At 65.3% G+C, this 55687-nt stretch carries 54 protein-coding genes (2 of these 54 only partly in view); 33 read left to right on the top strand and 21 right to left on the bottom strand.

What is annotated here, in order from left to right:
* The 3 genes in view from EN857_RS08875 to phnG are tightly spaced (at most 1 nt apart) and all read right to left on the bottom strand, a layout consistent with a single transcriptional unit that may run on beyond the window.
* Positions 1–1094, bottom strand: partial view of a carbon-phosphorus lyase complex subunit PhnI gene (locus tag EN857_RS08875; protein ID WP_128346116.1) — the 5' portion only. The gene continues 19 nt to the left of window position 1, outside the view; only the first 1094 of its 1113 coding nucleotides appear in the window; the start codon lies at positions 1092–1094; its stop codon lies off the left edge, out of view.
* 1 nt (position 1095) lies between these two features.
* Positions 1096–1701 (bottom strand): phosphonate C-P lyase system protein PhnH, encoded by a 606-nt coding sequence (gene phnH / locus EN857_RS08870; protein ID WP_127394203.1) that lies wholly within the window; start codon positions 1699–1701, stop codon positions 1096–1098.
* A complete protein-coding gene (gene phnG / locus EN857_RS08865; RefSeq protein ID WP_127394204.1) occupies positions 1701–2162 on the bottom strand; it encodes a phosphonate C-P lyase system protein PhnG in 462 nt (153 codons plus the stop codon). The genes phnH and phnG overlap by 1 nt, the downstream gene beginning before the upstream one ends.
* Before the next feature lie 134 nt (positions 2163–2296).
* Here phnG and phnF point away from each other — a divergent pair, with 134 nt between their 5' ends.
* Positions 2297–3046, top strand: a complete 750-nt coding sequence (phnF, locus tag EN857_RS08860) for a phosphonate metabolism transcriptional regulator PhnF (protein ID WP_127394205.1) — start codon at positions 2297–2299, stop codon at positions 3044–3046.
* On the opposite strand, the gene EN857_RS08855 is transcribed toward phnF, so the two are convergent.
* The 7 genes from EN857_RS08855 to EN857_RS08825 form a co-directional block, all read right to left on the bottom strand.
* Positions 3043–3873 (bottom strand): amidohydrolase family protein, encoded by an 831-nt coding sequence (locus EN857_RS08855; RefSeq protein WP_128346117.1) that lies wholly within the window; start codon positions 3871–3873, stop codon positions 3043–3045. The two genes, phnF and EN857_RS08855, sit on opposite strands and share 4 nt — an antisense overlap.
* A 4-nt stretch (positions 3874–3877) precedes the next feature.
* The gene (locus EN857_RS08850; protein ID WP_127393705.1) at positions 3878–4894 is read right to left on the bottom strand and encodes a zinc-binding alcohol dehydrogenase family protein; all 1017 of its coding nucleotides are present in this window, start codon (positions 4892–4894) and stop codon (positions 3878–3880) included.
* 66 nt (positions 4895–4960) lie between these two features.
* Complete coding sequence (locus EN857_RS08845; protein WP_127282987.1) at positions 4961–5926, bottom strand: ABC transporter permease; 966 nt, start codon at positions 5924–5926, stop codon at positions 4961–4963.
* Complete coding sequence (locus EN857_RS08840) at positions 5923–7476, bottom strand: sugar ABC transporter ATP-binding protein (RefSeq protein ID WP_127282988.1); 1554 nt, start codon at positions 7474–7476, stop codon at positions 5923–5925. The genes EN857_RS08845 and EN857_RS08840 overlap by 4 nt, the downstream gene beginning before the upstream one ends.
* 145 nt (positions 7477–7621) lie before the next feature.
* Positions 7622–8617 carry an ABC transporter substrate-binding protein gene (locus EN857_RS08835; protein WP_127282989.1) on the bottom strand — a complete coding sequence of 332 codons (996 nt, stop codon included), beginning with the start codon at positions 8615–8617 and terminating at the stop codon, positions 7622–7624.
* Between the two features lie 318 nt (positions 8618–8935).
* On the bottom strand, positions 8936–9934 hold the full coding sequence (locus EN857_RS08830) for an aldo/keto reductase (protein ID WP_127282990.1): 999 nt from the start codon (positions 9932–9934) through the stop codon (positions 8936–8938).
* Between the two features lie 113 nt (positions 9935–10047).
* On the bottom strand, positions 10048–11553 hold the full coding sequence (locus tag EN857_RS08825; RefSeq protein ID WP_127282991.1) for an altronate dehydratase family protein: 1506 nt from the start codon (positions 11551–11553) through the stop codon (positions 10048–10050).
* Here EN857_RS08825 and EN857_RS08820 point away from each other — a divergent pair.
* From EN857_RS08820 to gndA, 7 genes are all read left to right on the top strand, one after another.
* Entirely contained in the window at positions 11534–11743 is a 210-nt protein-coding gene (locus EN857_RS08820; RefSeq protein ID WP_127394124.1) for a hypothetical protein, read from the top strand. The genes EN857_RS08825 and EN857_RS08820 overlap by 20 nt on opposite strands.
* Before the next feature lie 57 nt (positions 11744–11800).
* Positions 11801–12703, top strand: coding sequence for a GntR family transcriptional regulator (locus EN857_RS08815; protein WP_127282993.1), 903 nt, complete (start codon positions 11801–11803; stop codon positions 12701–12703).
* 149 nt (positions 12704–12852) lie between these two features.
* A complete protein-coding gene (locus EN857_RS08810) occupies positions 12853–13203 on the top strand; it encodes a DUF2946 family protein (protein WP_128346118.1) in 351 nt (116 codons plus the stop codon).
* 103 nt (positions 13204–13306) lie between these two features.
* A complete protein-coding gene (locus tag EN857_RS08805; RefSeq protein WP_128346119.1) occupies positions 13307–13852 on the top strand; it encodes a copper chaperone PCu(A)C in 546 nt (181 codons plus the stop codon).
* A 32-nt stretch (positions 13853–13884) separates the two neighbouring features.
* Positions 13885–14406 carry a YcnI family protein gene (locus tag EN857_RS08800; RefSeq protein ID WP_127393814.1) on the top strand — a complete coding sequence of 174 codons (522 nt, stop codon included), beginning with the start codon at positions 13885–13887 and terminating at the stop codon, positions 14404–14406.
* A 56-nt stretch (positions 14407–14462) separates the two neighbouring features.
* Positions 14463–16094, top strand: coding sequence for a copper resistance CopC/CopD family protein (locus tag EN857_RS08795; protein ID WP_127393813.1), 1632 nt, complete (start codon positions 14463–14465; stop codon positions 16092–16094).
* Between the two features lie 94 nt (positions 16095–16188).
* Positions 16189–17613 (top strand): NADP-dependent phosphogluconate dehydrogenase, encoded by a 1425-nt coding sequence (gene gndA / locus EN857_RS08790; RefSeq protein ID WP_127393812.1) that lies wholly within the window; start codon positions 16189–16191, stop codon positions 17611–17613.
* A gap of 133 nt (positions 17614–17746) precedes the next feature.
* Here gndA and EN857_RS08785 read toward each other — a convergent pair whose 3' ends face one another.
* Entirely contained in the window at positions 17747–18784 is a 1038-nt protein-coding gene (locus EN857_RS08785; protein ID WP_128346823.1) for a LacI family transcriptional regulator, read from the bottom strand.
* A gap of 404 nt (positions 18785–19188) precedes the next feature.
* On the opposite strand from EN857_RS08785, the gene EN857_RS08780 reads away from it, so the two are divergent.
* The 7 genes from EN857_RS08780 to mgrA all read left to right on the top strand — a co-directional run bounded on the left by EN857_RS08780 (position 19189) and on the right by mgrA (position 26686).
* Positions 19189–20445, top strand: a complete 1257-nt coding sequence (locus tag EN857_RS08780) for an ABC transporter substrate-binding protein (RefSeq protein WP_135858319.1) — start codon at positions 19189–19191, stop codon at positions 20443–20445.
* A gap of 198 nt (positions 20446–20643) precedes the next feature.
* Positions 20644–21534 (top strand): sugar ABC transporter permease, encoded by an 891-nt coding sequence (locus tag EN857_RS08775; RefSeq protein ID WP_127392326.1) that lies wholly within the window; start codon positions 20644–20646, stop codon positions 21532–21534.
* Positions 21531–22466 (top strand): carbohydrate ABC transporter permease, encoded by a 936-nt coding sequence (locus EN857_RS08770; protein WP_135858317.1) that lies wholly within the window; start codon positions 21531–21533, stop codon positions 22464–22466. The genes EN857_RS08775 and EN857_RS08770 overlap by 4 nt, the downstream gene beginning before the upstream one ends.
* Before the next feature lie 5 nt (positions 22467–22471).
* Positions 22472–23566 (top strand): sn-glycerol-3-phosphate ABC transporter ATP-binding protein UgpC, encoded by a 1095-nt coding sequence (gene ugpC, locus EN857_RS08765; RefSeq protein ID WP_127392328.1) that lies wholly within the window; start codon positions 22472–22474, stop codon positions 23564–23566.
* A 39-nt stretch (positions 23567–23605) separates the two neighbouring features.
* Positions 23606–24352, top strand: a complete 747-nt coding sequence (locus EN857_RS08760) for a sugar phosphate isomerase/epimerase (RefSeq protein WP_127392329.1) — start codon at positions 23606–23608, stop codon at positions 24350–24352.
* A gap of 11 nt (positions 24353–24363) precedes the next feature.
* Positions 24364–25506, top strand: a complete 1143-nt coding sequence (locus EN857_RS08755; RefSeq protein ID WP_127392330.1) for a Gfo/Idh/MocA family oxidoreductase — start codon at positions 24364–24366, stop codon at positions 25504–25506.
* Positions 25507–25639: 133 nt separating this feature from the next.
* Positions 25640–26686, top strand: coding sequence for an L-glyceraldehyde 3-phosphate reductase (gene mgrA / locus EN857_RS08750; RefSeq protein ID WP_127392331.1), 1047 nt, complete (start codon positions 25640–25642; stop codon positions 26684–26686).
* Positions 26687–26758: 72 nt separating this feature from the next.
* Here the strand turns inward: mgrA and EN857_RS08745 are convergent, their stop codons facing one another.
* Entirely contained in the window at positions 26759–27853 is a 1095-nt protein-coding gene (locus EN857_RS08745; RefSeq protein ID WP_245493445.1) for a trypsin-like serine protease, read from the bottom strand.
* 389 nt (positions 27854–28242) lie between these two features.
* Between EN857_RS08745 and EN857_RS08740 the strand changes: the two genes are divergently transcribed.
* Positions 28243–29346 carry a serine protease gene (locus EN857_RS08740; RefSeq protein WP_127392332.1) on the top strand — a complete coding sequence of 368 codons (1104 nt, stop codon included), beginning with the start codon at positions 28243–28245 and terminating at the stop codon, positions 29344–29346.
* Between the two features lie 98 nt (positions 29347–29444).
* On the opposite strand, the gene EN857_RS08735 is transcribed toward EN857_RS08740, so the two are convergent.
* The 3 genes from EN857_RS08735 to EN857_RS08725 all read right to left on the bottom strand — a co-directional run bounded on the left by EN857_RS08735 (position 29445) and on the right by EN857_RS08725 (position 32856).
* A complete protein-coding gene (locus EN857_RS08735; protein WP_127283007.1) occupies positions 29445–30170 on the bottom strand; it encodes a hypothetical protein in 726 nt (241 codons plus the stop codon).
* A complete protein-coding gene (locus EN857_RS08730; protein ID WP_245478393.1) occupies positions 30167–30541 on the bottom strand; it encodes a hypothetical protein in 375 nt (124 codons plus the stop codon). Before EN857_RS08730 ends, EN857_RS08735 begins: the two co-directional genes overlap by 4 nt.
* A 104-nt stretch (positions 30542–30645) precedes the next feature.
* Entirely contained in the window at positions 30646–32856 is a 2211-nt protein-coding gene (locus EN857_RS08725; RefSeq protein WP_135858315.1) for a caspase family protein, read from the bottom strand.
* 232 nt (positions 32857–33088) lie between these two features.
* Between EN857_RS08725 and EN857_RS08720 the strand changes: the two genes are divergently transcribed.
* Positions 33089–33493: a Fur family transcriptional regulator gene (locus tag EN857_RS08720; RefSeq protein ID WP_126058257.1), complete on the top strand. Its 405-nt coding sequence runs from the start codon at positions 33089–33091 to the stop codon at positions 33491–33493.
* A gap of 155 nt (positions 33494–33648) precedes the next feature.
* Here the strand turns inward: EN857_RS08720 and EN857_RS08715 are convergent, their stop codons facing one another.
* A complete protein-coding gene (locus EN857_RS08715) occupies positions 33649–34278 on the bottom strand; it encodes a LysE family translocator (RefSeq protein ID WP_245493349.1) in 630 nt (209 codons plus the stop codon).
* A 1-nt stretch (position 34279) separates the two neighbouring features.
* On the bottom strand, positions 34280–37243 hold the full coding sequence (gene polA, locus EN857_RS08710) for a DNA polymerase I (protein ID WP_187331322.1): 2964 nt from the start codon (positions 37241–37243) through the stop codon (positions 34280–34282).
* A 449-nt stretch (positions 37244–37692) separates the two neighbouring features.
* Here polA and EN857_RS08705 point away from each other — a divergent pair, with 449 nt between their 5' ends.
* The 12 genes from EN857_RS08705 (at position 37693) to EN857_RS08650 (ending at position 48163) form a co-directional block, all read left to right on the top strand.
* Positions 37693–39078, top strand: coding sequence for a M20/M25/M40 family metallo-hydrolase (locus EN857_RS08705; protein ID WP_127311528.1), 1386 nt, complete (start codon positions 37693–37695; stop codon positions 39076–39078).
* A gap of 83 nt (positions 39079–39161) precedes the next feature.
* Positions 39162–39782, top strand: a complete 621-nt coding sequence (locus EN857_RS08700; RefSeq protein WP_127282375.1) for a ribonuclease D — start codon at positions 39162–39164, stop codon at positions 39780–39782.
* Between the two features lie 18 nt (positions 39783–39800).
* The gene (locus EN857_RS08695) at positions 39801–40001 is read left to right on the top strand and encodes a hypothetical protein (protein WP_127282376.1); all 201 of its coding nucleotides are present in this window, start codon (positions 39801–39803) and stop codon (positions 39999–40001) included.
* Between the two features lie 173 nt (positions 40002–40174).
* The gene (locus tag EN857_RS08690; RefSeq protein WP_127282377.1) at positions 40175–40429 is read left to right on the top strand and encodes a GlsB/YeaQ/YmgE family stress response membrane protein; all 255 of its coding nucleotides are present in this window, start codon (positions 40175–40177) and stop codon (positions 40427–40429) included.
* Positions 40430–40457: 28 nt separating this feature from the next.
* Entirely contained in the window at positions 40458–40604 is a 147-nt protein-coding gene (locus EN857_RS08685; RefSeq protein WP_127282378.1) for a hypothetical protein, read from the top strand.
* Between the two features lie 251 nt (positions 40605–40855).
* Positions 40856–41155, top strand: a complete 300-nt coding sequence (locus tag EN857_RS08680; protein ID WP_245494330.1) for a protamine-2 (modular protein) — start codon at positions 40856–40858, stop codon at positions 41153–41155.
* Between the two features lie 302 nt (positions 41156–41457).
* The gene (locus tag EN857_RS08675) at positions 41458–43005 is read left to right on the top strand and encodes an APC family permease (RefSeq protein ID WP_210235133.1); all 1548 of its coding nucleotides are present in this window, start codon (positions 41458–41460) and stop codon (positions 43003–43005) included.
* A gap of 2 nt (positions 43006–43007) precedes the next feature.
* Positions 43008–43385, top strand: a complete 378-nt coding sequence (locus EN857_RS08670; RefSeq protein WP_135858312.1) for a hypothetical protein — start codon at positions 43008–43010, stop codon at positions 43383–43385.
* 7 nt (positions 43386–43392) lie between these two features.
* Positions 43393–44337 (top strand): carbon-nitrogen hydrolase family protein, encoded by a 945-nt coding sequence (locus EN857_RS08665; RefSeq protein WP_135858308.1) that lies wholly within the window; start codon positions 43393–43395, stop codon positions 44335–44337.
* Entirely contained in the window at positions 44300–44971 is a 672-nt protein-coding gene (locus EN857_RS08660; RefSeq protein WP_127393595.1) for a TetR/AcrR family transcriptional regulator, read from the top strand. Before EN857_RS08665 ends, EN857_RS08660 begins: the two co-directional genes overlap by 38 nt.
* Before the next feature lie 122 nt (positions 44972–45093).
* Complete coding sequence (locus EN857_RS08655; RefSeq protein WP_127393596.1) at positions 45094–47349, top strand: transglycosylase domain-containing protein; 2256 nt, start codon at positions 45094–45096, stop codon at positions 47347–47349.
* Positions 47350–47413: 64 nt separating this feature from the next.
* Positions 47414–48163: an SDR family oxidoreductase gene (locus EN857_RS08650; protein ID WP_126058269.1), complete on the top strand. Its 750-nt coding sequence runs from the start codon at positions 47414–47416 to the stop codon at positions 48161–48163.
* A gap of 19 nt (positions 48164–48182) precedes the next feature.
* Here the strand turns inward: EN857_RS08650 and EN857_RS08645 are convergent, their stop codons facing one another.
* Positions 48183–49103: a zinc-binding dehydrogenase gene (locus EN857_RS08645; protein ID WP_135858304.1), complete on the bottom strand. Its 921-nt coding sequence runs from the start codon at positions 49101–49103 to the stop codon at positions 48183–48185.
* 140 nt (positions 49104–49243) lie between these two features.
* On the opposite strand from EN857_RS08645, the gene EN857_RS08640 reads away from it, so the two are divergent.
* Positions 49244–50050 carry a helix-turn-helix transcriptional regulator gene (locus tag EN857_RS08640; RefSeq protein ID WP_127393124.1) on the top strand — a complete coding sequence of 269 codons (807 nt, stop codon included), beginning with the start codon at positions 49244–49246 and terminating at the stop codon, positions 50048–50050.
* A 29-nt stretch (positions 50051–50079) separates the two neighbouring features.
* On the opposite strand, the gene EN857_RS08635 is transcribed toward EN857_RS08640, so the two are convergent.
* The 3 genes from EN857_RS08635 to EN857_RS08625 all read right to left on the bottom strand — a co-directional run bounded on the left by EN857_RS08635 (position 50080) and on the right by EN857_RS08625 (position 52915).
* Positions 50080–51888, bottom strand: coding sequence for a cation:proton antiporter (locus tag EN857_RS08635; protein ID WP_245511279.1), 1809 nt, complete (start codon positions 51886–51888; stop codon positions 50080–50082).
* Between the two features lie 167 nt (positions 51889–52055).
* Entirely contained in the window at positions 52056–52505 is a 450-nt protein-coding gene (locus EN857_RS08630) for a host attachment family protein (protein WP_127393122.1), read from the bottom strand.
* 215 nt (positions 52506–52720) lie between these two features.
* The gene (locus tag EN857_RS08625) at positions 52721–52915 is read right to left on the bottom strand and encodes a hypothetical protein (RefSeq protein WP_127282386.1); all 195 of its coding nucleotides are present in this window, start codon (positions 52913–52915) and stop codon (positions 52721–52723) included.
* Here EN857_RS08625 and cysG point away from each other — a divergent pair.
* The 3 genes in view from cysG to EN857_RS08610 are tightly spaced (at most 43 nt apart) and all read left to right on the top strand, a layout consistent with a single transcriptional unit that may run on beyond the window.
* A complete protein-coding gene (gene cysG, locus EN857_RS08620; RefSeq protein WP_135858301.1) occupies positions 52914–54362 on the top strand; it encodes a siroheme synthase CysG in 1449 nt (482 codons plus the stop codon). The two genes, EN857_RS08625 and cysG, sit on opposite strands and share 2 nt — an antisense overlap.
* Positions 54359–54664 (top strand): DUF2849 domain-containing protein, encoded by a 306-nt coding sequence (locus tag EN857_RS08615; protein WP_126058276.1) that lies wholly within the window; start codon positions 54359–54361, stop codon positions 54662–54664. Before cysG ends, EN857_RS08615 begins: the two co-directional genes overlap by 4 nt.
* Positions 54665–54707: 43 nt before the next feature.
* Positions 54708–55687: the 5' portion of a nitrite/sulfite reductase gene (locus EN857_RS08610; protein WP_127282389.1), read on the top strand. 691 nt of this gene lie beyond the right edge of the window; the window shows 980 of its 1671 coding nt (coding positions 1–980); its start codon is at positions 54708–54710; its stop codon lies beyond the right edge, outside the window.

Genomic DNA, 55687 nt, shown 5'->3' with positions numbered 1-55687 from the left:
TTCTCATCGCCAGTGCGGTGATTTTCACGCGCGTCGTGCTCGGCGCGCATGCGGCGCACCAGATCGAGTTCGGCCTGGAAGTCGACATAGTGCGGCAGCTTCAGATGCTCGACGAAGCCGGTCGCCTGGACATTGTCGGAATGCGAGATGATGAACTCCTCGTCCTGCGCGGCGGCGACGACGTCCTCGCCGAGTTCGCTGGCCCGCAAGGCACGGTCGCAGAGCGCCATCGCCATCGCCTTGCGCTCGCTCTGGCCGAAGACCAGGCCGTAGCCGCGGGTGAATTGCGGCGGCGCCTTGGCCGAGCCCTTGAACTGGTTGACCATCTGGCATTCGGTGACGCGGATCGCGCCGAGCGGCACGGCGAAAGGCAGTTCCGGCACGTCGAGCTCCAGCTCGACCTCGCCGACACGGACCTCGCCGACAAAGGGGTGGTTGCGGGCATAGCCGCGCTGGGTGGAATAGCCGAGCGCCAGCAGAAAACCCTCGTCGCCGCGCGACAGCGCCTGCAAGCGGACGTCACGCGCCATCGGGAACTGCAGCGGCTCGCGGGTGATGTCGCCGGGAACATGCTCGCCGGGCATGTCGCCATCGGCCTCGATCAGGCCCTCGCGGGCGAGGATCGCCGAGACGCGCGGCATGGGCTCGGCCTCGGTGGCACGTTGCATGGGCTCGGCGACGTCGCCGCCGGCGGCAAGCTCGGGATCGAGCAGCCGGTGGGTGTAGTCGAAGGTCGGGCCGAGCAGCTGGCCGCCGGGCAGGTCCTTGTAGGTTGCCGACACGCGCCGCTCGATCAGCATAGCGGCGGTATCGGCCGGCCTGGTGTAGCCGAAGCGCGGCAGCGTGGTGCGATAGGCGCGGATGAGAAAGATCGCCTCGATCATGTCGCCGCGCGCCTGGACGATGGCAAGTGCTGCCAGCTCGCGGTCGTAGAGCGAACCCTCGCTCATCACCCTGTCGACGCCGAGCGCCAGCTGCTCGACGACCTGGTCGAGGCGCAGCGCCGGCACCGTGCGGTCGCCGCGACGGCGATCGGCGAGCAGGCGGTGCGCATTGGCAATCGCGGCCTCGCCGCCTTTCACCGCGACATACATGTCAGGCCTCCATCGTCTTGATGCGCGTGGTGCGCGGCAGGCAGGCGACCCCGTCCGGTGCTGCCAGGATGATGTCGACGCCGCGCGGAAAGCGCTGGCTGTTCTGCTTCCACTGCTCGATGAAGTGGCGCGGCATCTCGGCCGGCGCGAGCATCGCCATCTTCTCGATGCCCGGGCCTTCGAGCAGCAGGGGAACGCCCGAGGCGAGATCGCTGACGACGAGGATCAGCGTCGTCGAGCGGTCGGGATATTCCTGCGTGCCTTGCGAAAAGCCATCCAGCGCCATCATCTCGGCCGGCCTGGCTATAATGGCGAAATGCGCGTCGGCCGGCGTGTTGGCGAGCGGCGCGCCGGTGTGGAAGCCGAGCCAGGATCTGACCGGCGCCTCGGCCTGCAGGGCTGGATCGAGCCAGAGCGGCGTGTCGTTGTCGCAGAGCGCCAGCGCCACGGCGCCCGATGTCGCCGACAGCGGCGCCGGCGGGCGGGCGAGGGCCGGCAGCGGCTGCACGCTGCCCGGCCGCGCCATGGCGTCCATGACGGCGCGAAACACGGTCTGGGCATTGAAGACCGGATCGGCGAAGCCGCCCTCGATCGCTTGCGTCTCCATCAGTCCTCTCCGCGCACCATGGTGAAGAAATCCACTTTCGTAGCCGCTGTCTCGGCGCGACGTTTTTCGTGCGCCTCGGCAAGCACCGTACGCAGCGGCGCGATCACCCTGGTCTCGACAACGTCGCGATGGGCCGGGTCCTGCCAGAGCGCGTCGGCGATCGCGGCCAGCTTCGCCTTCTGCCTGTCGCGTCCGAGCGCATAGCTATGGCCGACCTGGCCGGAGGGCAGGCGCACCGTGGCGCGGGTGACCGTCGCCTCGCCGACATTGAAGGGCGCGCCGCCGCCGCCGATGCGGCCGCGCACCGTCACCAGGCCGGTTTCGGGGCCGCGCAAGAGTTCGGCCTCCAGGGGCAGGCCGGCCTCGTTCCAAAGCCGGGCGAGCTCGTCGCCGCCGGACTGCGCCAGCGTCGCCATCGCCGCCTTGCGCCCGGCCTGCTCGCGCGCTTCCTGTCCTCGCATGGCAGCACTCCGTCGATTGCGTAAATTTGTCTATTGATATAGACAACTATACAAATTATACGCATTAGCTAGCGCGAGTCCATGACGGCTGGATGACATCGGCGAAAAGTCTGGGCGGTGAACCGGGGGCTGACATGAGTGGGCAGCAGGCAGCCAGCATCGAGCGGCGCAGCGGCGTTTCGCTGTGGCGGCAGATCGCCGACCGGATCCTGCAGGGGATCGCGGCCGGCGACTTTGCCGAGAACGCGGCCCTGCCGCCGGAAATGGCGCTTGCCGAACGTTATGGCGTCAATCGCCATACGGTGCGCAGCGCAATCGCAGCGCTGGTTCAGGAGGGCGTGCTGAGGGCCGAGCAGGGGCGCGGCACCTTCGTCTTGTCGCGCAAGCGGCTCTCCTACCCGATCGGCGCCCGCACGCGCTTTTCGACGGGCCTGCAGGGGCAGACGAGCGAGCGGCATATCGCGCTGCTCGCCTCATCGGTCGAGCCGGCCAGCCGGCGCATCGCCGATGCCTTGAAGCTCGCCAGGGGAGCCGCCGTGCTCCGCCTGGAGACGCGCGGCGAAGCCGATGGCCATCCGGTGTCGCGCGCCACCGCCTGGTTCGACGCCAGGCGCTTCGCCGGCATCGATGCCGCCATGGCGGAGACGGGATCGGTCACCGCATCGCTCAGGCGCTTCGGCATAAACGATTATCTCAGGCAATCGACGGTGCTGTCGGCGCGCCATGGCGATGCCGCCGATCTTGCCGATCTCGACCTGCAGCCCGGCGCCATCGTGCTGGTGACGGTCGCGGTCAACGTCACGCTCGACGGTCAGCCGATCCAGTTCTCCGAGTCGCGGTTTCCGGCGGAGCGGGTGGAGCTCAAACTGTCGGCCAATGACTAGCCGATGCCGTAGAAGCGTGCGGCGGTGCCGCCGAAGACGGCGTCATGCTCCGCCGGCGAAAGGCCTGCCAAAAGCTCCTTCGCGGCGGCCAGCCAATTCTCGTAGGTGGCGGCGAGCTCGCACACCGGCCAGTCGCTGCCGAACATCAGCCGGTCCGGCCCGAAGCAGGCGACGAGATGATCGGCATAGGGTTTGAGGCCGGCGACCGACCAGTTCGGCCCGGCCTCAGTGACCAGGCCGGAGAATTTGCAGACGACCGATGGCCGCTTCGCCAGCGCCGCCATGTCGCTCGCCCAGGGCTCTAGGATGCCCTTGGCGATGAAGGGTTTTGCCGCGTGGTCAACGACGATCGGCAGGTCAGGCATGTGGTCGGCGAGTGCGGCGACCACCGGCAAATGGCGCGGCTGCGCCAGAGCGTCGAAACGCAGGCCGAGTTTCGGCAAAAGCTTCAGCGCGGCGAGCTGCTTCGGCTTCAAAATGTCGAAAGTGTCGTCGATATCCTGCAGCATCGGCCTTATGCCGCGGAACTTCGGCCGCGCCGCCAGCCGTCGCAGCGTCGCCTCGACATCGTCGGCTTCGAGATCGACCCAGCCGACCACGGCCGCGATGCTGTCGTCCCTGTCGGCGAGGTCGAGCATGAATTCGGTTTCGGCGACGGTCGCCGCCGCCTGGACGACGACGGTGCGGGCGATGCCTGCGGCCTGGAGGTGCGGCGCCAGGTCGGCCGGGAAGACGTCGCGCATGATCGGCGCGACGTGCGGCCCCATCCAGAAATAGTCGCCGCGCGCGATCTGCCAATAATGCTGGTGCGCGTCGATCCTCTGCATCGTCCTACCCGATCTCGATGACGGCCTTGATCAGACCGGATTTCTCATGCGCCCATCTTGCGAGATCACGCGGCGTGCCCGCAAGGCTCGTGCGGTGGGTGACGAGCTTTGCCATGGGCACCGCACCGTTGCGGATCGAGGCGGCGACATGGTCGAAATCGGCGCGGAGCGCATTGCGGCTGCCGATCAGCGTCATCTCGCGCTTGTGGAATTCCGGGTCGGAGAAGGTGATGTCGTCCTTGACGACACTGACCAGGACGAGGCCGCCGCCATGCGCGACATGGGCGAAGGCCGATTGCACCGACTGCGTGTTGCCGGTGGCGTCGAAGACCACGTCGAAGCCCTCGCCATCGGTCGCGTTCCGCACCAGATCGGCCGCCGCCTGCCGCGAGCCGTCGAGCGCGGCGAAACCAAGCTCGCTTTCGGCAAAGCCAAGGCGCTCGCTGCTCATGTCGAGCAGGCTGACGTCGAGGCCGGCGATGCGGGCAAACAGCGCCGTGCCAAGTCCGATCGGGCCGGCGCCGATGACCAGCGCGCGGGCGCCGGGTTCGGTCAGCGCGCGGCGCACCGCATGCGCGCCGATCGCCAGGAATTCGACGGCGGCGGCATCGGCCAGCGACAGGCCGTTTGCCGGGTAAAGATTCTGCGCCGGCACCAGGATCTCCTCGCACATGGCGCCGTCGCGATGGACGCCGAGCACCTCGATCCTGACGCAGCAATTCGGCTTGCCTTTCCGGCAGGCGATGCATTTGCCGCAAGCCAGATAGGGGTTGATGATGACGGCCTCGCCGACGCTCAGGGCGACGCCCTCGCCGGTTTCGGCAACCGTGCCGGAGACCTCGTGGCCCATGATGCGCGGGTAGGCGAGGAACGGGTGCTTGCCCTCGAAGATGTGGTAGTCGGTGCCGCAGATGCCGACATGGCTGACCGCCACCCGCACCCAGCCGGCGGGCGGCGCGCCGGGCTCGGCGCGGTCTTCGAGGACAAGCTCGCCGGGCGATCGGCAGACGACTGCTTTCATGCTTCAATCCAATTGTTTATGCCGCCGGCCCTCGCTTTCGCGGGGCCAGAGGCACTGGGAGGGAACTTACTTGCCGCGGCGGCGCAGCCCGTCGAAATAGACGATGACGATGATCAGCACGCCGGTGATGATGCGCTGCCAGAAGGCGTTGACGTTCAAAAGATTGGCGCCGTTGTTGATGGTGGCGAGGATGAAGGCGCCAAGCAGCGGGCCGTGCACGGAGCCGACCGCGCCGAACAGCGAGGTGCCGCCGATCACCGACGAGGCGATCGCCTGCAGTTCCCAGCCCTCGGCCTGGGTCGGATTGCCGATGCCGATGCGCGAAGCGAGCAACACGCCGACAAAGGCGGCGCACAGGCCGGACAGCGTATAGGCCATGTAGATGGTGCGCTGGACATTGACGCCGGACAGGCGCGAGGCCTCGGCGTTGGAGCCGACCGAGAACAGGTAGCGGCCCCAGCGGCTGTGGTGGAGGAAGATGTAGGCAGGGATGCCAACCAGGATCACCATCCAGAACAGGTTGGGGATGCCGACGAAGGAATTGCGGGAGAATTCCTGGAAGGCGTCGTTGTTGATCGAGATCGAATTGCCGTTGGTCATCAACAGGCCGATGCCGCGCAGCGAGGTCAGCGTCGCCAGCGTGATGATGAAGGGCGGCAGGCCCATCCTGACGATGCCGAAACCGTGGAACAGGCCGATGGCGACACCGACCAGCAAGGTGATCAGGATGGCGGCGAAGACCGGCACGCCGGCATTGATCAGCATCGCCGTGATGACGGTGGCGAAGCCGACCACGGCACCGACCGAAAGATCGATGCCGCCGGTGATGATGACGAAGGTCTGGCCGACCGCCAGGATGGCGATCATCGAGCCCTGGCGCAGCAGGTTGGAGATGTTGTTGGCCGAGGCGAAGCTCTGCGTCGACACCGACAGGATGACCCACAACAGAACCAGCAGCGCCAGCAGCGTCAGCCCGAACAGGGCGTTGTAGTTGCGCTTCGGCTTTTCGGCCGCGATCGCCTCGGTGCTCATTTCTGTCCTCCCTGTTTTTCTTGTTTCTCGGCGAGCGCCTGAGAGAGAATGTCTTCGTGGTCGGCGGTGCGGAAGCCGTGCGTGGCGACAAGCTTGCCGCGCCGGAACACATGCAGCGTGTCGGCGAGCTCATAGACCTCCGGCAGATAGGAGGAGATCAGGATGATGCCGGCGCCGTTGGACAACAGCGTCGAGAACAGGCGGTAGATCTCGGCCTTGGTGCCCACATCGACGCCGACCGTCGGCTCGTCGAAGATGAACAGCTTGGCGCCATGCGCCAGCCATTTGCCGATGACGATCTTCTGCTGGTTGCCGCCCGACAGGCTGGAGGCGAGCGCGTTGCGCGTCGGCGTCTTGATCCTCAGGCCGGCGATCTGGCGATCGGCCTCGACCTTCTCCTGCGTGTTGGAGATCAGGAGATTGTTCGAGATGCGCTTGTAGATCGGCAGGTTGAGGTTGAGGCCGACCGGCAGGTTGAGGCAGAGGCCCTGGTCGCGGCGGCTTTCCGGGGCCAGCGCCATGCCGAGCCGGATCGCATCGTGCTCGGAGTTGACCTGCACCTCCTTGCCTTCCCACAGGATCTGGCCTGCTGACTTCCGGTGGCGGCCGTAAAGGGTGGTGACGAACTCGCTGCGACCGGCGCCGATCAGGCCGTAGAGACCGACGATCTCGCCGGCGCGGACGGTCAACGAGACATTCTCAAAGCCCTTGCCGGAGAGGTTGCGTGTCTCGACGATGGTCGCGCCCGGCGTAAAATGTTCCTTGTGGTAGATCTGCTCGATCGAGCGGTTGATCATCAGCTTGACCAGCTCCGGCTCGCTGGTCTCGGCGATGTTGCGGGTGCCGACCAGGGTGCCGTCGCGAAGCACCGAGACACGGTCGGCGAGCTCGAACACCTCCTCCATGCGGTGGCTGATGTAAATGATGGTGACGCCTTCGCCCTTCAGCCGGCGGATCAGCTTGAAAAGCTGGTCGGCCTCCTTGCGGGTGAGGTAGGCGGTCGGCTCGTCGAAGATCAGGAACTTGGTGCCGCGCACGGTGGCGCGGGCGGCGGCGATCAGCTGCTGCTGGCCGATGGTGAGATCGCCGAGCACGACATGCGCCGGCAGGTCGAAGCCAAGACCGTCGATGATCTTCTGCGCTTCCTTGACCATGGCCCGCTGCTGCAGGATGCCGAAGCGGGAATCCTCTTCGCCGAGGAACATGTTGGCGGCGACGGTGAGGTGGCGGCAGAGCACGACCTCCTGGTGCACGGCATTGATGCCGAGCGCCATCGCCTCGTGCGGGGTCGCCAGCGCCGCTGGCTTGCCCTCCCAGATGACGTCGCCGGAGGTGCGCGGCATGACACCGGTGAGAAGCTTGATGAGGGTGGATTTGCCGGCGCCGTTCTCGCCGACGATGGCGTGGATCTCGCCGGACTTGAAGGCGAGGTTGACCGGCTTCAGCGCGTGCGTGCCGGGATATCGCTTTTCAAGCCCATGCAGTTCGAGGATCGTCCTGCCGGGCTCCAGCGTGGGGGCGGGGTGCAGGTCCTGCGCCGTCGACGTCATGACAATCCTCCCAGATTGGCCTCAAGATTGGCACGCAACGATGCGGCGCAGCCGTATCGTCAAGATAGTTCAAGCCAGCGGATCCCGGATGTGCTGGTGTTTCCGGGGCTGCGAGGCCCCGGAAACAGTGCGCCTATCGCGATGCTTAGTCGAGCTTCGGATTGAGCAGCGCGTCGATCTTCGGCTCTTTCATGTTGGCCTTGGTGACCAGGTTGGCGCCGGTGTCGACATTGGCCTCGACCTTCTCGCCCTTCGAGGCGGCGAGCGCGGTCTTGATGCCGTCATAGCCCATCCGGTACGGATCCTGGACGACGAGGCCGGAAATGACACCGTCGTTGAGGAACTTGATCAGCTTCTCGTCGCTGTCGAAGCCGATCAGCCCGACCTTGCCAGCCAGGTTGTTCTCGGCAATCGCCTGACCGACGCCCTGCGCCATGATCAGGTTGGAAGCGAAGATGCCCTTCAGGTCCGGGTTGGCGGTGATCAGGTCGGTGGCGATGTTGAGGCCGGTGGTGGCCTGGCCGTCAGCATACTTGTCGGCGATCAGCTCAAGGCCGGGATATTTCGCCTTGAGCTGTTCCTTGAAGCCCTGCGCGCGCTGCTCGAGCGAGCCGGCGCCCGGCAGTGCGGTGATCAGCGCAACCTTGCCTTCTACCTTGCCGCCATTAGCCTCGCCGATGGCCGCGGCAAGTCCGTCAGCGGCGACGCGGCCGCCCTGGACGTTGTCGGTGGTCAGGAACGAGGTGAAGGCCTTGGAGTCGGCGCCGGAGTCGATGCCGATGACCTTGACCTTGGTGGCGGCCTCGTCGATCGGCTTGCCGAGCGCCTTGGCTTCGGTCGGCGCGATGACGACGGCGGCCGGATTGCCGGCGACGGCATTCTCGAGGATCGAGATCTGGCCGTTGACGTCGGTCTCGGCCTGGGCGCCAAGCTCCGGCACGTTGATGCCGAGGTCCTTGCCGGCCTTGCGGGCGCCGGCGAGCACGATCTGCCAGTAGAAGGACGTGGTGTCCTTGACGATGATCGGAATGGTCACGTCCGCCGCCGAGGCCGGCGCCGTGTGCAGCGCGCCAGCGAGCATCGAGGCGGCGGCGAGCGCGACGAAAGCGCGGCGGTTGAGAATGCTGGTCACGAATTTCATGAGGGTTCCTCCCTAGATCGCCCGGTGAAGGTTACGGAAGCTCCGTTCGGATAGGCGCGGCCCAAACAGAACTTTATCAATAAAAAACATTTGCCATTTGTTGATAGTGCATCGACCCCGTCGACGCAAGTGCTGTTTCGTCACGTCTGCGCGACGGCCTTTGCGTTTGCCGTCGCTGCGTTCGAACGCTTCCGATCCTCCCGAATTTGAGATGGAATATTAATTCCACTCATGTGTCAATATGGAATATATGTTCTCTCTCGATCGTGAACTCCCCCGGCCCATGTAGCGCACGGAGCCGGGCAGGAGCTCCGCCTATCAGCCGAGTTCCTGGACCACCGTATAGGGATCGTATTTGGCGTATTCCGCCGGCGCCACCTCGACGTCGAGCAGTTCCAGATTGCGCGTCAGGTTGGCCGGCTTGGCCGTGCCGGTCAGGACCGAGGCCACGACCGGTTCATGCAGCGGAAACTGGAAGGCGGCGGCCGCCAGCGGATAGCCGCCATCGGCCGCGATCCGCTCCATGGCGCCGACGCGGTCGAGGATATCCTTGCTCGCCGGCTGGTAGTCGAAATGCGCGCCATGCACCGGACCGGTCGCCAATATGCCGGAGTTGAAGACACCGCCGATGATCAGGGACGTCTGGCGCCGCCGACAGAGCGGCAGCAGTTCGGCCTCGGCGCTGCGGTCGAGCAGCGAATAGCGGCTGGCGAGCAGGATGCAGTCGAGCGGTGCCCGGCTCAGCACATCGAGGCAGATGCGCACCTCGTTGACGCCAAGCCCGTAGGCGGAAATCGTGCCGGACGACTTCAGCTCCTCCAGCGCCTTCAACCCGCCATCCATGAACTGGCGGAAATGCAGCTTCGTCTGCTCGACGCCATGCGTGTAGGTGCCGATGTCGTGGACAAACAGGATGTCTATCCTGTTCAGCCCAAGCCGCGCATAGCTGAACTCGACCGAGCGCATGATGCCGTCATAGGAATAGTCGTAGTCGAGCGCGAAGGGCAGCGGATCGACGTAGGAATGGTCGGGGACCTGGTCGGCCGGAACGGGGCGGAACAGGCGTCCGACCTTGGTCGACAGCACGTAGGACGAGCGCGGCTTCTGGCGCAGGAAATCGCCGGTCCGGCGCTCCGACAGGCCGAAGCCGTAGAAGGGCGCGGTGTCGAAATAGCGCAGGCCACCGTCCCAGGCCGTCTGCAGCGTTTCCATCGCCGCTTCGCGCGGACAGGCCCGGTAGAGCCCGCCGATCGCGGCGCCGCCGAAGCTGATCTCGCTGACTTCGAGCGCAGTGGTGCCGATCCGGCGCTTGTTCATGCAAAGCCTCCCGCGCCGGCTATCCGTCAGCCGGCCGATGTCTTGTTTGTTTTGACGCAATCCCGGACGGAAAACCGCTTCACGCCTTTTCCTGGAATTGCTCGAGTTGATGTCTAGAGCGTCGCGCCGAGGTGCCAGGGCACGAACTCGTTGTCGCCGTAGCCGAAGGCCTCGCTCTTTGTCTTGCGGCCGGACGCCGTCTCGACGATGAGCTCGAAGATCTCGCGGCCCATGCCGGCGATGGTCTTCTCGCCGGAAGCGATGACGCCGCAATTGACGTCCATGTCCTCTTCCATCTGGTGGTACATGGTCGAGTTGGTGGCGACCTTGATCGACGGTGTCGGCCGGCAGCCGAAGCAGGAGCCGCGGCCGGTGGTGAAGACGATGACGTTGGCGCCGCCCGCCACCTGGCCGGTGGCGGAGACCGGGTCGTAGCCGGGCGTATCCATGAACACCAGGCCGTGGCCGGTGACCTTCTCGGCATAGCCGAAGACGCCGTTGAGCGGCGTCTGGCCGCCCTTGGCGACCGCGCCCAGCGACTTCTCAAGGATGGTGGTCAGGCCGCCGCGCTTGTTGCCGGGCGAAGGGTTGTTGTCGATCGAGGCGCCGTGCTTGGCGACGTGGTCTTCCCACCATTTCACATAGCCGTCGAGCTTGGCCGCGATCTCCGGGCTTGCCGCGCGATAGGCGAGCAGATGCTCGGCGCCGTAGATCTCCGTCGTCTCCGACAGGATGCCGATGCCGCCGACGCCGGCGAGGATGTCCACGGCCGCGCCCAGCGCCGGGTTGGCGGTGATGCCGGACATGCCGTCGGAACCGCCGCATTGCAGGCCGACGACGATCTCGCTGACCGGGATCGGCTCGCGCTCGAGGCGACCGACCTCCTCGGCGATCTCGGCGAGCACGCCCATCGCCTTCTCGACCGATTTGCGCGAGCCGCCGGCGTCCTGGATGTTGAAGTGCCGCTTGCCGGCGGCGACGCCCTTCTGGCCGTAGAGGGTCAACTGATTGACCTCGCAACCCAGCCCGACCATCATCACGCCGCCGAAATTCGGATGCCGGGCATAGCCGGCGAGTGTCCGGTGAAGCACCATCATGCCGTCGCCGGTGCCGCTCATGCCGCAGCCCTGGCCATGCACGATCGGCACGAAGCCGTCGATCCCCGGGTATTTCGGCAAGAGCGTGCGATTGGCCTCGTCGGCGATGGCGTGGCAGACGGTGGCCGAGCAATTGACGCTGGCGATGATGCCAATGAAGTTGCGGGTGCCGGCGCGGCCGTCGGCGCGGCGATAGCCCATGAAGGTGCGGGCGCGGTCGGCCTCGGTCGCGTGCTCGGCTTCGCTCGGCGGCACCACCGGCAGGCGGCCGCTCTCGAAGATCAGATTGTGCGAGTGGACATGTTCGCCGGGTCCGATGTCCTGCGTGGCGCGGCCGATCGCCTGGGCGTATTTCACGACCGCCTCGCCGGTTGCGATCGGCTTGATCGCCACCTTGTGGCCAGGCTCTATCACCGCGACGGCGACAGCGCCGCCCGGCAGCGCCGCGCCGATCTCGATGCGGCCATTGGCGACCGCGACATTGTCGGCGGGAGACAGGAGGATGCTGTTTGCGGCGTTCACGGGCGGGTTCCTGGGATGTTCCTGGGTGCGTGGGCGGATTGACACGCGTGAGTTAATGGATAATGTCTTTTATCGTGAAAAAACATTTTTGCGTCAATTGTTTTTTCGCGAGAGCGCCGCGCGCTTGCGGATGCGAGGGCCAGCCGGCCGGCATCTGAAAGCGATTCCGCTTTACGGCAGCATGCGTTAGGACCATATCGCGCTTCAGGCCGACCGCTGCAAGCGCCGGCGCGCAACGGGGCGGGGGATGTCGAAAAGCAACAACGTCTACAAGGACGCCTACAACCGCTGCCTCAGGCTGCTCGACGAGACGCAGAGCCTGCCGTCGGAACCGGAGCTCGGCACGCTGCTCGGCGTCAGCCGCACCACGGTGCGCAGCATCCTGGCGCGCATGGAAGAAACCGGGCTCATCGCGTGGAACAAGCGCAGCAAGACCGTGCTCAGGGCGCCGCGGCCGGACGACTTCTTCCCCGAGGAGGAGACCGACACGCTGGCCGAGATCATCGAGCGCTCCTTCATGCGCCGGCTGCTTGCCGGCGGCGCCGAGGCCGGCATGCAGATCAACGAGCTGGAGCTGGCGCGCGAGATCGGCGTCGGCACCACCAGCGTGCGCGAATTCCTGATCCGCTTCTCGCGCTTCGGCCTGATCGAGAAGCGACGCAACAGCCACTGGGTGCTGAAGGGTTTTACCCGTGCTTTCGCGATCGAGCTGACCGAGATCCGCGAGATGTTCGAGCTGCGCTCGGCGGCCGCTTTTGCCGCCCTGCCCGAGGAGAGCCCGGTCTGGGCCGATCTCGACCGGCTGGAGGATGAGCACCACCAGCTGGCGCGCGAGATCGCCACGCGCTTCACCGCGTTTTCCGAGCTGGACGAGCGCTTCCATCGGCTGATCCACCGCGCCTCGCACAACCGCTTCATCGTCGATTTCTACGACGTCATCGCCATGATCTTCCACTATCACTACCAGTGGAACAAGGCGCAGGAGCGCGAGCGCAACGAGGTCGCCGTCCAGGAACATCTGGCCTATATCGCGGCGCTGAAATCGCGCGATCTCGGCAGGGTCGACGCCGCTTGCCGCAAACATCTGAAGTCGGCGCGCCAGACGTTGCTGACCTCGATCCCCGAAGGGCGGCAGCCGCAACACGCCTGAGTCGCGCCGGGGTCCCGGCGATACGCATTGGTCGCGCCGCGTTGCCGCAGCCATGATTTGGCGATTTTCGCTCCGTTGGCCGCATGCTAGGTATCTGCCGTTGCTGCGTGGAGAGGCAAAACTTGGACATCCGGCGGGGTCGATGGAGCATGAGGGTCGCGTTCGTCGCGGCCTTGATGCTTTTGCTCCAGTCGGCACTTGGCGCCTTCGCGGCCGGGCCCGCCGCCGCGCAGCTCGACGCCTTCGGCAATGTCATCTGCACGCATGAGGGCGCTGCCCAGCTTCCCGGCAGCGATCCGCACCGGCAGCACATGCCGGCCTGCTGCGTGCTGGGCTGCAGCATGGTTTCCGCGGCCCACGCGCCGCCGCCCGATGCTAGCGTTCCCGCCCGCAGCCTCGTGCTCGAGGCCGTGGTGTTCGCGCCGCCGGCCTTCACCCATGTCGATTTCGCCCGCGATCGCTCTCCATCGAACCCGCGCGCGCCGCCAGCGACGGCCTGATCCGTCCCGGCTCGTCTCGCGGAACCTTTCGCGGGCGCATTCATCCAACTATCGGACCGTCCGCGGCATCGCGGCGGTGCGATCACCGCATCATGGAGCAACCATGTTTTCCTTTATCGCAACGCAGGCCAGCGCGTCTGGCCGCAGCAACCGATCCCGGCGCTGGCAGCGCCTCGGCATCGTCCTTTCCACCCTCGCCATGCTGTTGGTCGGCGCTCGCGCCGCCTTCGCGCATGAATTCAAGGCCGGCGATCTCGAAATCGAGCATCCCTGGTCGCGGGCCACGCCTGCCGGCGCCAAGGTCGCCGGCGGCTATTTCACCATCATCAACAAAGGCAGCTCGCCGGACCGGCTGCTGGCGATTGCCTCCGACATTTCGGAGAAGGCCGAACTGCATGAGATGGGCGTCAAGGACGGCGTCATGACCATGCGCCCGGTCAGCGGCGGCCTCGAAATCCCGCCCGGCGGCAAGGTGGCGCTCAAGCCGGGCGCCTATCACCTGATGTTCGTTGGGCTGAAGCGGCAGCCCAAGCAGGGCGAAAAATTCCCGGCGACGCTAACCTTCGAGAAGGCCGGCAGCGTCACCGTCGAGTTCGAAGTCGAAGGCATGGGTGAAACCGGCGACACCGACATGGACCACGCCGAGTGACCCGGCAATCACACAAACTTCGAGGGACAATCATGAACAAGTATCTTTTGACGGCCGGCGTGCTTTTCGCGCTCGGGACAAATGTGGCGCTGGCCCATGTTACGCTGGAAACCCAGGAAGCGCCTGTCGGTTCTACCTACAAGGCGGTGCTTCGACTGCCACATGGCTGCGAGGGCAAGGCGACGACCGCCGTGCGCGTGCAGATTCCGGAAGGGGTGATCTCGGTGAAGCCGATGCCGAAACCCGGCTGGACGCTGCAGACCAAGAAAGGCAAGTACGAGAAGTCCTACCAGCTCTATGGCGAGACGCTGACCACCGGCGTCAAGGAGGTCGACTGGAGCGGCGGCAATCTGCCGGACGAATTCTATGACGAGTTCGTCTTCAGAGCCAATCTGACGGCGGATCTGCCTGTCGGCCAGATGCTCTACTTCCCCGTCGTACAGGAATGCGAGGGCGGCGCCGCGGCGCGCTGGATCGAGATACCGGCCGCGGGGCAGGAGGAGGACGAGCTGGAAAATCCGGCGCCCGGCATCAAGCTGCTGCCGAAGAAATGATCTCCTGGCGGCGCGCTCCGTTCCAGGGCGCGCGCCGCCTGCTTCGAGATGGTGGCATGAGCGCTTCCACAAGGACCTGCATCGACGACTGGCGAGCTGCCCGGCTTTTTGCCCGGCTTCTGGCCGTCATCTTGCTGTTTGCGGCTATGGCGCTGCCGGACCGCGCCTTCGCGCATGCGGCGCTGATCAACGCCGATCCCGTGGACGGCGCGGTGCTGGCGCAAAGCCCGGCAAGGTTCTCGCTGAGCTTCAGCGAGCCGGTGTCGCCGCTGGTGCTCAACCTGGTGCGGCCGGACGGCACTCGGCTTGTCCTGACCTCCTACCGGCTCGACGATCAGACCATCGAGATCGACAATCCCGAGACGCTGAAAGCCGGCACGCATGTGCTGAGCTGGCGGGTGATTTCGGAGGACGGCCATCCGGTCGGCGGCTCCGTGCTCTTCTCCATCGGCGCGCCGAGCGCTCCGCCGGTGGCTGGGGAGGCGGTCGACTGGGACCTGCGGTCAGCCATCTGGACCGGCAAGGTCCTGCTCTATATCGGCCTGTTTTTCGGTGTCGGCGGCGCCTTCGCGCTTGCCTGGCTGGCCGAGGACCAACGCTGCGGCCGGCGCTTCGTCATCGGCGCGATCCTGTGCGGCCTGGTTGCCGCGCCAATGTCGCTCGGGCTGCAGGGGCTCGATGCGCTGGGCGCGCCGCTTGCCCGGCTGGCGCAGCCGGTGGTCTGGCAGACAGCGTTCGCCACCAGCTTCGGCTGGACCGTTCTGATCGCGCTGATAGCGCTCGGTCTCGGCCTGCTGTCGCTGGCCGGGCCGCGCGGCGGCCGCAAGCCGCTTGCCCTTGCCGGACTGGCCGGCGTCGGCGCCGCGCTCGCCGCCAGCGGCCATGCCAGCGCGGCGGAACCACAATGGCTGACGCGGCCGATGGTGTTCCTACACGGCGCGGGCATCGCCTTCTGGGCCGGCGCGCTGGTGCCGCTCGGGCTTTCGGTGAGGCAGCAGTCGAAGGATGCCGGGGCTTTCCTGCATCGGTTTTCGCGCGCGATCCTGCCGGTCGTCGCCGTGCTTGCCGCCGCCGGCATCGTGCTTGCCGTCATCCAGGTGCAGACGCCGGCGGCGCTGGTCAACACCGCCTATGGCAGGCTGCTGCTGGTCAAGCTGGTGCTGCTCCTGTTCCTGTTCACGCTCGCCACGGTCAACCGCTGGACGCTGACGGCTCCGGCCGAAGCCGGCGCCACCGAGGTGCAGCGGCGGCTGGCGCGCTCGATCGGCGCTGAGGTCCTGATCGTGGCCGCCATCTTCGCCGTCGCCGCCGGCTGGCGTTTCACGCCACCGCCGCGCGCGCTGGCGATCGCCGCCGCGCAGCCGGTGTCGATCCACATCCACACGCTGAAAGCGATGGCCGATCTCAGCATCGTGCCCGGCCATGCCGGCCAAGTCGCGGCCTCGATGGTGATCATGACTGGCGATTTCGGTCCGTTGGACGCCAAGCAGGTGACGCTGGTTCTGTCGAAACCCGATTCCGGCATCGAGCCGATCAAGCGACCGGCGACGAAGCCCGGCGATGGCACCTGGCGCGTCGACAACCTGATCATTCCGGTTCCCGGCCGCTGGACGGTGCGGCTCGATATTCTGGTTTCGGATTTCGAGGTGGTGAAGATAGAGGCGCCGATCGACATCCGCGCCGAGTGACAAATTGCTCGAGGCGGTTGACGCCATCGCAAAGGCCCGTCAATCATCCCGGCAAAACGCGACCAAACGAAATTCGGAAAGCAGGGAAGAAACGATGGAAAAAGCCGAAATCGGCCTGATCGGCCTTGGCACGATGGGCTCCAACCTGGCGCTCAACATCGCCGAGCATGGACACCGCATCGCCGTCTTCAACCGCACCGCGTCGCGCACCGACGCCTTCGTCGCGGGCGCCGGGCCGCTGAAGGACATGGTTGTGCCCTGCTACAGCCTGGAGGAACTCGCCGCCGCGATCCGGCCGCCGCGGCCGATCATCATCATGGTGCTGGCCGGCAAGCCGGTCGACGAGCAGATCGCGGCGCTGCGCGGCGTGCTGTCCGACAACGACATCGTCATCGATGCCGGCAACGCCAATTTCCGCGACACGATGCGGCGCTTCTCCGAGCTCTCCGGCTCGGGCCTGACCTTCATCGGCATGGGCGTGTCCGGCGGCGAGGAGGGCGCGCGGCATGGCCCGTCGATCATGGTCGGCGGCACGGAAGACTCCTGGAAGCGCGTCGAGAAGGTGCTGACGGCCATCTCCGCCAAGTTCAAGGACGAGCCCTGCGCCGCCTGGCTCGGCACCGACGGCGCCGGCCATTTCGTCAAGACGATCCACAACGGCATCGAATATGCCGACATGCAGATGATCGCCGAGATCTACGGCATATTGCGCGACGGCCTCGGCCTGGGCCCGAAAGAAATCGGCGCCGTCTTCGCCGACTGGAACAAGGGCCGGCTCAATTCGTATCTGATCGAAATCACCGCCAAGGTGCTGGCCGCCGACGATCCGAAGACCGGCAAGCCGGTGGTCGACATCATCCTCGACCGCGCGGGCCAGAAGGGCACCGGCAAATGGTCGGTCATCGAGGCGCAGCAACTCGGCATTCCGGCGACCGCGATCGAAGCGGCGGTTGCGGCGCGCGTGCTGTCGTCGATCAAGGATGAGCGGCAGGCAGCGGAAAAGGCCTATGGCAATATCGGCGTCGCCAAGATCGCCGGCGACAAGGCCGCCCTGCTCAAGGATCTGGAGCTGGCGCTGTTCGCCGGCAAGATCGCCGCCTACGCGCAGGGTTTCGCGGTGATGAGCGGCGCCTCGAAGGAATTCAACTGGAACCTGCCGATGCCGACCATCGCCAAGATATGGCGCGCCGGCTGCATCATCCGCTCGCAGATGCTGGACACGATGGCCGAGGCGTTCGGCTCTGGCAGCGCGTCAACCAATCTTCTGATGGCGCCGGCCTTCATCGCCATGATGCAGGAGGCGCATCCTTCACTGCGCAGGATCGTGGCGCGGGCGTCGGAAGCCGGCTCGCCGGTGCCGGCGCTGTCGTCGGCGCTCGCTTACTTCGACAGCTACCGCCAGGGGCGCGGCACCTCGAATCTGATCCAGGCGCAACGCGATTTCTTCGGCGCGCACGGCTTCGAGCGCATCGGCGAGCAGGGCGCGTGCCATGGACCCTGGGGCAGCGGCGCGGCCTAAGGGCAGGTAAGGCCGGCCTGCAAATGGCGGCCTCCTGCGCTTCTACTCCGGTTCTCGGAAGCCACCCAGTTTGGTCGCTTCGCGCCCGTCTTCGACTCCGACTCGGCCTGACCTGTCTCTCAAGTCGCGCCAATCAGCCGCGATAGGGCAGAACCTCGCTCGGCTTGCTCAGCGATTGCAGCGAGCCGGGTTCGGAGCCGCCGATCCAGCCGAGCACCGAGCGGGCCAGCTCGGAGCCGGCAAGGCGGAAGTTCTCGTTGACGACCAGCAGTTCCCGCCGGAACAGATGCAGCAGTTCCGACGACTGCTTCGACACCACGTCGACGTCGCGGCCGAGCTTCAGGCCGGCATCCTCGATGCCGGCGACGACGGCGAGCGTCGCCGCGGCGGCGCTGCTGACGAACCCGTCCGGCCGGTCCCGGCGCTGCATCAACTGCGCCGTCCGCATCCTGATCTGCTCGATCGACTGGTCGATGGACACGGTGTTGAACGGCACCTCGCTGGCGCCGACGTCACTCAGCGCGTCGGCAAAGCCGTTCAGCGTATGGCCATAGTAGGTGAGGCCGACCGGTGGCGTCACAAGGGCGAGCCGGCTGCGGCCGATGCTGGCGAGATAGCGCACCGCCTCGCCTGCGAAGGCGTAGTTGTCGAAATCATGATAGGGGTGCACGAGCCCCATGTCGGTGCGGCCGTGCGTGGCAAAGGGAATGCCGCGCTCCAGCATGTAGCGGGCGCGCGGATCGTCCGGCTGGGTGCGCGAAATGATGATGCCGTCGGCCGAGCCCGTCTCGACCAGATAGCGTATCGGATCCAGCGGATCCTGCGAGCGCGAATAGGGCGTGACGATCAGGTGATAGGGCGTGTCGGCGATCACCTCCGAGACACCGTAGATGATGTCCGAAACAAAGCTCATGATCTCGCGCTCGGTGTTGAGCACGAGGCTGATGACATTGGTCTTGCCGGTCCTGAGGCGCACGCCGGCGCGGTTCGGCCGGTAGCCTATCTGCCTGGCGACGAGTTGCACGCGCCGCCTGGTCTCGGCGCCGATCTCGGGGGCGTCCTTCAAGGCGCGCGACACGGTGGTGACGCCCAGCCCCGTCATGAAGGCAAGCGTCTTCAGCGTCGGCCTGGCCGGCGTTTCGCCATCCCTGTCCGTCTGGTCCCTGTCCATATCGTCCCGCCCGTCAGGCGCATAGCAGTCGCCGGGCCGGCCGGCAATCGCCGCTATCGTCAGGCGGGCAGTCCCCGTCCGACAAAATCCCCATACACTGAAACGTTACAGATTGTCACGACCGTTGTCTGTTCTGGGCCAGGTCTGCCTTTTCCTGGCGTGCTCTCCCGGCTCGGAAAGTCGTTGGGAATCAGCGCGGAAGGCGTTTCGGGCAAGTTTTTTGCCAGCTTCTAGCGTTTTGCAGCGCAGCTTTGCGTGTTGCGGTGCACAAACTCGTGGCTGGCGGAACTATTTTGTTCGCGCTCCGAAAAATATCGAAGCGGGGTTTGCGTGAGGGGTTGCGCATGTCGTGCAATTGCCGTATCGAAAATCTGTAACGTTTCAGATTCTTGGGAGGAACCGAAATGCGATACAAAATCCTGACTCCTGCGCTGGCGGCGACGGCCGCGCTGCAGTTCGCCGGTCCGGCGGCCGCAACCGACCTGGAAGTGATTCACTGGTGGACGTCGAAGGGCGAGTCGGCGGCGGTCTCGCAGTTCGCAAAGGCCTTTGACAATGACGGCCACGGCGACAAGTGGGTGGACAGCGCCATCGCTCTCGGCGAGACCGCCCGCTCTACCGTCATGCAGCGCGTGCTCGGCGGTGACCCACCCGGGGCGGCCCAGTTCAATCCCGGCCGACAATACGAGGAACTGATCTCGGGCGGCAAGCTGCTCGACCTGACGGACGTCGCGACCGCTGGCAAGTGGGATGAGGTCATTCGCCCGAAGGCGATCGGCAGCGCCTGCCTCGTCGACGGCCATTGGTGGTGCGTTCCGGTTAACATCCATTCGAACTACTGGGCCTGGTATTCCAAGCCGGTCTTCGAGAAAGCGGGAGTGCCGGAGCCGAAGAACCTGGCCGATTTCATCGCGGCCGCGCCGAAGATCAAGGAATCAGGCGCCATTCCCTTCGCCATCGGCGGCGACGGAAACGGCTGGCAGATCCAGTTGCTCTTCCAGGACATGGTCACCGAGGCCCTCGGTGTCGCCAAGCGTGACGAGATGTATACCAAGAAGAGCGCCGAAATTGCCGGCGGCGCCGAGATGAAAGGCGTCTTCACGCAGCTGAGGTCGCTGAAGCAGTTCACCGACAACGGCTACGCCAACCGCAACTGGAACGACACCACCAACCTGGTGATCACCGGCAAGGCCGGACTTCAGGTGATGGGCGACTGGGCGCGCGGCGAGTTCGCGGCCGCCGGCATGACCGGCATCAAGGATTTCGGCTGCATGATCGGCCTGAACGAGGAGAAGCCGGTGGTCAGCACCGACGGCGACATTATCCTGTTCTTCAAGCAGAACAATCCGGATGTCGAAGCAGCGCAGAAACGCCTTGCGGCGTTGCTGATCAGCCCGGAGGTTCAGGTCGCCTTCAACAACGCCAAGGGTTCGATGCCCGTGCGTGGCGATGTCGACATGTCGACGGCCGACCCGTGCATGCAGAAGTCGCTGAAAGCGGTGGAAGACCCGGCCAACATCGTCACGGCGACGAACCGGTTCATCACCGAGAACACCAATCAGCAGATCAATGAGCTCGTCGCGCAGTTCTTCGCGGATGACTCCATGACTGCTGACGACGCCACTGCGAAGTTCTCTACCATCATAGGCAATTCCGACTAGGAACCGATCAGCACCCAGAGGCGCCGCTGTTGCGGCGGCGCCTCTGTCGCGTCTCGACGGGAAAGAGCCGTTCCCTCGGCGACGGGTTCATAGCAGCAGGACGGGAAGCAGCAGCGGTACGCAACCCGGTGGTTCTGACAACGGCGTTCACGTCGGCAAACCACCCAGCGTGTCGGTGGAAGCGGAGATAGACGGACGATGCAGAGGAGTTGGAGGCGCAGATTTCACCTCCCCGCCGTCATCGGGACGATACCGATGATTCTCGTCGCCGTCGGCGTGTTCGTGATCGGCATCGGCTTTTCGGTGCTTTGGTCCTTCACCAGCTCGAAGCTGTTCCCCACCTACGATTTCGTCGGCCTGGCGCAATACAGGCGCCTGTGGGCCGATAGCCGCTGGCTCGTCTCGGTCAACAACATCTGGTTCTTCGGCCTGATGTCCATCACCTGCAACATGGTGTTCGGCTACCTGCTCGCCGTTTTCATGGACCAGCGTATCCGCCAGGAGGACCTGTTCCGATCGATCTTCCTGTATCCCTTCGCCATGTCACTGATCGTCACTGGCTTGGTGTGGCAGTGGGTGCTCGACCCCAATCTCGGTCTGCAGGCGGCGCTGCGCAATCTGGGCTGGTCGAGCTTCAGCTTCGCCCCGCTGGTCGACGCCGAGACGGCGATATACGCGCTGGTCGTGGCGGGTATCTGGCAGGGCTCGGGCGTGACGATGGCGATCCTGCTTGCAGGCCTGCGCGGCATCGACGAGGATATCTGGAAAGCGGCGAAGGTCGACGGCATCCCGACGTGGCGCACGCACCTTTCCATCGTGGCGCCGATGATGAAGGGCGCCTTCGCCACCGCCTTCGTTCTCCAGTGCGTCAGCGTGGTGCGCGTCTACGACCTGGTGATCGCCATGACCGGCGGCGGTCCCGGCATCGCCACGTCCATGCCGGCAGTCTACGTCATCCAGCTCATCACCGTGCGTCAGAACGTCGGCCAGGGCATGGCCGCGGCAACGATGATGCTGCTGCCGGTTTTGGTCGTGCTAGCTTTCAGCGGAATTCTGCTGTGGCGGCGCAATCGGGAGGTGGGCGTATGACCGCTGGCCAGATCACCGCCACCCAGCTCGTCCAGGAAGCGCCGGATCAGGCCGGCGTGGGTCCGTTCGGGCCGAAACCGCGACGGGTATCTGCCGGCCGCATCGGCCTTTACGCTTTCCTGATCGTTGCGGCCCTCTTCTTCCTGATCCCGGTCTACATCATGATCGTCACCTCCCTGAAGGGGATGCCCGAGATCAGGCTGGGACATCTCTTCAACCTTCCGGGCGAGCCGACCCTTCAGCCCTGGATCGACGCCTGGCTGCATGCCTGCACCGGCCGCGACTGCAACGGCCTCAGTCCAGGCTTCTACAATTCGGTGAAGATCACCGTTCCGAGCGTGGTCATCTCGATCATCTGCGCGTCGATCAACGGTTACGCGCTGACCTTCTGGCCGTACAAGGGCGCCAACCTGCTCTTTGGCTTGCTCGTGTTCGGCGCCTTCGTGCCCTATCAGGTCGTGATCTATCCATTGATCATCGGACTGAGTTCGGTCGGGCTGTTCGCGTCGCTGCCCGGCATCATCATCGTGCACACGATCTTCGGAATGCCCATCCTGACGCTGCTGTTCCGCAATTTCTACGCGGCGATACCGGTCGAGCTGTTCAAGGCGGCGCGTGTCGACGGCGCAGGTTTCTGGCGCATCTTCTTTTACATCATGCTGCCTATGTCGGTGCCGATCACCGTCGTCGCCGTCATCCTGCAAGTCACCGGCATCTGGAACGATTTCCTGTTCGGCATCGTGTTTGCCGGGCGGCCCAATTGGCCGATGACGGTGCAGCTCAATAATATCGTCAACACCACCACCGGGGTGAGGGAGTACAATGTCAACATGGCGGCCACCATCCTGACGGCGGCGGTGCCCCTGCTCATCTACTTCATCTCCGGAAGATGGTTCGTGCGCGGCATCGCCGCCGGCGCGGTGAAAGGCTAGTGGATATGACGCAGAACGGTACCAGCGTGTCGATCGAGGATCTGTCGCTGAATTTCGGCGCCGTGTCGGTGCTGCAGACGCTCAACCTCGACGTCGCCGAGGGCGAGTTCATCGTGCTGCTCGGGCCGTCGGGCTGCGGCAAGTCGACCTTGCTCAACTGCATCGCCGGTCTGCTCGACATTTCGCACGGCCGCATCTTCATCAAGGGCAAGAACGTCACCTGGGAAGAGCCCAAGGACCGCGGCATCGGCATGGTGTTCCAGTCCTACGCTCTCTATCCGCAGATGACGGTGGAGAAGAACCTGTCCTTCGGCCTGCGCGTCGCCGGCGTGCCCAAGGACGAGATCGCCAGGCGCATCGCGCGCGCCGCCGAGATCCTGCAGATCGAGCCGCTCCTGCAACGCAAGCCGTCGGCGCTCTCCGGCGGCCAGCGCCAGCGCGTGGCGATCGGGCGCGCGCTGGTGCGCGACGTCGACGTCTTCCTGTTCGACGAGCCGCTTTCCAATCTCGACGCCAAGCTGCGGGCGGAACTGCGCGTCGAGATCAAGCTGCTGCACCGCAAGCTCGAGAACACGATGATCTACGTCACCCATGACCAGATCGAGGCTATGACGCTCGCCGACCGCATCGCGGTGATGAAGGGCGGCGTCATCCAGCAGCTCGACGCTCCGCAGACGATCTACAACCGCCCGGTCAACCGCTTCGTCGCCGGCTTCCTCGGTTCGCCGGCGATGAACTTCATCGACGGCAGTCTGGAGAAGGACAAAGGCGACTGGCACTTCGTCGTCGAGGATGTGCGCATTCCGCTTGGCACCTATGCCTTCGAGAAGGAGCCGACGCCGGGACTGGCCGTGTTCGGCATGCGCCCCGAGCATGTCGCCTTCAACAGCGGCTCGGGCTGGCCGTTTTCGGCGACGGCGAATGTCGAGGTCGTCGAGCCGATGGGCTCCGACACGCTGGTCTGGCTGAAGCTCGGCGGGCAGAATTTCACCGTCAGGGTGACGTCGGAGCGCACGCCAAGCAATGCGGACGCGGTCAGTATTGGTTTCGATCCAATGCGCGCCTCGCTCTTCGACGCGCAAACCGGCAACCGCCTTTAACCTCCCAAGCAGCCATCCCCCAAGAAACGGACAGAGACGATGAACTGGTCATTCCAACTTTACAGCGCCCGCAATTTCCAACCTTGGGAAGGGGTGCTGCAGACGCTCGGCAAGCTCGGCTACAAGGAAGTCGAAGGGTTTGGCGGCGTCTATGACGATCCGAAATCCTTCCGCGCCGAGCTCGACAAGAACGGGCTGGCCATGCCGACCGGGCATTTCTCGATCGACGCGCTCGAGAACGACTTCGACGGCGTGCGCAAGATCGCCGACGCGCTCGGCGTCACGCTTTTGATCTGCCCCTATCTGCTCCCCGAGCAGAGGCCGGCGGACGCTGCCGGCTGGCGCGGTTTCGGCGAGCGACTGGCCAAGGTCGGCGAGACGGCAAAGAAGGCCGGCTATGGCTTTGCCTGGCACAATCATGATTTCGAGTTCAAGGCACTTGCCGACGGCTCGGTGCCGCAGGACCACATCTTTGCCGCCGCACCCGATATCAGCTGGGAGATGGACGTCGCCTGGGTGGTGCGCGGCGGCGCGGATCCGCTGCCCTGGATCGAGAAGCACGGCAAGCGCATCAGCGCCGTCCACGTCAAGGACATCGCCAAGCCGGGCGAGGGCCTCGACGAGGATGGCTGGTCGGATGTCGGTCATGGCACGATGGACTGGGCCGGCCTGATCAAGACGTTGCGCGCCAAGAGCGCCGCCAAGTACTTTGTCATGGAGCAGGACAACCCCAACGACATCGAGCGCTTCGCCCGCCGCTCCATCGCATCCGTCAAGGCTTACTAGGAACAATCGACATGGCAAAGAAACTGGGTATCGGCGTTATCGGCTGCGGCAACATCTCGAAAGCGTATTTCTCGCTGGCGCCGCTGTTCCGCGGCATTGAGATGCGTGCCTGCGCCGACATCAACATGGACGCTGCGAAGGCGCGGGCGAAGGAGTTCAAGCTGCGCGCCGAGACGGTCAATGACCTGCTCAAGGCGGACGACATCGACATCATCGTCAACCTGACGATTCCGGCCGTGCACTATGAGGTGTCGAAGGAGATCCTCGACGCCGGCAAGCACGTCTATTCGGAAAAGCCGTTCGTGCTATCGATCAAGGAGGGGCTCGACCTGAAAGGCCGGGCCGAGAAGAAGGGACTGCGCATCGGCTCGGCGCCGGACACCTTCCTCGGCGGCGCGCATCAGCTGGTGCGCAACCTGATCGACACCGGCGCGCTCGGCAAGATCACCAGCGGCACCTGCCATGTGATGGGTCACGGCATGGAGCACTGGCATCCCAATCCGGATTTCTTTTTCCAGCCGGGCGCCGGCCCGGTGCTCGACATCGGGCCGTACTACATCACCAACCTGATCCAGCTGGTCGGGCCGGTGAAGCAGGTCGCGGCCTTCGCCTCGACGCCGGCCAAGGAACGGACGATTTCGTCGAAACCGCGCGCGGGCGAGAAAATCCCGGTCAACACGCCGACCACCATCCACGGCCTGCTGGAGTTCGAGAACGGCGCGGTGGTGACGCTCAACACCAGCTGGGATGTCTGGAGCCACGGCCATGCGCCGATGGAACTCTATGGCGAGGCGGGAACGGTGTACGTGCCGGATCCGAATTTCTTCGGCGGCGACGTGCGCTTCACCGAGGCGGCGAAACCGGTCAAGAAGCTGCCGAAATGGAAGCATCCGTTCGGCGTGCCGAACGAAATGCATTCGCAAGGCATGATGGCCAACTACCGCACCGCCGGCCTTGCCGACATGGCGCTGGCGATCGCGGAGGGGCGGCCGCACCGCTGCTCGATGGAGCTGGCGCTGCACGCCGTCGACGTGATGACAGGCCTGTTGCGCTCGGGCGAAACGGGCAAGTTCGTCGCCATGCAGACGACCTGCGAGCGGCCGGCCGCACTCGGCGTCACGGAAGCCAAGGACCTGCTGGCGAAGAGGAAATAGACCGCTGAGATTATCGATAATTTTGACTGGCCCTCTCCCCCTTCTCTCGGGGAGAGGGTAAAGGGTGGGCCGCAGGGCATGGTCAGCGCGTTGCGGTGAACCATGCCGATCCGTTCAGATCCGAGGATTTCCCATGCCCTATGTCGCCGCCGAAAACCGCTACGAGAAAATGCTCTACAACCGCTGTGGGCGGTCTGGGCTGAAGCTGCCCGCGATCTCGCTCGGGCTGTGGCACAATTTCGGCAATGACACGCCGCACAAGACCAAGCAGGCGATCGTGCGCAAGGCGTTCGACCTCGGCATCACCCATTTCGACCTCGCCAACAACTATGGTCCGCCGCCGGGCTCGGCGGAGACCGCTTTCGGTGAAATCCTGCGCACCGATTTCGCCGCCTATCGCGACGAGCTGATCATCTCGACCAAAGCCGGCTACGAGATGTGGCCGGGGCCGTATGGCGAGTGGGGCGGGCGCAAATATGTGCTGGCCAGCCTCGACCAGAGCCTGAAGCGGATGGGGCTCGACTATGTCGACATCTTCTATTCGCACCGTTTCGACCCCGACACGCCGCTGGAAGAGACGATGAGCGCGCTCGACCATGCGGTGCGCTCGGGCAAGGCGCTTTATGCCGGCATCTCGTCCTACAATTCGCAGCGTACGCGTGAGGCGGCCGACATATTGAAGCAGCTCGGCACGCCTTGCATCATTCACCAGCCAAGCTATTCGATGCTCAACCGCTGGGTCGAGGAGGACGGGCTGCTCGACACGCTGGAAGGGCTCGGCGTCGGCTCGATCGTGTTCTCGCCGCTGGCGCAAGGCATGCTGACCAACAAATATCTGGGTGGCATCCCGGAGGGCAGCCGCGCCTCGCAAAGCAAGTCGCTCAGGCCCGCCTTCATCAACGACAAGACGATCACCAACATCAAGGCGCTGAACGCCATTGCCGGCCGCCGCGGCCAGACGCTGGCGCAGATGGCGCTGGCCTGGGTGCTGCGCAGGGGCCGGGTCACCTCGGCGCTGATCGGCGCCAGCCGGCCGGAGCAGGTCGAGGATTGCGTCGGCGCGCTGAAGACACTCGACTTCAGCGATGCGGAACTGGCCGAGATCGACAGCTACGCGCGCGAGGCCGACATCAATCTGTGGGCGGCCTCGGCGGAGCGCAAGGGTCCGCCGCGCAAGTAGATGGCGTCGGCATGGCGTGAAAAGAAACGGCGGGCCTTGCCCGCCGTTTTTGTTTTGAGAGAGGCGGGAGGCTCAAGGCTTGGCCGGCTTCTGCGCGGTACCGACACCGGCCTTGGGCTTTGCGGGCGCCGGCGTGGTCTTCATCTTCTCCTCGATCCAGCCGCTGTAATTGGCCAGCCGCGTATAGATGCCGTAGGCGTTCTTGTGGCCGCAGGCCGCACTGCCGTCATTCGGCCCTTCGCCCCAGGAAACGACGCCAATCTGGACCGGGCCGTCGGCACCGGTCATGAACAGCGGGCCGCCGCTGTCGCCATTGCAGGCATCGCGCTCGCCGCTGGCGGTGCCGGCGCAGATCATGTTGCCGGTCAGCGGATCCGACATGTCGGCGGCAATGGCGCTGGCCGCCGCGTCGATGCCCTTTTCCGAATAGCGCATGCGATGGGAAAGGTCGCCAAGTGCTGTCTTCAGGTCGCGCGCGTAGATGTCCTTGATGCCGCTGTTGCAGGTCGCGTTCGGCTGCAGGTCGAGGTCGGCGACCATCAGTGCCGTCGGGAAGGTGCCGTCCTGCATCTTGCCCCAGCCGGTGACCGTGGTCTTGCCGCTGTCTGGCGTTGCCTCACGGGCGACCTTGATCGTCGGCGCGTCCGCCGGCTCGGCCAGCCGGATCAGGCCGAGGTCGTTGTCCATCGTCTGCTCACTATAGCCTTCGTTGACGATCACCTCCGCCGCCTTGTAGCGCTTGCCTTCGCCGAGATCGGTGGCGCCGGTCAGCACGGTGACCGCGCCCGCCGGGATCGGCCGGCCGTTGTCTACGAGGCAGTGCGCGGCCGTCAGCACCCATTGTGGCGCGATCAGGCTGCCGCCGCAGAACTGGGCGTCCGGCTGCGAGGCCGGGCTGGCGTCCAGCCTGTCGCTTGTCAGCAGCGCCACCTGGAAAGGAAAAGCGCCCTTCTCGGCCTCCTTGCCGCCATAGACGCGATCGGCGCCGTCGGGGTTCTCGGCCTTGGCCTTCGCCCTTGCTTCCGCGACGCGCTTCATTGGCGAGACTGCTGCTTCCGGCCGTGCGGGCCCATCGGCCGCGTGGATGGCGTTGAGCGTCGCGAGCGCCGCGATGCCGGCCAGCAGTGCTGTGGCGAGCGGCCTGAACCGATGGATGATGTTCACCATGACCTCCTGAGACGAACGTTCCCGAACAGGCCGGCCCGGCGCATGATCCGCTGCCCGAGGCACCGGTTTTGAACGACCGGCCACGCGCAGCCCGGATCGGCGCGCAAACCGGTCATAAAACCGAATGCCACTTCTGCTAATCGTGCCCGCGAGCAGAACCCGCTCAAACCTATAGCCCCCCACGGGCTACGTGGAAGCGATTTGTCATTGCCAATGTTGGAATATTTTAGGCAGTATATCGAAGGGGAGTTTTTGGCGGGGGCCTCAACTGACCGCGCGGGGCAATGATCTGGTCGGCGTTACCAAAACTCGGTTTTGGCGCCACCACGATCTCGACAATATTTCTGTATCTTGATCCAGTCCTTGCTGACTTTTGGGAGAGTCTCACCGTGACAAAACTGACGAACACCATCATTGCGTCCGCGTTTCTTTCCACCGCGATGTGGCTGGTGCCCGCCTTCGCCGCCAATCCCGGCACTGCCAATGCCGGCAATGGCGAAAGCATGCGCGATGCGGGATCGGGCGACTACAAACCGGGCCGGGCAAAGCCGATCGCGCCGCCGAAACTGACCGAGGACGAGGCCAGCCGCGCCGCACCGCTCGCCGACGAGGACGCGGCGGTCAAGTCCTATGGCATCGTCGGACGTTCCGCCGACGGCAAGGAGATCAAGATCGAGGCGAACGAGGCGCTGAAGGAACTGATCATCGAGGAACTGAACAAACCGGCCGACGGGGGGGCCGACGCTTCAGGTCCGCAGAACACCGGAGACCCCGGGCTGACGGAAGGCGAAGCAGGCCGCCAGGTGTTCGGCACAGACGACCGCGAGCAGGTCAAGAACACCAAGACCTATCCGTTCTCGGCCATCGGCTATCTCGAGGCCAAGTCGCCCAAGACCGGCAAGTTCGGCAGCTGCTCGGCGACGCTGATCGGTCCGCGCACCGTGCTTACCGCGGCGCACTGCCTCTACAGCCATGAGGATGGCGCCTGGCTCGACGAATATCTGTTCGTGCCGGGCCTCAACGGCAGCACCGCCGACGATGCGCCGTTCGGCGCCTTCACCTATGAAAGCGCCTATGTCCTGCAGGGCTTCATCGACAACTACCAGGGTTTCTACGGCTCGGTCGTGCCGTGGGATCTCGGCATCGTCACGCTGAAGCAGGATGTCGGCACCAATCTCGGCTGGCTGGGCTATGCCAACTACGAGGATCTGGGCGACTTCACCGCCAATATCGTCGGCTATCCCGGCGACAAGCCGATGGGCACGATGTGGAAGGCAAGTTGCGAAGTGCATGCCGAAAACATCGGCACGGACTATTTCCAGTACGATTGCGATACGTTCCCGGGTTCGAGCGGCAGCTCGGTCTACGCCTATGACAACGCCGCCAAGCAGCGTGTCATCACCGGCGTGAACGTCGCCGAAAGTCCGGACGCCAACACCGCGGTCAGGCTCCACGCCGCCAATATCGAGTGGATCAACAGCCTCTACAAATGAGGCTTGTTCCGACCCGCTGATAGGAGCGATCGAACAACCGGCGGTAGGGTTGATCCCACTGCCGGTTTTTCACATCCGGGCCACCGATCGCTTCGCCCTTATTTGGACGTCGCCTCGGGCTGCTCCTGGCGCACATAGGTCTCGATCGCCGAGGCGAAGTTGGCGGAGCCGGCCTTGCGCTGCTTGTCTATATAGCCGGCGAAATAACTCCAGAAGGAAACGGCATAGTCGCGGAAATAGGCGTCCGCCACCTTGCGCGAACAGAGGTCGCTCTCGACGCAGATGGAAAGGCGGTTGAGGAAATAGACGATGCGGTCGAAGTGATCGCTGAAATCGGCAAGCGGCATACTCCCGCCATCGCCGGTCATCGCCTCGATGCCGATGCGCTGCCTGAACACCTGTTCCTCGGTCGGCGTCGGATTGGCGCTAAGCAGATTGTCGTATTTGGTGTTCAGCGCCGCCAGCCGCTCCTTGAGCGCGCGTTGCGCCTGCTGCAAGTCCTTGCTCTCCCAGAGCTCGACCAGCGCCATGGTCTGCTCGACGCGCTTCTGCTCCTGGTTGGCCAGGAACTGGAAGACGGAGAACAGAAGCGTGAAGATGATCACAAGCCGCACCAAAAGGCCCGACCAGGCGTAGGCCAGCATGCGCCAGTCGCGATCGGTGAAGGGGTTCGATTCCTTCTTGATCTCGTGGCTGCTCGGCCACGGGAAACCCTCGGTGGTTTCCGGCAGCGCCTCGGCCTTCTTGGCCGGCGAAGGCTCGGCCGTCGTCAGCGCCGTCGCAGGCACTACTTGTTCTGTCACCTTGCCCCCCGGCTTCTTCATCGGCAGCTGTCCAGATCGATGGTGGCGGTCGGGTCGAGCACGATGCCCGGCGCCTCAAGCTTCCTTTTCAGGCAGTCGAGCTGAGGGCGCGAGACCATGAACTGCACGTCCGGTTCGGCGGGTGCCTTGTTCGGCGAGGGCAGGGCCTCGACCACGCCACGCGAGGCGCAGTCGCTGAGATCGACCACGACGGCTTCGTTGCCGGTCTTGGCGATCTGGTCGTACTGGTCGAGAAAGCAGCCCGCCAGTTCGGAATTGGTGACGATCTGCTTGGCGCAGAGGCCGCAGCTCTCCTCCGCCCAGGCAGGGGCGAGCGGCAGCGCCGCGAAAAGAAGGCCCGCTCCGAGCCAGTAATGCAGGTTGGTTCTCACAAGCGTCCTCATCCTTTCCGTGCCGCGCCAGAATGTCCACGCACAAGGCCGGTCGCGCAAGAGCCGATGCAGCGGTTGCGACAGGCTTTTGCGGCGGCCTGCGCTCAGGCGCGCGGCACTGTCTCCATCGGAAAAATCATCACCGCGCCCTTCGGGCCGCTCCTGTCGGCAAGCTTCATCACCGAGCGTGTCGAAGGTGCCATGCCGATATCGGCGAGCATGTCGGAGAAGCCGGAGCCGCCGACCGTGCGGGTGGCCGAAGGCACGCCGTCCTGCGCCAGGAAGCTCAGGTCCTCCTTCTCGCTCTGCGGCGGTGCCTCGGTCAGCACGGCGATCATCCGCTCCATGCCGAAGCTGGTGTCGGTGAAGGCCAGCAGCCCCTCCCGCAAGCCGGCATCCGGCGAGCCGTTGGCGGGCGCCAGCCGCTCGGCGACGATATGGGTGATGGAATAGTCGCTGCCGACATAGAGCACGTTGATGTCGACATATTTGTCGGAATCGTTCCTGGCCCTGATATGCACCTCGTCGCCCGGCGAGACGCGCGGCACGGTCGAGGCCTGCAGCGGCTCCAGTGCGTCGCCGCCCTGGCGCCTGATCTCGAACTCGACGCTGACCTCTTCCGGCCGGTAGTCGGACGCGGCGGCCAGCCTGGAGAGGCCGGTGGCGCGGAAGATGGTGGTCAGGTTCTTCGCCGTCGCCTCGACTAGCTTGGCGCGATCATCCGGGTGAATGATTATCAGCGGCGGCCTGCCGCCGTCCTTCACATCGCCGGAGGCCGGCAGGAACCACAGCGCCGGCTTGTCGGTGGCAGCGGCCGCGGCGCCGGCGATCGCGTTCTCGCGCAGCACCGCCAGTCGCAGATCGGCGCTCTTGCCGGGCTCGACCAGCTCGACGTGGAAGCCGGATTTCTCCCTGGCCGCCAGTTCGTCCAGAACCGAATTCACCAGCGCGGTCTCCTTGTCGAGGCCGTCGGTCGCCGCCGGCCGCGCCACCACGAGCTTGTAGTCGACCGCGAGCTCGGCGACGCGCGCATAGGCATTGGCCGGGATATCAGCCAGCGTCAGCGCCGGCTTGCCGTCGAGCTCCACCGGCTTCACCCAGCTCTCCAGGTTCCTGGCCGACTGCACCTCGACATAGCCGAGCGCTTCAGACAGTTGCGACAGGGCCGAAGGCAGGATGGCGAGCTTGCTTCCGGGGGTGAGTCGCTGCAGCAGCCCGGCGCCAATCGTCGCCGCACCGTCCTTGACGACCAGCGGCCATTGCATGACCGCATCGGCCCTGTCGGTGCCGAAGACGCGCGCATCGAGCTCGCCTTCGAAGAGCGGCGTCGGCCGCGTGCGGCTGTCGGCCGAATATTGCTGCAGTACCGCCTGGCCGAGCTGGCGGTAGGTGACTGCGGGGTTCTCGGCCAGCTTGGACAGGATGGTGAAGGTGAACAGGCCGAAGCGCGGCGCATCGGCGGTGCCCTTGGGCAGCGGCATCTCCGGCGTCGTTTCGACGGTCTGCGCGGCATAGAAGGCGACCAGCTTGCCCTTGGCGGTCGATTCGGCGCCAGTCGGCGTCAGGTGGAAGGCGGGCTTGCGCTGGCCGTTCTCGTCGAAGCCGCGCGTCGCGGTCGCCGCGATGTCCGCATAGAGCTTCACGGCAGCTGCCCGTTCGGCCTCGCCGCCGCCGACCAGATCGGCAAACTCGACCTTGCGCTCCATCTCGTCGTCGACCTTGGCGGCGCGTGTCGCCGTGCCGGAATGGCAGCAGTCGAACACCACCCAGACGAAGGCGCCCTTGTCGCGGATGGCGTCGAGCGCGGCGCCGACCTCATTGTCGACGAGCGCGTTGGGCACGCCCGCCTCGCGGTTGACCCATTTTTCGATGTCGACGGGAAGGAAGATCTCGTCGAGGCCGTCGGTCTCGTCGCCCTTGGTCGCCTGGGGCTGCTGGGCGCCATGGCCGGACAGATGCAGATAGACGAAGTCGTCGCGCTTGACCCTGGCAGCGAGGTTGGCCAGCGCCGCCTTGATCGCCGCGTGCGTCGGCAGGCCGGCGGCGCCGTCGACATCCTTGGCAAGCAGGGTGACGTTCCCGGGCGCGAACTTCACCGGGGCCGGGGTGTTCCTCAGCAGGTAGTCGCGCACCAGGCCGGCATCGTTCTTCGGCCCGATCAGCCAGTTCTTCTTCGGCAGGTTCGGATAGTCGGTGCAAGCGACCAGCAGCGCGTGATAGGTGCGCTGGGCGGCAAGCGCACGGAACGACAACGTCCCCGCAGCCGTCAGCGCGGAGGCGCCGACAAGCAGCGTCCGGCGTGTCAATCTGATCATGGATGCCCCCCAAGCCCGATCGAATTCGCAAGCAGTGGTAACCCTCGTCGATGATTTTGTCAGTATTTTGAAGGCTGGTTGCGCGATGGCGATGACCAATCACCGAAGCGGTGCCGTCGATGGCGACGGAAACAGTGGCAAAAGAGGCGGTTCGTCGCTATCTCAGTGGAATTCAGGCCACTTGCATGCGCAAATGGCGCGCGGACGGCGCAAGCAGACTGGAAGCAGGACCATGGCGGCAAGGGATGTGCTGACGAAGAACCAGTTGTGCGTGCTCGAAAAGCTCGAGGCCGCCAGCGGACCGCTCAGCGCCTATATGTTGCTCGACCAGCTGCGCGAACGCGGCTTTCGCGCGCCGCTGCAGGTCTATCGCGCCCTCGATACGCTGGTGAAGTCGGGTTTCGTGCACCGGCTGGAGAGCCTCAACTCCTTCGTCGCCTGCGCCGAGCCGCACGACCACAGCCATTCGATGACCGCCTTCGCCATTTGCGACACATGCGGCCAGGTGACCGAGATGTCCGACCATGATGTCGACCACCGTCTGGACGAATGGGTGCGCTCGACGGGCTTTGCCGCCAAGAAGGCGGTAATCGAGTTTCGCGGTGTATGCGCCAAGTGCCGGGCCGAGGCGGCCTAGGGTCTATTGATATTCAGGTGAGGCCGGCCTGCAAATGGCGGGCTCCAGCGTTTCCCGTGCTCGCGTACCTCAAGTACGCTCCGCTCCGGTTCTCGGAACCCACCCTTCTCGGCTCGGCCTGACCTGAATCTCAACAGACCCCGGAGCGAATCGCATCAGCGCGCGGTCGACCAGGCGAACCAGAACGCGACCAGCGCCAGCAGGGCGGAAAGCAGCCGTCGGGCAAATCGCTCCCGTCTTGGATCGTTGAGGAACGGTTCCAGCGTCCCCGCCAGCACAACGATGACGCCGTGAACAGCAGTCGCGATCGCCACATAGACCGCGGTGAGCATGACTGTCTGGGAAAGGACCGGCCGTGAGGCGTCGACGAAGGTCGGCAGCACCGCGACGTAAAAGACCGCCGCCTTGGGGTTCAGGAGATTGGTGACGAGCCCGCGCATGAAATGCTTGCCGTGCGCGCCGCCGGCGCTCGATACGACGTCCGTTCCCGCGGTCCAGCCTTCCCAGGCGAGGTAGAGAAGGAACAGCACCCCGGCCCAGCGAAGTCCCTCGTAGAGCGGCCGAGATGCCTGGATCAGTTCGGCGACGCCGAAGGCCGCGACCGCGCCGACGGTCGCCAGTCCCGAGGCGATACCCGCCACCGTGGCAAAGCCGGCGCGGCGTCCCTGGCTGGCGGAAATCAGCGCCAGATAGGTCATGTTCGGACCCGGCGTGAGTTCGATCAGCAGGCATGCAAGCGAAAAGGAGAGGACCGGGGCTGTCGAGGACGGCAGCAACGCGTTCACATCAATGCGCCTCGTCCCAGTTGTTGGCGGCCCGCGCATCGACATGCAGCGGCACCGACATCGACACCGCCGGCATCGGCGCGTTCTCCATCACCCGGCGCACGACGGGAAGCGTCGCCTCGACCTCGGACTCCACGGTCTCGAAGATCAGCTCGTCATGCACCTGCAACAGCATGCGGGCCGACAGGCCGGCCTTCTCCAGCGCCTCCTCCATATGCACCATGGCGCGGCGGATGATATCGGCTGCCGTGCCCTGCAGCCTGGCGTTGATCGAGGCGCGCTCGTTGAAGGCGCGGATCGACGGGTTGGACGAGCGTATCTCCGGATAGTGGATACGGCGGCCGAATATGGTTTCGACAAAGCCGTGCTCGCGGGCGTAGGCCTTGGTCGCCTCGATATAGTCGCGGATGCCCGGGAAGCGCTCGAAATATTTCTTGATGTAGGCGCCGGCCTCCTCGCGCGGGATCGACAGCTGGTTGGCGAGGCCGAAGGCCGAGATGCCGTAGATGATGCCGAAATTGATCGCCTTGGCGCGGCGGCGCACTTCGGAAGGCATGCCTTCGACCGGCACATTGAACATCTCGGATGCGGTGATGGCGTGGATGTCGGCGCCATCGGCGAAAGCCTGCTTGAGTTGCGGGATCTCGGCGACGTGGGCGAGCACCCGCAATTCGATCTGGCTGTAGTCGGCCGAGACCAGCTTGTGGCCCTTTTCGGCGATGAAGGCAGTCCTGATCTTGCGCCCCTCGGCGGTGCGCACCGGGATATTCTGCAGATTGGGGTCGGAGGACGAGAGACGTCCCGTTGTCGTCGCGGCCAGCGCATAGGAGGTGTGGACGCGTTTTGTGTCGGGATGGATGAAGCCAGGCAGCGCGTCGGTATAGGTCGATTTCAGTTTCGTCAGCTGGCGCCAGTCGACGATCTTGCGCGGCAGTTCATGGCCTTCGGCCGCAAGGTCCTCCAGGAGCTGCGCCGAGGTCGACCATTGCCCGGTCTTGGTCTTCGAGCCGCCCGGCAGGCCCATCTTGCCGAACAAAATGTCGCCGAGCTGCTTGGGCGAGCCGATGTTGATGCGCTCGCCGACGATGCCGTAGATCTCCTCCTCGACGCGGGCCGCACCCTGCGCCAGCTCTCCCGACAGCCTGGAGAGGATCTGCCGGTCGACGGAGATGCCGCGCTGCTCCATCCGGGCCAGCACCGGCACCAGCGGCCGCTCCAGCCGCTCGTAGACGGAAACCAGGCCCTTGGCGGCAAGCCTGGGCTTCAGCACCTGCCAGAGCCTCAGCGTGATATCGGCCTGCCCGGCGGCGTAGGCGGTCGCGCGCTCGATATCGACCTGATCGAAGCCGACGGCGCTTTTCCCCGATCCGGCAAGCTCCTTCTTGGAGGCCGGGGCATGGCCCAGCCATTTTTCCGAGAGGCCGGCCAGGTCGTGGCCGCCGGACGTGCCGGCGTCAAGCACATAGGAGATCAGCATCGTGTCGTCGAATGGGCCGATCTCGATGCCGTGGCGGCTCATCACGACGATGTCGTATTTCAGGTCCTGCACGATCTTGAGAACGGACCTGTCCTGCAAGAGAGGCTTCAGCAGCGCCAACGCCTCGCGGACGGGGATCTGGTTCCCCAGCATGCCGCCGCCCAGCAAGTCGCCGGTGCCGCTCTTGTGGAGGAGCGGCAGATAGGCGGCGCGGCCGGGCGCGACCGCCATGGACAGGCCGATCAACTCGGCCTGCATCGGGTCGGGCGAGCTGGCCTCGGTGTCGAAGGCGAGGACACCGGCTTCCCGTGCCTCGGCGATCCAGGCCGTCAGCGCCGCTGCATCGCGAATGGCGACATAGGCCGATGTGTCGATCTTGCGCGCCGCCGCCTGCTCCAGGCGAAGCGCCGAGAGCAGGGAAGGGGTGTCGCCCTGCGGCGGCGCGTCTTCTCCCCGGATGGCCGGCGCTGGCTTGTCGGCGTCGTTGCCGGCGGGCGTGGCCCGTGCTGCCGGCGGCGCGCCGGCTCCGACATCGGGTCCGTGCGCGGTATCGGCGCGCTCGATGGTGACGGCGGCGGCCTGGACGTCACCGATCTCGGTTCCGGTCGCTTCGGCGACGCGGCGGGTCAGCGTGGTGAATTCCATGGTCTTGAGGAAGCCGATCAGCTTCGGCCCATCCGGCGCATGCAGCTCGAAGTCGCCGAGCCCGTCGGCGACCGGCACGTCGTTCTTCAGCGTCACCAGCTGGCGCGAGATGCGCGCCTTGTCGGCATTGGCGATGATCGATTCCCGCCGCTTCTCCTGCTTGATTTCGGCGGCGCGCGCCAGCAGCGCGTCGAGGTCGCCGAACTGCTCCAGAAGCTGCGCCGCCGTCTTCGGCCCGATGCCGGGCACGCCCGGCACATTGTCGACCGAGTCGCCGGTGAGCGCCTGCAGGTCGATCATCTTCTCCGGCGGCACGCCCCATTTCTCGATCACTTCGGGGATGCCGATCTGGCGGTCCTTCATCGGGTCGTACATGCCGACCGTGGGACCGACCAGCTGCATCAGATCCTTGTCGGAGGAGATGATGGTGGTGTCGCCGCCAGCCTCGCAGGCAAGCCGGCAATAAGTGGCGATGAGGTCGTCGGCCTCGAAGCCCTCCATCTCGATGCAGGGAAGATTGAAAGCCGTGGTCGCCTGGCGGATCAGGCCGAACTGCGGGATCAGGTCCTCTGGCGGCGCCGAGCGGTTGGCCTTGTATTCGGGGTAGAGATCGTTGCGGAAGGTCTTCGAGGAATAGTCGAAGATGACGGCGAAATGCGTCGGCACCACGCCGACATCGGTGTTGCGGGCATCCTGCATCAGCTTCCACACCATGTTGCAGAAGCCGAGCACCGCATTGGTGGGCAAGCCGTCGGATTTGCGATTGAGCGGCGGCAGCGCGTGATAGGCGCGGAAAATGTAGCCGGAGCCGTCGACGAGGAAGAGATGATCGCCTTTTTTCATGCCGGCAGGGATAGCGCGGCCAGACGGCGCGGTCCATGCCAAAGGCGGCTGAAACCACCGGTTCCGGCAACACCCTGACAGAGGCTGCCGCCGAATGATCCGGCCACTCACGGGCATGTTACAAAAGTGTAATACTGGTGCCCTTGAATCGCCACGTTCACAGACCCAAATATGGGTCATCGGCAGTTTTCGCCGAAGTCCGGAGCAAGGCCCGTCCCCCGCCTATCCCGGACAACTGCGGCAGCCTATCCCCCCTCTCCGGGCTGCCGCAACGTTTCGAGTAAGGCCGCCGTGGTTCCCCCTCCACCACGGCGGCTCTTTTTTCGTCTCGAGGTCCGACATACCGTTCTGGATGTTTTTCCGCAGCCAAACGCGCTTGGTCCAACGGTCCCGGCTTTTCGTTTTCGGCTCGTCCCTTTAGGGTCGGCGCAAAATCGAAAGGCCTGAAAATGTCCAGAATCTCACCCGTCCTCGATCGTCTCGACCAGAATCTCGACCAGAGCCTGGAACGGCTGTTCGGGCTGCTCGGCATCAAGTCGATCTCCACCGATCCGGCCTATGCCGGCGACTGCCGCAAGGCGGCGGCGTGGCTGGTGGCCGAGCTGAAGCTGATCGGCTTCGACGCCAGCGTGCGCGACACGCCCGGCCATCCGATGGTGGTGGCGCATCACGACGGGCCGGCGGGCGCGCCGCATGTGCTGTTCTACGGCCATTACGACGTGCAGCCGGTCGATCCGATCGAATTGTGGGAAAGCGATCCGTTCGCGCCGGCGATCAAGGAGATCGAGCCCGGCCGCAAGGTAATCACCGGCCGCGGCTCGGCCGACGACAAGGGCCAGCTGATGACCTTCGTCGAGGCCTGCCGCGCCTGGAAGCAGGTGCATGGCGGCCTGCCTTGCCGCATCACCATCCTGTTCGAGGGCGAGGAGGAGTCCGGCTCGCCGTCGCTGAAGCCGTTCCTGGCGGCCAACGCCGCCGAGCTCAAGACCGATTTCGCATTGGTCTGCGACACCGGCATGTGGGATCGCGAGACGCCCTCCATCTGCGTGTCGCTGCGCGGCATGGTCGGCGAAGAGGTCACCGTGAAGGCGGCCGATCGCGACCTGCATTCGGGGCTCTATGGCGGGGCTGCCGCCAATCCGATCCGCATCCTGGCCGGGATCCTGGCCGATATCCACGACAAGGACGGGCGCATCACCATCCCGGGCTTCTATGACGGTGTCGAGGAGACGCCGTCGCAGGTGCTGAAGTCGTGGGAAACGCTCGGCGAGACCGCCGAGAGCTTCCTCGAGCCCATCGGCCTGTCGATCCCGTCGGGCGAAAAGGGGCGTTCGGTGCTCGAACTGACCTGGGCGCGGCCGACGGCGGAGTTCAACGGCATTATCGGCGGCTATACCGGCAAGGGCTTCAAGACGGTGATCGCGGCGGAGGCCTCGGCCAAGGTGTCGTTCCGCCTCGTCCACAAGCAGGACCCGGAGAAGATCCGCGCCGCATTCCAGGCTTTCGTCAGGGAGCGCATTCCGGCCGATTGCTCGGTCGAATTCCACCCGCATGGCGGCTCGCCGGCGATCCAGCTTTCCTATGACTCGCCATTCCTGGCCAAGGCCAAGGAGGCGCTGTCGGATGAATGGCCGAAGCCGGCGGTGACCACGGGCAGCGGCGGCTCGATCCCTGTGGTCGGCGATTTCCAGACCTATCTCGGCATCGAATCCCTGCTGGTCGGTTTCGGCCTCGACGACGACCGGATCCACTCGCCCAACGAGAAATACGAGCTCACCTCCTTCCACAAGGGGCAGCGCTCCTGGGCCCGCATTCTCGACGCGCTGACACGCTGAAGCGGCGCGAAGGACAACTTTCTGTTGATTTTTGGATGGATCGAAGCGAGGACGAACCAACAGGCCGCGATCCGGAGACAATGATGAGCGACATCCGCTTCCACAAGAACGATTTGCCCGACCTGTCCCATTACAATGTCGGGGCGGTGGCGATCGACACCGAGACGCTCGGCCTCAACCCGCACCGCGACAGGCTGTGCGTGGTGCAGATCTCGCCCGGCGACGGCAGCGCCGACGTGATCCAGATCGCGCCCGGCCAGAAGAAGGCGCCGAACCTGGTCAGCCTGCTCAGGAACCGCAGCGTCACCAAACTGTTCCATTACGGCCGCTTCGACATCGCCGTGCTCTACAACGCTTTCGGCGTCATGGCGGAACCGGTGTTCTGCACCAAGATCGCCTCGCGCTTGACCCGCACCTATACCGACCGGCACGGGCTGAAGGACATTTGCGGCGAGCTTCTCGGGGTGACCCTGTCGAAGGTGCAGCAATCGTCGGACTGGGCAGCCGAGACCCTGTCGCCGGAGCAGCTCGAATATGCCGCCTCCGACGTGCTCTATCTGCACCGGCTGCGCGAGGTGCTGGCCGGCCGGCTGGCGCGCGAAGGCCGCACGAAGGAGGCCGACGCCTGCTTCCGCTTCCTGCCGACGCGTGCCAAACTCGACCTGATGGGCTGGGGCGAGGAGGATATCTTCGCCCATAGCTGACGGCCGTGGGAGGACGACATGGCGGAGAGACAGCCGATATCAACCGCGCCGACCGACGGCTCCAAGGTCACCGTCTACTGGAAGGACGGCAATGGGGTGATCAACGAGTCGGTCGCGCAGTATCGCGACGGCGGCTGGTGGACCTATATCGACAGCACCACGCAAAAGAAGGTCGAGCCGAGCAGTTGGCGGCCTGCCGCAAGCGACGATGACGACTAAAGCAATTCCAGGAAAAGTGCGAGGCGGTTTTCCGTCCGGAATCGCTCAAAGAAAGGGCTTGAGGTCGGTCGCTGGCGGCCGGGATTGCTTTGGCTTAGCCTGAACCCGTTGATATCGAGGCCGATTCGGGGACTTGCGCTCCGCTGTCGCCCTCCTGCTCAGAGGAAAGCTCAATGGGTATCGAAAGCCTTCTCGTCTTCATCATCATCGGCGCCATCGCCGGCTGGCTCGCCGGCCTCATCGTCAAGGGCTTCGGCTTCGGTCTGATCGGCAACATCGTCGTCGGCATCGTCGGCGCCCTGATCGCCGGCTGGCTGTTCCCGAGGCTGGGGTTCGCCGTAGGCGGCGGCGTGCTTGCCGCGATCATCCACGCCACCATCGGCGCGGTGATCCTGCTGGTGCTGCTCAAGCTGGTGAAGCGGGCTTGATGTCTGGCGTGGGCACCACGGGCGCGCCATGAAGCAGAACACCCTCTATCTGATCATCGGCGCGCTGCTGGTCGTGGTCATCGCGCTCGGCGTCTATGTCTACCGCGAGCAAACGCGGCCGAAGGGCGTCGAGCTCAAGATCGACGACAAGGGCATTTCGATCCAGCAGAATTGATCGGATCGGCGCAGCCGGCGCCGACGGATTGACCGGCCGCATCGGCTTTCGTCGGGCCTCCCGGGTTTCCGGCGAGGCGGCCCCGGTCCCCTATTTCCATTGTCACCCCTCGGCTGTCGCGGCGCTTCTCCGGGCGCAGCGCGAACCCCCTGGGCTTTTGCAACCGCCGCGCTACTTCCCTTTTGTGGACCTCGGTTCACTGATTGGCAGATTGGGAGGTTTTCATGGATCGCCGATTATTCTTGACGGGAATGCTGGGCGTGGCGGGGGCGGCCGCAATTGTCAGCGCGGTTCGGCCCATCAGCGCCGTGGCCGGCATTCCGGACGCCAGAAGCGGTATCCTCGATGAGCTCGAGGCGCAGGACAAGCAGGCCTGGGAGGACGATGGCAGCGAAGCGGAGGTGCAGACCGTCTCGCATCGCCATTGGCATCGGTGGCATCGGCGGAGAAGGCGGCGTGCCTGGAGACGTTACTGCCGCACCTACTGGCGGCATGGCCGGCTGCGCAGACGCTGCCATCGCCGGCGCGTCTGGATCTGGTTCAGGCTTTAGCGGCTAGCGGCGTGCTCCTGCTCCGGCCGGTTTGCCCAGCCGGGGCAGGTGTCGTTCGCCGGTTGGAACATGCAGCGCGCCGCCAACGCGCGGCGGATAACAGGACGCGGCGCCGGAGGGCAGCCGCGGCCCGCGACGAGCGCCAAGCCGGACCCTCAGCAAGTATTTGATTATCAATCGTTTTCAAATTCATCCCACTTGACCCGCCCCTAAGGTCAAGGCCGCCGCAACAGGTCCTACGGATCCATTGGGCGTAGTGCGTCGATGGCCAGCGGCGAAAGCGCCCCTGTACCTCACCGGACTTGAGAAGAGCTGCTGCAAGCAAGCATCGCGACCTCGCGAGTCGTGAGCCGATTGACAAAACAATCCAAGCCTATCATATGATAGGTAGACTATCGATTGATAGGGAGGGGATTTTGGATCGAGTGAGCTCGGACGCTTCACGGTTGCAGGAGCTGGGTTATCGACAGCAGCTCCGGCGCGGACTTGGCGTCTTTTCGACATTTTCTATCGGCGTTGCCACCGTCGCACCGGTGGTCGGTCTTTATGCGATCTTCGGGCTCGGGATGAACCTGTCCGGGCCGGTATGGGTGTGGCTGCTGGTACTGTCCCTGGTCGGCCAGGTGCTGGTGGCAGTGGTCTATGCGGAACTCGCATCCGAGTTCCCGATTGCAGGAGGGCCCTATCAGTGGGTGCGCCGGCTGATCGGCCCGGACGCGGGCATCTTCACAGGCCTCATATACCTCGTTGCCGTATCGGCGGCGCTCGCCACCGTGGCGTTCCTTGCGGCGCCGTGGTTCGCGCAGTTGCTCGGTCTTCAGCCCTCGCCGGGCGGGCACATGCTGCTTTCGTTCTGCGTGCTGCTCGCTTCCCTGCTGGTCAATGCCGGCGGCGTCCAGGTCGTTCGCGTGGCGGTAAACTTCGGCATCGCAGCCGAGATAATCGCTTCGATGCTCATCGGCTCGATGCTGCTGGTGTTCTTCCGAACCCACGATGTCACTGTCCTCTTCAGTTCGATGGGGGCTCCGACCTCGCTCGGAACCGCGCTTGCCACGCTCGCCGTCTGCGGTTGGGCCTTCGTCGGCTTCGATGCGAGCGCGTCGGTCGCCGAAGAGACCACCGGCGCGGGCGCGAACGTTCCGCGTGCCATCCTTGCCGCCACGGCGGTCGTTGGCATCGCGGTGGTTTTGGTCGCCGTTGCCGTCATCCTGGCGACCGGTGACCTCCAGGCCGTGATCTCGGGCTCTGAAATGGATCCGGTCACGGCGACGGTGGTCGCCTCGCTGGGTGATTGGTCGCGAATGCCGTTTCTGGCGGTGGTGGCGATCACCTTTTTCGCCTGCTGCATTTCCATGCAAGCCTATCTTGGCCGCGTCATCTTCAGTCTCGCCCGGGATGGCGTGCTTCCGTTCTCCCGGAAGTTGGCTTCGGTCAGCGAAGGCAGAAAGGTTCCGCTGGTCGCCATGACGACCATGACGCTCATCGCCTCGACCTGCCTGCTTCTCGGCTTCAACGAAGGGGCTGTCGGGACGATGATCAGCTTCGGCACCGCAGGCCTCTATATAACGTTCCTGCTGGTCGTGGCGGCGGCGCTCTACGCCCGCCTCAGCGGCAAGTGGCGCCCCGAGGGCTCGTTGCGTCTCGGCGCGCTCGGCACGCCGGTCAACGTCGCCGCCTTGGTCTGGCTGCTGTTCGAGACCATCAACATAGCATGGCCGCGCGTCGAACTGGCACCGCCAAATGCTCCGGTTTGGCAGGTTTGGGCGGCGATCTGGGTCTTCGCGGTCGTTGCCGCGCTGGCTGTCATCTACATCGGCGCGTGGCGTCGCAAGAACCTGGCTGCGGAATAGAAATGGGCATTCTTGGCAAAGGCGGTCTGCTGCTGCTGTCGATGGGGGGCTGCTCCGGCATCCTCATGTATCTGTCGCTCGAGCGCCCGGCAGGGTGGGCATACATCAGAAACTTCGCGCGGCTGCGGCAGGGCCACGTCGACGCTTTGGTGCTCGGCGGCATCTTCCTCGCCACGGAGGCGACAGGCGTCGTCGACCCTTATGCGTCTTTGGTGTTGCTGATCACCGGCTTCTACACCGTCATCTCGACGGGTGCGATGGGCTGGTGGCCGGATTTTCCGCAGCGATACAAGGTTGCAGGCGTCGGGGACTTCGCCGCCTTGTCGACTTTCGCTTTTGCCTGGGTCTGGGTCACGGTCCGCGTGCTGACGGGGTGGTAGAAGAGACATGACGCGCATCTACATCAGCCAGAAGCCTCCGCACCTTCTCGATCTCGACGCGGGCATCGCCACTGCGAAAGCGGAGATCGAGGCCGCAGCGGCACAAGGCGCCAATCTCGTTGTGTTCCCCGAGACCTGGCTAGGGGGCTATCCGGCCTGGGTTTTCGGGTTAGCCGGCTGGAACGATCCGGAGGCGCGGCACTGGTTCCAGAAGCTGGTGGCCGCAAGCGCCACCGTTCCCGGCCCTCACGTGCAGGCCCTCTGCGACGCCGCGCGTGACAATGGGGTGTGCGTGGTGATCGGCCTCAATGAGCGCGCTCGGCCGAGCGCCGCGCTGCTTTACAACAGCGCGCTTACGATCGACGCGGATGGATCGATCGTGTCCGTTCACCGCAAGCTCACTCCAACCCACACCGAACGCCTGGTCTGGACGCCGGGCGATGCGGACGGCCTGCGCGTGAACGAAACGGCGGCCGGGCGGGTCGGCGCGATGGTGTGCTGGGAGCATTTCCATCCCATCATCCGGCAGGCCCTGCACGCCGAGGACGAGCAGATTCATGTTGCGCTTTGGCCGGACATGCCGTCGGCGCACCAGCTTGCTTCCCGGCACTACGCTTTCGAGGGGCGCTGCTTCGTCGCAAGCGCCGCGACGTATCTTCCTGTGGAGGCCGTGCCGCCGGACCTGCGGGCGGCCTATGAAAAGGGGACGGGGGGAGACGCTTCGTTTCCCGGAGGATCGGGGGTCATCGGGCCCGACGGCGAATACCTGGTCGGTCCGGTCTTCGGCGACGCGCCCGTCATCTGTGACCTTGACCTTGCGCAGACCATAGCGTTCAAGCACGATCTCGACGTAACGGGTCACTACAGCCGATCCGATATCCTGCATTGGGGCGTCGATCGGCCGGGAACGAGGTATGGCGAGCAAGGCAGACCGGACTATCGGAGCAAGTGATCAAAACTGGGATCAGTTCGCGCCAAACGACACCCGGCGACGAATCCTCATGGAAGCCAGCGCGCTCTTCCGCCGCCACGGATATCAGGCCACCTCGACACGACAGATCGCGGCTGCGGTAGGCATCAGGCAGCCATCGCTGTTTCACCATTTCGCAAACAAGCAGGCGATACTCGAGGCGCTGTTTTCTCTCAGCCTCGACAATGCGGTGGTCGTCGCGGAAAGGACAGCGAACGCATCTGGATCGGCGGCAGCGAGACTTCATGACTATCTGGTCTGGGATCTCGAGACGCTGCTGAGCCTGCCGCTCTCGCTATCCGAACTCTACAGCAGCGATATATTGCGTGCGCCGGAATTGGCGCACTGGGCCGCCAAGCTCGAATCCCTCTACCTCGCGTTGGAGAAACTTGTCCGCCAGGGCATAGAGGCGGGCGAGTTCGTTGCCACGGATCCGGTGCTCATACGCATCCTGATCGCAAACGTGACGATCGCACACATCCAGTACGCGGACGAACGGCCTGATCGAGATCCCAAGAAGCTGGCGCGAGACGGTGCGCGGTTCGTACTCGCCGGGCTGAGCAACATGGAGTCCGCTCATCTTGACGAGTTGATCTCTGGCACAAGAAGCCGGTAGCGGATTTAGAAAATCGTAAGGAATTTCAAAAGGGTGCATAAACCCTGCTTTAACGCGCCCTTAAATCGCCGCATCTAGTCTGCACCCGAGCGCCATTAGCACCGGGACATTAAGCGAAGCGCATGGCGAACCGCAGAGACAGTCGCATCGAACCGAGCTTCGACGGGCCGCCCCAGGCGAAATCCCCGGCCGGGTTCTCGGTGAGCGAGGAGGATCGCGTCGTGCCGGGCAGTCGCAAATCCGCCGCCAGACGCAAACCGGCCAGGAAGTCGTCGCGGCGCGGGCGCGACCGCAGCCGGCGCGGCCTGTTCGGCATTCTCGCCCGGCTGGCCTACTGGTGCTTCGTGCTGGCCATCTGGGGCGGCATCGCGGTGGCCGGCATCGTCGTCTATTACGGCGCCAAGATGCCGGCGGCGACTACATGGTCGATCCCCGACCGCGCGCCCAACATCAAGATCGTCTCGGTCGATGGACAGCTTATCGCCAATCGCGGCATGAGCGGCGGCGAGGCCGTCGGCCTGCATGAGATGTCGCCCTACATCCCCGAGGCCGTCGTCGCCATCGAGGACCGTCGCTTCTATTCGCATTTCGGCATCGATCCGATCGGGCTGACGCGCGCCATGGTCACCAATGTGCTTGGCGGGCACTTCTCGCAGGGCGGCTCGACGCTGACGCAGCAGCTGGCCAAGAACCTGTTCCTGACGCCCGACCGCACGCTGGAGCGCAAGGTGCAGGAAGTGCTCCTGGCGCTGTGGCTCGAGCATAAGCATACCAAGGACCAGATCCTCGAAATGTACCTCAACCGGGTCTATTTCGGCTCCGGCGCCTATGGCGTCGAAGCGGCCTCGCGGCGCTATTTCGGCAAGAGCGCGCGCGACGTGACGCTCTCCGAGGCAGCGCTCCTGGCCGGCCTGCTCAAGGCGCCGTCGCGGCTGTCGCCGGCGCGCGACCCGAAGGCGGCCGAGGAGCGCGCGCAACTGGTGCTCGCCGCCATGCGCGATTCCGGCAAGATCGGCGCCAAGGAACTGACGAGCGCGATGAGCGCGCCGGCGACGCGCGCGCCGTCCTACTGGACCGGTTCGGAAAACTATGTCGCGGACACCGTCATGGGCGAACTGCCCGACCTGATCGGCGACGTGCGCGGCGATATCGTCGTCGACACCACGGTCGATCTCACCCTGCAGAAGCTCGCCGAACAGTCGATCCGGCGGCTGATCGACGAGAGCGGCAAGAAGCTCAACGTCACGCAGGGCGCGCTGGTGTCGATCGACGATTCCGGCGCCGTGCGCGCCATGGTCGGCGGCTACGACTATTCGACCAGCCAGTTCGACCGCGCCTCGGAAGCGCGCCGCCAGCCGGGCTCGGCCTTCAAGCCCTTTGTCTACATGGCAGCGCTCGAGGCCGGCCGCACGCCGGACAGCGTGCGCAACGACGCGCCGATCAAGATCGGCAAATGGACGCCCGACAATTACGGCGGCAAGTACTACGGCAAGGTGACGCTGGCGACGGCGCTGGCGAAATCGCTTAACTCGGTCGCCGCCCAGCTCACCATGGAGGTCGGGCCGGACGCGGTGGTGGAAGCCGCGCACCGCATGGGCATCCAGTCCGACCTGCAGTCGAACACCTCGATCGCGCTCGGCACGTCGGAAGTGACGCCGCTGGAGCTGACCTCGGCCTATGTGCCGTTCGCCAATGGCGGCTTCAAGCCGGACATCCATTTCATCCGCCGCGTGACGACGACCGATGGCAAGGTGCTCTACGACAACAATGGCGGCAGCGCGCCGCGTGTCGTCAAGCAAGAGATCGTCGGCATGATGAACTCGATGATGACCGGCACGGTCGAGATCGGCACCGCCAAGAAGGCGGCCTTCGCCTGGCCCTCGGCCGGCAAGACCGGCACCAGCCAGAATTCGCGCGACGCCTGGTTCGTCGGCTACACCGCCAACCTCACCACCGGCGTGTGGTTCGGCAATGACGACGGCAGCGCGATGAAGAAGGTCACCGGCGGCGCGCTGCCGGCGCAGGCCTGGCATGAATTCATGGTCGCCGCGCATGAGGGCGTGCCGGTCCGGCCGCTGCCCGGAACCTGGAAGTCGACGCCGTCCGACACCGTCGTGCCCGACGAGATACCCTCGGCCGATGCCGGCCAGCCGGCGCCGATGCCGCAGGCGGCGGTCGGTCAATCCCAGTCCGCCCAGGCGCCCGCACGCCCGGCGCGACCGTCCAGGCCGGCCGAGACGGTCGATGCCGACGGGTTCGACATGCCGGGCGACGGCGGGACGACAGCCTCGGTCGGCCATCCGGTGCCGCCTGGCAATGTCGGCGGCCCGACGAAAAAGCGGCAGACCTCGATCCTCGACATCCTCACCGGCGGTTGAGCGGCAACATCGCCTCTCGCCATGGCTTGCGCCTTCGGCTACATGTCCGGCCGGAGACCGCGATATGGCCGAGACCGATACAAGAAAAACCATCGTGCTGACCGGTGCCAGCCGGGGCATCGGCCATGCGACGGTGAAGCGCTTCTCGCGTGAGGGCTGGCGCGTCATCACCTGCTCGCGCCAGGCTTTTGCCGAGGACTGTCCCTGGCCGGCGGGGCCGGAGGACCACATCAAGGTCGATCTCGCCGACCAGGAGGATGTCGGCATCGCCGTCTCTGAGATCCGCCACCGGCTGGAGGCGCATGGCGGCCAGCTCAACGCGCTGGTCAACAATGCCGGCATCTCGCCGAAGCTGAAGGACGGCAGCCGGATGAACTCGATCGACACGCCGATGCATGTCTGGCGTGACGTGTTCCAGGTCAATTTCTTCGCGCCGATCATGCTGGCCAGGGGCCTGTTCAAGGAACTGGCCCAGGCGAAGGGCTCGATCGTCAACGTCACCTCGATCGCCGGCACCCGTGTGCATCCCTTCGCCGGCACGGCTTACGCAACATCGAAGGCGGCACTGGGTTCGCTGACGCGCGAGATGGCGCATGATTTCGGCCCGCACGGCATCCGCGTCAACGCCATCGCGCCGGGCGAGATCGACACCGCTATCCTGTCGCCGGGCACCGACAAGATCGTCGAGACGATCCCGCTCAGACGCCTCGGCGCCACGGCGGAGGTGGCCGACATCATCTTCTTCCTGTGCTCCGGGCAGGCGTCCTACGTCACCGGCTCGGAGATCCACATCAATGGCGGTCAGCACGTCTGAACGGCTGACTCAGGACTGCTCATCCGGTCATGGTGAGAACGGCCTTGCCGCTGAAACTGCGCTGTCGCAGGGCGTCCAGCGCCTGGCCGATGTCTGTCCACGGCACAGTCAAGGCGACGCGGGTTTCCAGCCGGCCAGCCGCGACCAAGGCGAGCAGCGAGGCGATATCGGCGCCGATGGCTGGACCGGACGTATAGTAGGCGAAGGTCTGAAGCCTCGCGCCCTCGCGGCCCGGAACGAACTGACGGAATCCAACGGGCGTCAGTTCGCCGCTGCTCGAACCGAACATGACGATGGTCCCGCCTGGCGCGACGCGTTCGATCGCGTGCGCAAGGCTTTCGCCGCCGACCGACTCGGTGATCAGCGAGAACTGCCCCTCGGCCCGCTCGATCGACTCGACGACACGTTCGGCCCCCAGTCCACGTAGATCCTCGGCATGCCGGGCGGCGGCGATCGCCGTCACCGAGGCGCCTTGCTCGCGGGCGATCTGGATCTGGAAACGACCGACCGCACCGCTTGCGCCGGTGATCAGAACCTGCTGGCCGGCGAGGTCACCGCCATGGCGCAACGTTCTCAGCGCCGTCGTGCCGGCGACCGGCAGCGTGGCCGCGGAACCGAAATTGACGCCATCCGGCAGGACGGCGAGACGGTCGGTCGGCACGGCGACACGTTCGGCCCAGCCGTGCTCGTCGACCAAAGCCACGACCCGGGTGCCCACGGCAGGCCCCGAACCATCGGCTGCTGCCCGTTGGACGACGCCTGCGATATCCTGGCCGGGTATCCAGCCCTTCGGACGTATGGCGAGCAGGCGCAGTTCACCGCGGTTCAGCGAGGTTGCGTGGACCGCGACAAGCGCCTCGTTCGCCAAGGGCCGAGGGTCCTCGACCTTGGCGAGCCTCAGTCCGGCGGTACTGTCGGGAGACATGACGAGGGCGAGCATGGGGTTCTTACCTTCCTGGACCAAGCCGGCGTTGGGCGCGCGGCGTCAACGCGATCGCCATGCGCAGACCGGAACCTAATCGACTCCCAAGATCAAAGAATTTAGCTATAACAGCACTTGATCGCTAAAAGCAGTCAATCATGAGACAGCCACTACGCTACCCATGGCTCGATTTCGATGTCGACGACGTTCTCGCGCCGGCAATCGCCGTGCGCGTCGATGTACCGGAGACCAGGGCGGAGGTGGCCGACCACTGGCACCGCAAGGGCCAACTCGTCTTCGCGCTGGGCGGCGGCGTCACCTGTCGGGTTGCCAGCGGCCTTTGGATGGTGCCGCCGCATTGCGCCGTGTGGCTCCCCGGTGGCATGCAGCACAGCAACATCGCGACCGCCAATGCGCGGATTTTCTTCGTTTATCTCGAGCCGGGCGCCGCCGACCTGCCGGACCGGTGCTGCACGCTTTCGATCTCGCCGCTGCTGCGCGAGCTGATCATCGACCTGTCGGAATGCGCGCCGGAGGACGCACGATGCGGTTTCCTGGGAGGGATTCTGCTTGCCGAACTGCCGCGCATGCCTGTCCAGCAATTGCACCTGCCGATTTCGGCCGAGCCGCGCTTGCGGCGGATCGCCGAGGCGTTGGCGGATGATCCCGCCGACCGCAGCACGCTTGCGGAATGGGCAAGCCGCGTGGCGCTCAGCGAAAGCAGCCTGGCGCGCCTCGTCGTGAAGGAAACAGGGCTGACCTTCGGGCGTTGGCGCCAGCAGCTGCACCTGATCGTGGCGCTGCGCGAACTCGCCTCAGGCGCCAGCGTGCAGCAGGTCTCGGGCGATCTCGGCTATGAATCCGTCACGGCGTTTATCACCATGTTCAAGAAGGCGCTGGGCAAGCCGCCGGCAAAATATCTCAGCGATATCGCGCAAAACGGAGGCTCCGCATTTGTCGCTTGATCAACCCGGCTGGTGCGTGGACGCGCAACTCAAACGGGTTGCGGTTTGATCTCCGGGGCGAGGGCGCCCTCTTCCAACCCAGCGGGTGCCGTACCCGTCACCACCTCGACGATGCCGCGCGCGATCTCGCGTTCACCCATGATCACGGTGTCGGCGCCGAGCCCCTTGAGATGCTCGACCTCGGCATCGGAATGGGCGCGGGCGATGACATTGACGCTGGGGTTGGCGGCGCGGGCGCGCAGCACGATCTGACCGGCCTCGAAGGCGTTGGGAATTGCAAGGATCAGCCGCCTGGCGCCTTCCGGATTGGCGGCTGAAAAGACGTCGGCATTGGCGGCATTGCCGGCGATGGTTTCGACGCCATCGGCCTTCAGCTTCGCCAGAGTCTTGTCGGCGTCCTCGATGACCAGAAAGGGCAGGGCGGCCTGTTTCAGCGCCGCGCCGACGAGACTGCCGACACGGCCGTAGCCGATCAGGATGGAATGGCCGGTAAGCGCGGTTCTTAGCGGTGGGCCGTCGTCCTTTTGCGGCGAAGCCGTCACCGAAGCCACCTGGCCGGGCTCGGTCGCCGGACCGATCGGCCTTGCCTGTTCCGGCGGCGATGCCTTGGCGGAGCGAGCCTCCAGCCACGGTGTCATCCAGTCGATGGCAAGGAACATCAGCGGATTGAGCAGGATCGACAGGATGGCGCCGGCGAGGATCAGGTCGCGCCCCTGTTCGGGCAGGAGTTTCAGGCCGACGCCGAGCTCGGCGAGGATGAAGGAAAATTCGCCGATCTGGGCAAGGCTGGCCGAGATCATCAGCGCTGTCGCTACCGGATAGCGGAAGGCGAGGACGATGACGAAGGCGGCCAGCGACTTGCCGATGACGATGATGGCCAGCGTCGCCAGGATCGGCCAGCCATTGCTGACCAGGCTGAACGGGTCGAACAGCATGCCGACCGAGACGAAGAACAGCACCGAGAAGGCATCGCGCAGCGGCAGCGATTCCTCGGCTGCCCGATGGCTTAGCTCGGATTCGCTCATGATCATGCCGGCGAAGAAGGCGCCCAGCGCCAGCGATACGCCGAACAGTTTCGCTGCCCCGAAGGCGACGCCCAACGCAATCGCCAGCACCGCCAGCCGGAACAGCTCGCGCGACCCGGTATGGGCGACATAATGCAGGATCCAGGGGATGACGCGGCGGCCGACCACCAGCATGACGACGACGAAAGCCACCACCTTCGCCAGCGTGACGCCGACGACGCCCCAGATGCCGTAGCTGGCCGGCAGCGCCAGCAGGCTGGCATGGTCGTCGGCCTGCGGCACGCCGCCGAGCACGCCGGCCAGCGCCGGCAAGAGCACCAGCGCCAGCACCATGGCAAGGTCCTCGACGATCAGCCAGCCGACGGCGATACGGCCGCGTTCGGTCTCGATCAGCCGCCGTTCCTGCAAAGCGCGCAGCAGCACCACCGTCGAGGCGACGGACAATGCCAGGCCGAAGACCAGCCCGGCGCCCACCGACCAGCCGAGCAGCCAGGCAAGGCCGACGCCGAGCAGCGTGGCAAAGCCGATCTGGACGATGGCGCCGGGCACGGCGATGGCGCGGACGGAGAGAAGGTCCTTCAGCGAGAAATGCAGGCCGACGCCGAACATCAGCAGGATGACGCCGATCTCGGCAAGCTCGGTGGCCAGGCTTGCGTCGGCGACGAAGCCCGGCGTGTTCGGCCCGACCAGGACGCCGGCCACGAGATAGCCGACCAGCGGCGGGATGCGGAAACGGTTGGCGAGCGCGCCGAAGATGAAAGCCAGCCCCAGACCGGCGACGATGGTGGCGATAAGGGGCGTGTCATGCGGCATTGTCTATGGAGCGCCTTTCGAAAAAATCACGATAGGGCCGCCCCGCGGCCGCCGCCCGTTGCAATATGGGGGGAGGCATGGCCGCGAGGCAACCCGTAAAGCCGTGAAATCGAAAGGCAAAGGCGCACGAATGCCGGGCGAAGGGCGGATTGCGCTTGCGGGCGCCGTCAGGCTGCCTGGAGCAGGCTTTCGATCTCAGGGATGGTGTGGTTGGTCAGCGTCTTTGGAATTTCCACCGTCACCCTGTCGCCGACAAGCTTGTGGAGCTTCCGGCGCATTTCGCCCAGCACCAGCGGCGGCGCGATCAGCACGATCTCCTTGAAGGCGCCGCGATTGGCGAGCCCATAGAGCCGTTCGGCAATGTCGTCGGCGAAGCGCTCCTTGCCGATACGATGCCAGTCGGTGTCCTCGACCGCACTGCGATGGATGGACGGCCCGTCATTGTAGCGGCCGGGGCGGTCGCTGCCCTGCTCGCGCGTGGCGGGGTTCTCCTGCTCCATCTCCTGCACGACCTGCAGGTCCGGATTGCGGGTGTTGCCTTCATTGCGCAGGAACAGCGCTTTTTCGCCATCGGCGACCACGATCCAAAGGCCATGTTTCAGCGTGACATTGCTCATACGGGCTCCTCCTGCTTTTGCTGTGTTGCGAACCGTTCGCGGCCGGCAGGCCGGGGCGGGTCCGTATGGCAAACGCCCGCTCAAGCAGGAATGTTCCGATATCGTTGTGGCGCTCATCCAACGTAGCGTGCAAGCCCGCGACGATCTTTGCGGCCTTAATCTACTAAATTGGTAGAATTTAGAAAAATCTGTTTTGCAGCGTGGAGTATTTGCAGCTAAAAACGCCTGAGATCAGGGCCCGCAACAGCGGCTTCAATCCGATCCTCTCCCGGATGTGGAATTTTTTTCTCCTGCTCTTCGCGCTTGCGAAAAAGCGATTGCCTGCCATCGCGGGATGCGCGAGTGCTTTGCTTCTGGTTTTTCACGCCCGCGCGTAAAACTGCCAAATTGCTCAGGAATCTGCTCGCCATGCCGCAGGCCAATGCCAAGCTCAACGCTTTCCCCGTCTTCATGCGGGTCGAGGGCGAAGCCGTGGCCATTGTCGGCGGCGGCGAGGCGGCGCTGGCCAAGGCGCGGCTCGTCGGCCAGTCGAGCGCGGTGCTGCGCATCATAGCGCAAACCGCCGAAGCCGAGCTGCTGTCTTTCATTGCCGCGACCGGTGCTGTCCATGTCGCCGCCGCCTATGAGGCTGCGCATCTCGAAGGCGCGGCCATGGTGTTCGCCGCCAGCGGCGACGAGGCGCTCGACCGCCGCGTTGCCGAGGATGCGCGCCGCTTGAGCATTCCGGTCAACGCGGTCGACCGGCCAGAGCTTTGCGATTTCTTCACGCCAGCGCTGGTCAACCGCGCGCCGGTCGCCATCGCCATCGGCACCGAAGGCGCCGGCCCGGTGCTTGCGCAGATGCTGCGCGGCCGCATCGATCGCATGCTGTCGCCGTCGCTCGGCGCGCTGGCCACGCTTGCCGCGTCCTTCCGGGGCGCCGCCGAGCGGCTGCCGAAGGGCACCGGCCGCCGCCGCTTCTGGCGCGATTTCTTCGCCGGCGCGCCGGCGCGAGCCGTCGAGGCGGGCGAGTTTGCGAGGGCGCATGATGCCGCCGTCGAGCTGCTTGTCTCCGACGCGCCGGCCTCGGGCCACATCGCGCTGGTCGGCGCCGGTCCGGGCGCCGAGGATCTGCTGACGCTCAGGGCGCATCGCCTGCTGATGGAAGCCGACGTCATCGTCCATGACGCGCTGGTGCCGGAAGCGATCGTCGCCATGGGCCGCCGCGATGCCGAGCGCCTGCCGGTCGGCAAGCGCAAGGGCTGCCATTCCAAGAGCCAGGAAGAGATCAACGTGCTGCTCGTCGAGCTTGGCCGCGAGGGCAAGCGCGTCGTGCGGCTGAAGTCGGGCGACCCGCTGGTGTTCGGCCGCGCCGGCGAGGAAATGGCGGCACTTCGCGATGCCGGCATCGCCTATGAGGTGGTTCCCGGCGTCACCGCGGCCTTTGCCGCCGCCGCCGATTTCGAACTGCCGCTGACGCTGCGCGGCGTGTCGTCCTCGCTGGTGTTCACGACCGGCCATGACCTGAAGGGCAATTCGCTGCCCGACTGGGCCAAGCTCGCCATCTCCGGCGCCACCGTCGCCGTCTATATGGGCCGCTCGGTCGCGGCCGAAGTCGCCGGCCGACTGATCGAGGCGGGCCTGTCGCCCGACACCGCGGTCGCCGTGGTCGAGAACGCCAGCCTCGGCAACCGCCGCCGCTTCCACGGCACGCTCGCCGATCTGCCTTCGCTGGAGGCCCGCGCCGATCTCTCCGGCCCGGTGATGACCATCATCGGCGACGCGGTCGCCGGCGCCAATTTCGAACGTTCCGAGCCGCTCGCGGCACACAGGCATGAAGATACGGCCAGCGCAACGGCCGAAGGAGTTGAACAATGAAGGTTCTGACCGCGAACAGGCTCACCGACGGCATCGCCGTCTGGTACGCCGATGGCGGCTGGGCGGAAACGGTCGGCGGCGCCGACCTCGCCCACGACAAGGCGGCGGAGGACCGGCTGGAAGCGATCGGCGCGGCGGCCTACGCCAACAACGAGGTGGTCGACGTCAACTTGATCGACGTCACGGTGGTCGACGGGTTGGTCGAGCCGGTGCGGCTGCGCGAAAAGATCCGCGCCGCCGGGCCGACCATCCGCGAAGATCTCGGCAAGCAGGCAAGCCCGCAACCCGTGCGGGCGGCATAGACCAAACAGGCAATGCGGGCGGACGCGCCCTGAAAGACGAAGCATGTACCGTTACGATGAGTTCGACCACGATTTCGTTCAGGCCCGCGTCGCCGAGTTCAGCGACCAGGTGCAGCGCCGGCTCGCCGGCGAGATCACCGAGGACCAGTTCCGGCCGCTGAGGCTGATGAACGGCGTCTATCTGCAGCTGCATGCCTATATGCTGCGCATCGCCGTGCCCTATGGGACGCTGAACAGCAAGCAGATGCGCATGCTGGGCCACATCGCGCGCAAATACGACAAGGGCTACGGCCATTTCACCACGCGCCAGAACATCCAGTTCAACTGGCCGGCGCTGTCCGACATTCCCGCGATCCTGGCCGATCTCGCCAGCGTCGAGATGCATGCGATCCAGACCTCTGGCAACTGCATTCGCAATGTCACCGCGGACCATTTCGCCGGCGCTGCGGCCGACGAGGTCGCCGATCCGCGGCCCTATGCCGAGATCCTGCGGCAATGGTCGTCGGTGCATCCGGAGTTTTCGTTCCTGCCGCGCAAGTTCAAGATCGCGGTGACGGGCGCCGAGCGCGACCGCGCCGCCATCCAGACGCACGACATCGGCCTGCACCTGAAGAAGAACGCGGCCGGCGAGCTCGGCTTCGCCGTCTATGTCGGCGGCGGCCAGGGCCGCACGCCGATGGTGGCGCGGAAGATCCGCGACTTCCTGCCGGAAGCCGATCTTCTCTCCTACTGCACGGCGATCCTGCGCGTTTACAACCTCTATGGCCGCCGCGACAACAAGTACAAGGCGCGCATCAAGATCCTCGTCCACGAGACCGGCGTCGAGGAGATCACGCGCCAGGTCGAGGCCGAGTGGCAGGAGCTGAAGGACGCCGAGCTGAAGCTGCCGGAAGCCGACATCCAGGCCATCAACGCCTATTTCACGCCGCCGGGTCTGGCCGAGCGGCCGGAAGGCGACGCGGCAGTGAAGCTGGCGCGGCTCGATTCCAAGAATTTCTCGGAATGGCTCGACCAGAATGTGGT

This window comes from Mesorhizobium sp. M4B.F.Ca.ET.214.01.1.1 (genome assembly GCF_004791545.1).
GTDB lineage: Bacteria > Pseudomonadota > Alphaproteobacteria > Rhizobiales > Rhizobiaceae > Mesorhizobium > Mesorhizobium abyssinicae.
Note: the sequence above shows the minus strand (reverse complement) of the source record. Positions and strands in the feature narration are given on the sequence as shown.

Coding starts and splice junctions, on each gene's coding strand:
- EN857_RS08855 (WP_128346117.1), bottom strand. CDS start 3,873: ATGCAGAGGATCGACGCGCACCAGCATTATTGGCAGATCGCGCGCGGC.
- EN857_RS08625 (WP_127282386.1), bottom strand. CDS start 52,915: ATGGCGAGCAGATTCCTGAGCAATTTGGCAGTTTTACGCGCGGGCGTG.
- EN857_RS08835 (WP_127282989.1), bottom strand. CDS start 8,617: ATGAAATTCGTGACCAGCATTCTCAACCGCCGCGCTTTCGTCGCGCTC.
- cysG (WP_135858301.1), top strand. CDS start 52,914: ATGCCGCAGGCCAATGCCAAGCTCAACGCTTTCCCCGTCTTCATGCGG.
- ugpC (WP_127392328.1), top strand. CDS start 22,472: ATGACGCAGAACGGTACCAGCGTGTCGATCGAGGATCTGTCGCTGAAT.
- EN857_RS08815 (WP_127282993.1), top strand. CDS start 11,801: ATGTCGAAAAGCAACAACGTCTACAAGGACGCCTACAACCGCTGCCTC.
- EN857_RS08725 (WP_135858315.1), bottom strand. CDS start 32,856: ATGATCAGATTGACACGCCGGACGCTGCTTGTCGGCGCCTCCGCGCTG.
- phnH (WP_127394203.1), bottom strand. CDS start 1,701: ATGGAGACGCAAGCGATCGAGGGCGGCTTCGCCGATCCGGTCTTCAAT.
- EN857_RS08760 (WP_127392329.1), top strand. CDS start 23,606: ATGAACTGGTCATTCCAACTTTACAGCGCCCGCAATTTCCAACCTTGG.
- EN857_RS08640 (WP_127393124.1), top strand. CDS start 49,244: ATGAGACAGCCACTACGCTACCCATGGCTCGATTTCGATGTCGACGAC.
- EN857_RS08735 (WP_127283007.1), bottom strand. CDS start 30,170: ATGAAGAAGCCGGGGGGCAAGGTGACAGAACAAGTAGTGCCTGCGACG.
- EN857_RS08630 (WP_127393122.1), bottom strand. CDS start 52,505: ATGAGCAATGTCACGCTGAAACATGGCCTTTGGATCGTGGTCGCCGAT.
- EN857_RS08745 (WP_245493445.1), bottom strand. CDS start 27,853: ATGGTGAACATCATCCATCGGTTCAGGCCGCTCGCCACAGCACTGCTG.
- EN857_RS08805 (WP_128346119.1), top strand. CDS start 13,307: ATGTTTTCCTTTATCGCAACGCAGGCCAGCGCGTCTGGCCGCAGCAAC.
- EN857_RS08820 (WP_127394124.1), top strand. CDS start 11,534: ATGCTGTTTGCGGCGTTCACGGGCGGGTTCCTGGGATGTTCCTGGGTG.
- EN857_RS08775 (WP_127392326.1), top strand. CDS start 20,644: ATGCAGAGGAGTTGGAGGCGCAGATTTCACCTCCCCGCCGTCATCGGG.
- EN857_RS08770 (WP_135858317.1), top strand. CDS start 21,531: ATGACCGCTGGCCAGATCACCGCCACCCAGCTCGTCCAGGAAGCGCCG.
- EN857_RS08680 (WP_245494330.1), top strand. CDS start 40,856: ATGCTGGGCGTGGCGGGGGCGGCCGCAATTGTCAGCGCGGTTCGGCCC.
- EN857_RS08690 (WP_127282377.1), top strand. CDS start 40,175: ATGGGTATCGAAAGCCTTCTCGTCTTCATCATCATCGGCGCCATCGCC.
- EN857_RS08755 (WP_127392330.1), top strand. CDS start 24,364: ATGGCAAAGAAACTGGGTATCGGCGTTATCGGCTGCGGCAACATCTCG.
- EN857_RS08850 (WP_127393705.1), bottom strand. CDS start 4,894: ATGAAAGCAGTCGTCTGCCGATCGCCCGGCGAGCTTGTCCTCGAAGAC.
- EN857_RS08645 (WP_135858304.1), bottom strand. CDS start 49,103: ATGCTCGCCCTCGTCATGTCTCCCGACAGTACCGCCGGACTGAGGCTC.
- EN857_RS08665 (WP_135858308.1), top strand. CDS start 43,393: ATGACGCGCATCTACATCAGCCAGAAGCCTCCGCACCTTCTCGATCTC.
- gndA (WP_127393812.1), top strand. CDS start 16,189: ATGGAAAAAGCCGAAATCGGCCTGATCGGCCTTGGCACGATGGGCTCC.
- EN857_RS08615 (WP_126058276.1), top strand. CDS start 54,359: ATGAAGGTTCTGACCGCGAACAGGCTCACCGACGGCATCGCCGTCTGG.
- EN857_RS08705 (WP_127311528.1), top strand. CDS start 37,693: ATGTCCAGAATCTCACCCGTCCTCGATCGTCTCGACCAGAATCTCGAC.
- mgrA (WP_127392331.1), top strand. CDS start 25,640: ATGCCCTATGTCGCCGCCGAAAACCGCTACGAGAAAATGCTCTACAAC.
- phnF (WP_127394205.1), top strand. CDS start 2,297: ATGAGTGGGCAGCAGGCAGCCAGCATCGAGCGGCGCAGCGGCGTTTCG.
- EN857_RS08660 (WP_127393595.1), top strand. CDS start 44,300: ATGGCGAGCAAGGCAGACCGGACTATCGGAGCAAGTGATCAAAACTGG.
- EN857_RS08785 (WP_128346823.1), bottom strand. CDS start 18,784: ATGGACAGGGACCAGACGGACAGGGATGGCGAAACGCCGGCCAGGCCG.
- EN857_RS08795 (WP_127393813.1), top strand. CDS start 14,463: ATGAGCGCTTCCACAAGGACCTGCATCGACGACTGGCGAGCTGCCCGG.
- EN857_RS08800 (WP_127393814.1), top strand. CDS start 13,885: ATGAACAAGTATCTTTTGACGGCCGGCGTGCTTTTCGCGCTCGGGACA.
- EN857_RS08780 (WP_135858319.1), top strand. CDS start 19,189: ATGCGATACAAAATCCTGACTCCTGCGCTGGCGGCGACGGCCGCGCTG.
- EN857_RS08810 (WP_128346118.1), top strand. CDS start 12,853: ATGAGGGTCGCGTTCGTCGCGGCCTTGATGCTTTTGCTCCAGTCGGCA.
- EN857_RS08840 (WP_127282988.1), bottom strand. CDS start 7,476: ATGACGTCGACGGCGCAGGACCTGCACCCCGCCCCCACGCTGGAGCCC.
- EN857_RS08670 (WP_135858312.1), top strand. CDS start 43,008: ATGGGCATTCTTGGCAAAGGCGGTCTGCTGCTGCTGTCGATGGGGGGC.
- EN857_RS08845 (WP_127282987.1), bottom strand. CDS start 5,926: ATGAGCACCGAGGCGATCGCGGCCGAAAAGCCGAAGCGCAACTACAAC.
- EN857_RS08685 (WP_127282378.1), top strand. CDS start 40,458: ATGAAGCAGAACACCCTCTATCTGATCATCGGCGCGCTGCTGGTCGTG.
- EN857_RS08695 (WP_127282376.1), top strand. CDS start 39,801: ATGGCGGAGAGACAGCCGATATCAACCGCGCCGACCGACGGCTCCAAG.
- EN857_RS08830 (WP_127282990.1), bottom strand. CDS start 9,934: ATGAACAAGCGCCGGATCGGCACCACTGCGCTCGAAGTCAGCGAGATC.
- EN857_RS08700 (WP_127282375.1), top strand. CDS start 39,162: ATGAGCGACATCCGCTTCCACAAGAACGATTTGCCCGACCTGTCCCAT.
- EN857_RS08655 (WP_127393596.1), top strand. CDS start 45,094: ATGGCGAACCGCAGAGACAGTCGCATCGAACCGAGCTTCGACGGGCCG.
- EN857_RS08720 (WP_126058257.1), top strand. CDS start 33,089: ATGGCGGCAAGGGATGTGCTGACGAAGAACCAGTTGTGCGTGCTCGAA.
- phnG (WP_127394204.1), bottom strand. CDS start 2,162: ATGCGAGGACAGGAAGCGCGCGAGCAGGCCGGGCGCAAGGCGGCGATG.
- EN857_RS08635 (WP_245511279.1), bottom strand. CDS start 51,888: ATGCCGCATGACACGCCCCTTATCGCCACCATCGTCGCCGGTCTGGGG.
- polA (WP_187331322.1), bottom strand. CDS start 37,243: ATGAAAAAAGGCGATCATCTCTTCCTCGTCGACGGCTCCGGCTACATT.
- EN857_RS08650 (WP_126058269.1), top strand. CDS start 47,414: ATGGCCGAGACCGATACAAGAAAAACCATCGTGCTGACCGGTGCCAGC.